At 40.3% G+C, this 57,671-nt stretch carries 49 protein-coding genes, 1 tRNA gene and 1 pseudogene; 17 read left to right on the plus strand and 34 right to left on the minus strand.

Annotation, left to right across the window (positions count from 1 at the left end; translation table 11 throughout):
- From H5232_RS05760 to H5232_RS05810, 11 genes and pseudogenes are all read right to left on the minus strand, one after another.
- The coding region (locus H5232_RS05760; RefSeq protein ID WP_182830634.1) for a monovalent cation/H+ antiporter subunit A at positions 1 to 2,424 on the minus strand (2,424 nt) is incomplete at its 3' end.
- A 213-nt stretch (positions 2,425 to 2,637) separates the two neighbouring features.
- The gene (locus H5232_RS05765) at positions 2,638 to 3,849 is read right to left on the minus strand and encodes a hypothetical protein (RefSeq protein ID WP_182830635.1); all 1,212 of its coding nucleotides are present in this window, start codon (positions 3,847 to 3,849) and stop codon (positions 2,638 to 2,640) included.
- Positions 3,833 to 4,711 (minus strand): lipoprotein NlpI, encoded by an 879-nt coding sequence (nlpI, locus tag H5232_RS05770; RefSeq protein ID WP_182718695.1) that lies wholly within the window; start codon positions 4,709 to 4,711, stop codon positions 3,833 to 3,835. The genes H5232_RS05765 and nlpI overlap by 17 nt, the downstream gene beginning before the upstream one ends.
- A gap of 138 nt (positions 4,712 to 4,849) precedes the next feature.
- Positions 4,850 to 6,976, minus strand: coding sequence for a polyribonucleotide nucleotidyltransferase (gene pnp, locus H5232_RS05775; protein ID WP_182762560.1), 2,127 nt, complete (start codon positions 6,974 to 6,976; stop codon positions 4,850 to 4,852).
- A 353-nt stretch (positions 6,977 to 7,329) separates the two neighbouring features.
- Entirely contained in the window at positions 7,330 to 7,599 is a 270-nt protein-coding gene (rpsO, locus tag H5232_RS05780; protein ID WP_016707659.1) for a 30S ribosomal protein S15, read from the minus strand.
- A 108-nt stretch (positions 7,600 to 7,707) separates the two neighbouring features.
- Positions 7,708 to 8,658: a tRNA pseudouridine(55) synthase TruB gene (gene truB / locus H5232_RS05785; protein WP_145240440.1), complete on the minus strand. Its 951-nt coding sequence runs from the start codon at positions 8,656 to 8,658 to the stop codon at positions 7,708 to 7,710.
- On the minus strand, positions 8,642 to 9,100 hold the full coding sequence (gene rbfA / locus H5232_RS05790; protein WP_182740728.1) for a 30S ribosome-binding factor RbfA: 459 nt from the start codon (positions 9,098 to 9,100) through the stop codon (positions 8,642 to 8,644). Before rbfA ends, truB begins: the two co-directional genes overlap by 17 nt.
- Positions 9,101 to 9,211: 111 nt before the next feature.
- Positions 9,212 to 11,869: pseudogene (gene infB, locus H5232_RS05795) on the minus strand (translation initiation factor IF-2).
- 25 nt (positions 11,870 to 11,894) lie between these two features.
- Positions 11,895 to 13,394 (minus strand): transcription termination factor NusA, encoded by a 1,500-nt coding sequence (gene nusA / locus H5232_RS05800; protein WP_145240434.1) that lies wholly within the window; start codon positions 13,392 to 13,394, stop codon positions 11,895 to 11,897.
- 38 nt (positions 13,395 to 13,432) lie between these two features.
- The gene (gene rimP, locus H5232_RS05805) at positions 13,433 to 13,888 is read right to left on the minus strand and encodes a ribosome maturation factor RimP (RefSeq protein ID WP_145240432.1); all 456 of its coding nucleotides are present in this window, start codon (positions 13,886 to 13,888) and stop codon (positions 13,433 to 13,435) included.
- Between the two features lie 320 nt (positions 13,889 to 14,208).
- A tRNA-Met gene (locus H5232_RS05810) sits at positions 14,209 to 14,285 on the minus strand.
- Between the two features lie 509 nt (positions 14,286 to 14,794).
- On the opposite strand from H5232_RS05810, the gene H5232_RS05815 reads away from it, so the two are divergent.
- Positions 14,795 to 15,085, plus strand: coding sequence for a hypothetical protein (locus tag H5232_RS05815; RefSeq protein ID WP_182784354.1), 291 nt, complete (start codon positions 14,795 to 14,797; stop codon positions 15,083 to 15,085).
- A gap of 17 nt (positions 15,086 to 15,102) precedes the next feature.
- Here the strand turns inward: H5232_RS05815 and H5232_RS05820 are convergent, their stop codons facing one another.
- A complete protein-coding gene (locus H5232_RS05820) occupies positions 15,103 to 15,915 on the minus strand; it encodes a hypothetical protein (RefSeq protein WP_182718633.1) in 813 nt (270 codons plus the stop codon).
- Between the two features lie 111 nt (positions 15,916 to 16,026).
- On the opposite strand from H5232_RS05820, the gene H5232_RS05825 reads away from it, so the two are divergent.
- The 4 genes from H5232_RS05825 to H5232_RS05840 all read left to right on the plus strand — a co-directional run bounded on the left by H5232_RS05825 (position 16,027) and on the right by H5232_RS05840 (position 20,438).
- Positions 16,027 to 17,580, plus strand: coding sequence for a cryptochrome/photolyase family protein (locus tag H5232_RS05825; RefSeq protein WP_145240426.1), 1,554 nt, complete (start codon positions 16,027 to 16,029; stop codon positions 17,578 to 17,580).
- Positions 17,581 to 17,695: 115 nt separating this feature from the next.
- Entirely contained in the window at positions 17,696 to 18,709 is a 1,014-nt protein-coding gene (locus H5232_RS05830; protein WP_145240424.1) for a phospholipase, read from the plus strand.
- A 56-nt stretch (positions 18,710 to 18,765) separates the two neighbouring features.
- The gene (locus H5232_RS05835) at positions 18,766 to 19,899 is read left to right on the plus strand and encodes a peptidyl-prolyl cis-trans isomerase (RefSeq protein ID WP_259400104.1); all 1,134 of its coding nucleotides are present in this window, start codon (positions 18,766 to 18,768) and stop codon (positions 19,897 to 19,899) included.
- The gene (locus tag H5232_RS05840) at positions 19,896 to 20,438 is read left to right on the plus strand and encodes a hypothetical protein (protein ID WP_145240420.1); all 543 of its coding nucleotides are present in this window, start codon (positions 19,896 to 19,898) and stop codon (positions 20,436 to 20,438) included. The genes H5232_RS05835 and H5232_RS05840 overlap by 4 nt, the downstream gene beginning before the upstream one ends.
- A gap of 140 nt (positions 20,439 to 20,578) precedes the next feature.
- Here H5232_RS05840 and H5232_RS05845 read toward each other — a convergent pair whose 3' ends face one another.
- Positions 20,579 to 21,025 carry an Hsp20 family protein gene (locus H5232_RS05845; protein ID WP_145240418.1) on the minus strand — a complete coding sequence of 149 codons (447 nt, stop codon included), beginning with the start codon at positions 21,023 to 21,025 and terminating at the stop codon, positions 20,579 to 20,581.
- Between the two features lie 286 nt (positions 21,026 to 21,311).
- Here H5232_RS05845 and H5232_RS05850 point away from each other — a divergent pair, with 286 nt between their 5' ends.
- The 4 genes from H5232_RS05850 to H5232_RS05865 all read left to right on the plus strand — a co-directional run bounded on the left by H5232_RS05850 (position 21,312) and on the right by H5232_RS05865 (position 26,422).
- On the plus strand, positions 21,312 to 21,809 hold the full coding sequence (locus H5232_RS05850; protein ID WP_145240416.1) for a TlpA disulfide reductase family protein: 498 nt from the start codon (positions 21,312 to 21,314) through the stop codon (positions 21,807 to 21,809).
- Between the two features lie 123 nt (positions 21,810 to 21,932).
- Entirely contained in the window at positions 21,933 to 24,011 is a 2,079-nt protein-coding gene (locus H5232_RS05855) for a TonB-dependent siderophore receptor (RefSeq protein ID WP_182794565.1), read from the plus strand.
- Positions 24,012 to 24,150: 139 nt separating this feature from the next.
- On the plus strand, positions 24,151 to 24,414 hold the full coding sequence (locus tag H5232_RS05860; protein WP_149983014.1) for a GrxA family glutaredoxin: 264 nt from the start codon (positions 24,151 to 24,153) through the stop codon (positions 24,412 to 24,414).
- Positions 24,415 to 24,574: 160 nt separating this feature from the next.
- Positions 24,575 to 26,422 (plus strand): DEAD/DEAH box helicase, encoded by a 1,848-nt coding sequence (locus tag H5232_RS05865; RefSeq protein WP_182830637.1) that lies wholly within the window; start codon positions 24,575 to 24,577, stop codon positions 26,420 to 26,422.
- Positions 26,423 to 26,577: 155 nt separating this feature from the next.
- On the opposite strand, the gene H5232_RS05870 is transcribed toward H5232_RS05865, so the two are convergent.
- The 5 genes from H5232_RS05870 to H5232_RS05890 form a co-directional block, all read right to left on the minus strand.
- Positions 26,578 to 27,891 (minus strand): AarF/ABC1/UbiB kinase family protein, encoded by a 1,314-nt coding sequence (locus H5232_RS05870; RefSeq protein WP_182830638.1) that lies wholly within the window; start codon positions 27,889 to 27,891, stop codon positions 26,578 to 26,580.
- A gap of 153 nt (positions 27,892 to 28,044) precedes the next feature.
- Positions 28,045 to 29,604 carry an AbgT family transporter gene (locus H5232_RS05875; protein ID WP_182830639.1) on the minus strand — a complete coding sequence of 520 codons (1,560 nt, stop codon included), beginning with the start codon at positions 29,602 to 29,604 and terminating at the stop codon, positions 28,045 to 28,047.
- 162 nt (positions 29,605 to 29,766) lie between these two features.
- Positions 29,767 to 30,042, minus strand: a complete 276-nt coding sequence (locus tag H5232_RS05880; protein ID WP_145240403.1) for a YfcL family protein — start codon at positions 30,040 to 30,042, stop codon at positions 29,767 to 29,769.
- Positions 30,043 to 30,078: 36 nt separating this feature from the next.
- Positions 30,079 to 31,194: an ATP-NAD kinase family protein gene (locus H5232_RS05885; RefSeq protein ID WP_182767917.1), complete on the minus strand. Its 1,116-nt coding sequence runs from the start codon at positions 31,192 to 31,194 to the stop codon at positions 30,079 to 30,081.
- On the minus strand, positions 31,184 to 31,738 hold the full coding sequence (locus H5232_RS05890) for an elongation factor P hydroxylase (protein WP_182830640.1): 555 nt from the start codon (positions 31,736 to 31,738) through the stop codon (positions 31,184 to 31,186). Before H5232_RS05890 ends, H5232_RS05885 begins: the two co-directional genes overlap by 11 nt.
- 260 nt (positions 31,739 to 31,998) lie before the next feature.
- On the opposite strand from H5232_RS05890, the gene H5232_RS05895 reads away from it, so the two are divergent.
- Complete coding sequence (locus H5232_RS05895; RefSeq protein ID WP_182740105.1) at positions 31,999 to 32,703, plus strand: 2'-5' RNA ligase family protein; 705 nt, start codon at positions 31,999 to 32,001, stop codon at positions 32,701 to 32,703.
- A 13-nt stretch (positions 32,704 to 32,716) separates the two neighbouring features.
- On the opposite strand, the gene H5232_RS05900 is transcribed toward H5232_RS05895, so the two are convergent.
- Positions 32,717 to 33,070, minus strand: coding sequence for a DUF4112 domain-containing protein (locus H5232_RS05900; protein ID WP_145240395.1), 354 nt, complete (start codon positions 33,068 to 33,070; stop codon positions 32,717 to 32,719).
- Positions 33,071 to 33,104: 34 nt separating this feature from the next.
- On the minus strand, positions 33,105 to 33,755 hold the full coding sequence (locus H5232_RS05905) for a glutathione S-transferase family protein (protein WP_182740104.1): 651 nt from the start codon (positions 33,753 to 33,755) through the stop codon (positions 33,105 to 33,107).
- A 109-nt stretch (positions 33,756 to 33,864) separates the two neighbouring features.
- Between H5232_RS05905 and H5232_RS05910 the strand changes: the two genes are divergently transcribed.
- Positions 33,865 to 34,710 carry a LysR family transcriptional regulator gene (locus tag H5232_RS05910; protein ID WP_145240391.1) on the plus strand — a complete coding sequence of 282 codons (846 nt, stop codon included), beginning with the start codon at positions 33,865 to 33,867 and terminating at the stop codon, positions 34,708 to 34,710.
- A 17-nt stretch (positions 34,711 to 34,727) separates the two neighbouring features.
- On the opposite strand, the gene H5232_RS05915 is transcribed toward H5232_RS05910, so the two are convergent.
- On the minus strand, positions 34,728 to 36,728 hold the full coding sequence (locus H5232_RS05915; RefSeq protein WP_182784346.1) for a winged helix-turn-helix domain-containing protein: 2,001 nt from the start codon (positions 36,726 to 36,728) through the stop codon (positions 34,728 to 34,730).
- 128 nt (positions 36,729 to 36,856) lie between these two features.
- Between H5232_RS05915 and H5232_RS05920 the strand changes: the two genes are divergently transcribed.
- Positions 36,857 to 38,866: a fused MFS/spermidine synthase gene (locus tag H5232_RS05920; protein WP_149983023.1), complete on the plus strand. Its 2,010-nt coding sequence runs from the start codon at positions 36,857 to 36,859 to the stop codon at positions 38,864 to 38,866.
- Between the two features lie 81 nt (positions 38,867 to 38,947).
- Here the strand turns inward: H5232_RS05920 and aroC are convergent, their stop codons facing one another.
- Both aroC and prmB read right to left on the minus strand, forming a co-directional pair.
- Positions 38,948 to 40,045, minus strand: coding sequence for a chorismate synthase (gene aroC / locus H5232_RS05925; RefSeq protein ID WP_145240385.1), 1,098 nt, complete (start codon positions 40,043 to 40,045; stop codon positions 38,948 to 38,950).
- Positions 40,046 to 40,112: 67 nt separating this feature from the next.
- The gene (prmB, locus tag H5232_RS05930) at positions 40,113 to 41,048 is read right to left on the minus strand and encodes a 50S ribosomal protein L3 N(5)-glutamine methyltransferase (RefSeq protein ID WP_182794568.1); all 936 of its coding nucleotides are present in this window, start codon (positions 41,046 to 41,048) and stop codon (positions 40,113 to 40,115) included.
- Positions 41,049 to 41,195: 147 nt separating this feature from the next.
- On the opposite strand from prmB, the gene smrB reads away from it, so the two are divergent.
- Positions 41,196 to 41,753 carry an endonuclease SmrB gene (gene smrB, locus H5232_RS05935; RefSeq protein ID WP_145240381.1) on the plus strand — a complete coding sequence of 186 codons (558 nt, stop codon included), beginning with the start codon at positions 41,196 to 41,198 and terminating at the stop codon, positions 41,751 to 41,753.
- Between the two features lie 36 nt (positions 41,754 to 41,789).
- A complete protein-coding gene (locus H5232_RS05940) occupies positions 41,790 to 42,713 on the plus strand; it encodes an AEC family transporter (RefSeq protein WP_182830641.1) in 924 nt (307 codons plus the stop codon).
- Between the two features lie 3 nt (positions 42,714 to 42,716).
- On the opposite strand, the gene H5232_RS05945 is transcribed toward H5232_RS05940, so the two are convergent.
- The 4 genes from H5232_RS05945 to sixA all read right to left on the minus strand — a co-directional run bounded on the left by H5232_RS05945 (position 42,717) and on the right by sixA (position 44,838).
- Complete coding sequence (locus H5232_RS05945) at positions 42,717 to 43,454, minus strand: SDR family oxidoreductase (protein WP_149983026.1); 738 nt, start codon at positions 43,452 to 43,454, stop codon at positions 42,717 to 42,719.
- Between the two features lie 28 nt (positions 43,455 to 43,482).
- The gene (locus tag H5232_RS05950) at positions 43,483 to 43,956 is read right to left on the minus strand and encodes an ASCH domain-containing protein (RefSeq protein WP_182794569.1); all 474 of its coding nucleotides are present in this window, start codon (positions 43,954 to 43,956) and stop codon (positions 43,483 to 43,485) included.
- Positions 43,937 to 44,287 (minus strand): RidA family protein, encoded by a 351-nt coding sequence (locus tag H5232_RS05955; RefSeq protein ID WP_149983028.1) that lies wholly within the window; start codon positions 44,285 to 44,287, stop codon positions 43,937 to 43,939. Before H5232_RS05955 ends, H5232_RS05950 begins: the two co-directional genes overlap by 20 nt.
- Positions 44,288 to 44,361: 74 nt before the next feature.
- Positions 44,362 to 44,838 (minus strand): phosphohistidine phosphatase SixA, encoded by a 477-nt coding sequence (sixA, locus tag H5232_RS05960; protein WP_179959228.1) that lies wholly within the window; start codon positions 44,836 to 44,838, stop codon positions 44,362 to 44,364.
- Between the two features lie 180 nt (positions 44,839 to 45,018).
- Between sixA and H5232_RS05965 the strand changes: the two genes are divergently transcribed.
- Positions 45,019 to 47,739, plus strand: a complete 2,721-nt coding sequence (locus H5232_RS05965) for an insulinase family protein (protein ID WP_182731359.1) — start codon at positions 45,019 to 45,021, stop codon at positions 47,737 to 47,739.
- Positions 47,740 to 47,896: 157 nt separating this feature from the next.
- Positions 47,897 to 50,029: a bifunctional diguanylate cyclase/phosphodiesterase gene (locus H5232_RS05970; RefSeq protein WP_182830648.1), complete on the plus strand. Its 2,133-nt coding sequence runs from the start codon at positions 47,897 to 47,899 to the stop codon at positions 50,027 to 50,029.
- Positions 50,030 to 50,037: 8 nt separating this feature from the next.
- On the opposite strand, the gene H5232_RS24705 is transcribed toward H5232_RS05970, so the two are convergent.
- On the minus strand, positions 50,038 to 50,346 hold the full coding sequence (locus H5232_RS24705) for a hypothetical protein (protein WP_182830649.1): 309 nt from the start codon (positions 50,344 to 50,346) through the stop codon (positions 50,038 to 50,040).
- Between the two features lie 86 nt (positions 50,347 to 50,432).
- On the opposite strand from H5232_RS24705, the gene H5232_RS05980 reads away from it, so the two are divergent.
- On the plus strand, positions 50,433 to 50,909 hold the full coding sequence (locus H5232_RS05980; protein WP_182740100.1) for a DUF4234 domain-containing protein: 477 nt from the start codon (positions 50,433 to 50,435) through the stop codon (positions 50,907 to 50,909).
- A gap of 47 nt (positions 50,910 to 50,956) precedes the next feature.
- On the opposite strand, the gene H5232_RS05985 is transcribed toward H5232_RS05980, so the two are convergent.
- From H5232_RS05985 to H5232_RS06010, 6 genes are all read right to left on the minus strand, one after another.
- Positions 50,957 to 52,276 carry a DUF58 domain-containing protein gene (locus H5232_RS05985; RefSeq protein ID WP_182830642.1) on the minus strand — a complete coding sequence of 440 codons (1,320 nt, stop codon included), beginning with the start codon at positions 52,274 to 52,276 and terminating at the stop codon, positions 50,957 to 50,959.
- Positions 52,273 to 53,256 carry a MoxR family ATPase gene (locus tag H5232_RS05990; protein WP_182761606.1) on the minus strand — a complete coding sequence of 328 codons (984 nt, stop codon included), beginning with the start codon at positions 53,254 to 53,256 and terminating at the stop codon, positions 52,273 to 52,275. The genes H5232_RS05985 and H5232_RS05990 overlap by 4 nt, the downstream gene beginning before the upstream one ends.
- Positions 53,253 to 54,398 (minus strand): hypothetical protein, encoded by a 1,146-nt coding sequence (locus H5232_RS05995; protein WP_182830643.1) that lies wholly within the window; start codon positions 54,396 to 54,398, stop codon positions 53,253 to 53,255. The genes H5232_RS05990 and H5232_RS05995 overlap by 4 nt, the downstream gene beginning before the upstream one ends.
- The gene (locus H5232_RS06000) at positions 54,388 to 55,854 is read right to left on the minus strand and encodes a hypothetical protein (protein ID WP_182830644.1); all 1,467 of its coding nucleotides are present in this window, start codon (positions 55,852 to 55,854) and stop codon (positions 54,388 to 54,390) included. Before H5232_RS06000 ends, H5232_RS05995 begins: the two co-directional genes overlap by 11 nt.
- On the minus strand, positions 55,844 to 56,482 hold the full coding sequence (locus tag H5232_RS06005) for a stage II sporulation protein M (RefSeq protein WP_182761608.1): 639 nt from the start codon (positions 56,480 to 56,482) through the stop codon (positions 55,844 to 55,846). The genes H5232_RS06000 and H5232_RS06005 overlap by 11 nt, the downstream gene beginning before the upstream one ends.
- A 302-nt stretch (positions 56,483 to 56,784) precedes the next feature.
- The gene (locus H5232_RS06010; RefSeq protein ID WP_149983038.1) at positions 56,785 to 57,513 is read right to left on the minus strand and encodes an RDD family protein; all 729 of its coding nucleotides are present in this window, start codon (positions 57,511 to 57,513) and stop codon (positions 56,785 to 56,787) included.
- Between the last annotated feature and the right edge of the window lie 158 nt (positions 57,514 to 57,671).

The following is a 57,671-nucleotide window of genomic DNA, read 5'->3' on the forward strand; positions in this document are numbered from 1 at the left end:
CAAAAATATATACGCAGAGACTAATAACGCCAATGGCAATAAACTTTGTGAAATACTGGCTAATAACAGTGGATGACGTTCTCGCGCCCAAGGGCGACCTTCACTGTCACTGGCTGGCATAAACAATGGTAAATTAGTTAATACTTTATAAATACCTAACGCTGCAATCCCCAGTACCGTGATTTCCCCTAGGGTATCAAAGCCCCTGAAATCAACCAAAATAACGTTTACGACATTGGTACCGCCTCCGCCAGTTTTTGCATTGGCGATAAAGAAATCTGAAATTGACTCAAGCGGACGCGTTAATAATGCATAACAAATACTGGCAATAACCACCCCCACTGCTGAGGCAATCCCTAAATCACGTAAAATACGTAATGAACTCGACTCTTTAGGGGTGCGTTGCGGTAAGAAGAATAATGCCAGCATTAATAAAATGACTATCACTACCTCTACGGTTAACTGTGTAAGCGCTAAATCGGGCGCTGAGAAGCGAGTAAATGCCACTGAAACCATTAACCCTACGATTGATATCATCAATAACGATACCATCCGTGAGCGATGCCAAATCACAGTGCTAATGGCGCCGATGATCATTAAACCTGCACCAATGGCATTATGAAAATCGATCGGCGTACGTGGCGCAGTACCCGCCAAAGCGTTCATTTCAAACAATGGCCAACCAGCACACAACAATACGACCCCCAACATCACAACAATGTAACGTTGCAGAGAACCATTTTCGGTGCTGCTGATTTTTTCTTGACTCCACTTAATGATCGCATAGACAAACCGCTCAAAGGTTTTTTTAGCATTTAATGGAGGTAGTGATGCTTGAAACTTAAATAAGTGCTTGCGCTGAATATATATAAATACACCGCCCACGACAGCCATCGCACTCATAAGCAATGGTAAATTAAAACCATGCCAAATTGACAGTTTAAACTGTGGTGTCGCTTCCCCAAGAACTGCTAGCGACGCCGCTGACAAAATACCATCAACCACAAAGTTTGGAAACATACCGACTAGTAAACACAACACAACGAGTATTTCGATTGGCACACGCATATAGCGAGGAGGCTCATGCGGTGTTTTTGGTAAATTGATTGGGTCGCCATTAAAGAATACATCGTGAATAAAGCGTGCCGAATATGCTACAGAAAAAGCAGCCGCTAGAGTTGCTAATACAGGAATAAGCCACGACATAGAACCAAGTATTGGTTGATGTAAGGTTTCTGCAAAAAACATTTCTTTTGACAAGAAACCATTTAATAGCGGCACCCCAGCCATTGCCGCTGCAGCAACCATTGCCAGTGTCGCTGTATAAGGCATAAATCGCCACATACCATTGAGCTTACGCATATCTCGCGTACCAGTTTCATGGTCAATAATACCGGTGGCCATAAATAATGATGCTTTAAACGTTGCATGGTTAATAATATGAAATATTGCCGCTACTGTGGCAAGTTCAGTATCTAACCCAAGTAATAAAGTGATCAAACCTAAATGGCTAATGGTTGAATACGCCAGCAGCCCTTTTAAATCATGCTTAAATAAAGCGATGTAGGCGCCGACCAATAACGTTGTTAAGCCGGTCATGGCAACCAAAATAAACCAGATATCTGTTCCAGCTAACGCTGGATAAAAACGTGCAAGCAGGAAGATACCGGCTTTTACCATAGTCGCTGAATGCAAATAGGCACTCACTGGCGTTGGGGCTGCCATTGCGTGCGGTAACCAAAAATGAAATGGGAATTGAGCTGATTTAGTAAATGCACCTAGCAATACCAACACTAATGCAACTTCGTATAAGTCATGTGACTGGATCAATGTTTTGCTAGCTAAAATAACGTCTAGATCATAGCTACCAACAATATCACCAAGCAGTAGTAAGCCGCCTAGTAGAGCTAATCCACCGGCTCCAGTGACTGCTAATGCCATACGTGCCCCTTTGCGGGCCTCTGATTTATGCCACCAAAAACTGATTAACAAAAATGAGCTAATACTGGTTAATTCCCAAAACAGCCATAGTTGAATCACGTTATTCGACATCACAATACCGAGCATTGCAGTCATAAACAGCATTAAGTAACAGTATAATTTTGGCATCGAGTCATTATTACTTAGGTAATAACGGGTATAAAAAATAACCAGCAACCCGATCCCTAAGATCATAAAGATAAACAATAAGCTTAAGCCATCTAGGCGAAAAGCCAGCTCCATACCCAGCGCTGGTATCCATTGAGTGGTAAAGCGAATTGTCTCACCCGCTAAAACCGCTGGCGTGTGATAAATCGCAATTGCTAAGGCGCATAAAGGCGCTAGCATAGTTAAGCTCGTAGATTGATTACGAGTCAATTTGCCGGTGCAGGAAGAAATAACACTGCCAATTAAGGATAACAGGGGTATCCAGAGCAAAGTCATAGAGAGAAACCTTTTGAAGTCATAAGAGTATCAATACACTGCTAGTTAGTTTTAGTTTAGTACTGGTCATTTCGGATGGTTTTAATTTTAGCTTCAATAAACGCTTTATAGGTATATAGTTATACTGATCAGCGACGATTTTGTCTATAGTAAGCCCTTCTACCTGCTGTTATTTTGTACTATTTTAGTGCTGACAGCATATTATTTACAACTTTATCCCTCAATATTTTTTTTTGTCATTTTGTTTATAAAGTTCATAGGTGCTTTAAATTGCTGAAAATAGTCGCTAAATCGTAGTGGTTGATAGCTCGGATCAGTAATTTGTTGCAACCATAATTGTTGATAATACACTGACAAAGGGATTTGTTGATATTGCATTATTGACCAGTTATGACTTGGTTTATATGCTTTAATTGGTGTTTGACAGCTATCACTTAGCTGCCAGCCAGCCGGTGGTGTAAGATCATTGGCAATAAAAAGGTTCGGCGCCACCAAGCCTTTTTGATTACATAACCACGCCTGCTTCGCTGCGGGTAATGGATACTCATCTTCAAAGCCGTTAAAGTGCATCAGCTCATGTAAAAATAAACCGTAATAACTCGCCGAGTTTAAGTGCATTATGCCACCTTGCACATTGCCTGAGCCAGTTGCGGTCATCATCACTATAAAATCAAAGCCCGTTGGCCAAGCTTTATTGTGAGCTAAAGGCTGCCAATCACATTTAGCGGCATGTTGCGGCTGTTGTTGGCAGTTTATGGAGTCCCCTAAATAAATCGGCTTACTAAAACAAAAACTGCCTGAGCTCGGTTGGGGGTGTTGTTGATAACGAATTTTAAATGCATTAAGTTTTGCTAAACCTTGGCGATGATCTGTCATCATCAACACATTAAACTGACACTGCGGTTGCGCTTGCAGCTGTGAAAAGGATAATAAAAATCCCTCATGACTGGCAAAGCTTTGGTCAATACTCGCCGGTGTGGCGCCATGGTGTAATTTTAATTGTTCTGCCGCATGACTTGCAGGCAACAGGTGTTGCTCTGCCAGTGATGTTAAATCATCCCAACGTTCTGATTGCAGTAACAATGCACTGAGTCTGCGGCGCTTATCAACACTTTGCTGAGCCACGCTAACACGCCAAAAAGGTAAAGCCGATTGTGCTTGATCATTTGTTAGTAACCGCAGTGCCCAAGCAAATTGTGCATCTGTAACAGCATTTATAGCTAATAAGTATAAGGTAGCATCAGTCAATGAATTAAGCTGAGCATTAAAATCGTCAATAAAACGATAATAACTAATAAGAATAGAATCTGGGGTATGTTTTACATGCCAAAAGGCAATATCGCGATGCTGATTAACTGAGCTTGGTAAATATCCCAAACTCAGCATAACAACAACACTAATAAATAATTTAACTGTCGTTTTCACCAGCCATTAACTCAAGCTCTAAACGGGCATATTTATATTCCACAAACTCATGCACATTGGTGGCAAGTGCTAAACGAAAGAAATCTGCGGCTTGATAATCAAGCCCTTTAGCTTGATATATTTTAGCTAAATAAAAGTAAGCTTCGCATAGCCGCTGCGCATATTCTTGTTCAGTTTTAACACCATCGGCAAGACTTGTTAAAAAGCTCTGCTCGCTCATATCGCCCAAATAAAGTGATATTAAACTATACGCCCATTGGCTATCATCCAGCCCTTGTGCATTGCTTTTTAAGTTTGCTAAAGCTTGCACAGGATCAGCGCTTGCTTGCGCTAGATAAAGCCATAACACCCGGTAAGGATCACTTGGCGAACGAGATAAAAACTCTTTAAGATCAGCTGCTGCAAGATTTGCTCTATCGCCATAGTAAAGAGCAATACCACGATTTAAGTAGGCATATTCGTGTTGCTCATTGAGTTCTAACGCTGAATCAAAAAATTCATAGGCTTTTTCAAATTGTTGCATCAAGGTATGGTGAATACCTAAAAAGTTATACACTTCGGCTAAATCGGGCTTCAATTGCACAGCACGATTAAAATCAATCCGCGCCAAGGTAGACATACCTAAACTATCAAATAATACGCCACGGTCATAAAATAATTTTGCTTGTTGATCTGGCGCTAGATCAGCACGATTTAATAATTCAGAATAACGAGCTATCGCTATTTCACTACGAAAATCAGACGCTAAAGGCGCAGTGAAAGGCACATTCACAATCGCAGTCGGTTGTGCTTGCGAAGTAGATTGACAGGCGCTTAAAGACAGAATAGCAAACGATGCCAAGGCTATGTGTTTAAGTATCATTAAAATCCTTTATACCAAGATAAGTAGCAAACTGATAGGACAAGTGTTATCCAAAGAGGTTTCATTAAAGCATAAAAAAAGAGGCTATACAGCCCCTTTTTATATTATCCAGAGAATATCTGGATTAAATATCAACAATTAAGCGTCAGTTGGTGCATCAGCTGCGGCAGCTGCTGATTCCATTGCTTCTTTGATACTTAAACGTACACGACCTTGACGGTCTACTTCTAGTACTTTAACTTTAACTTCTTGACCTTCAGATAGGTGATCTGTCACGTTATTTACGCGCTCAGTACTGATCTGAGAGATATGCACTAGGCCATCTTTACCAGGAAGAATGTTTACAAACGCACCGAAATCAACGATACGTACAACTTTACCTTCGTAGATAGTACCTACTTCTAGTTCAGCTGTTAATTGCTCAATGCGGCTGATTGCATTTGCTGCGCTTTCACCGTCTGTTGCTGCAATTTTGATTGTACCGTCATCACCGATTTCAATCGTAGTACCTGTTTCTTCAGTAAGTTGACGAATAGTTGCGCCGCCTTTACCGATAACTTCTGCGATTTTCTTCTGTGGTATCTTCATAGTGTAGATACGCGGAGCAAACATTGAAAGCTCTTCAGATGGTGCAGAAATCGCTTCGTCCATCACACTTAAGATGTGTAAACGTGCAGCTTTTGCTTGTTTAAGCGCAATTTGCATGATTTCTTGAGTGATACCTTCAATCTTGATATCCATCTGTAGTGCAGTGATACCTGCAGCAGTACCAGCTACTTTAAAGTCCATGTCACCTAAGTGATCTTCATCACCTAAGATATCAGAAAGAACTACGAATTTTTCGTCTTCTTTAACTAGACCCATCGCGATACCCGCAACAGACGCTTTAATTGGCACACCCGCATTCATAAGTGCAAGTGAAGTACCACATACTGATGCCATTGAAGATGAACCATTTGATTCAGTGATCTCAGATACAACACGGATTGAGTAAGGGAACTCAGTCAATGTAGGCATTACAGCTTGGATACCGCGCTTAGCTAGGTTACCGTGGCCGATTTCACGACGCTTAGGAGAACCTACAAAACCAGTTTCACCTACGCAGAACGGAGGGAAGTTATAGTTAAGCATAAAGTGGTTTTTATGTGTCCCAGTTAAATCATCGATTAACTGTGAATCACGTTCTGTACCAAGTGTAGCTGTTACCAGTGCTTGTGTTTCACCACGCGTAAAGATTGCAGAACCGTGAGTACGTGGCAATACGCCAGTCATTACGTCAAGTGCACGGATCATATCTGGTTCACGACCATCGATACGTTTTTCGCCAGCAGTGATGCGCCCACGTACGATTTTCTTCTCAAGAGAACCAAATACTTTGCCAACTTCTTGCTTGTCTAGTGACTCGCCTTCAGCAAGCTCAGCTGTTAATACAGCAACAACTTCGTCTTTAGCTACGCCAAGTGCTTCTTTACGAGCCACTTTATCAGTGATGCGGTAAGCTTCGCCTACTTTATCAGCTGCGATTGCTGCTACTTTATCTTCTAAAGCAACGTTCTTTTCAGGTGCTGCCCAATCCCATGTAGGTTTGCCAGCTTCTGCTTTGAATTCGTTGATTGCGTTGATGATAGCTTGAGATTGCTCATGACCATATACAACCGCACCTAGCATAACGTCTTCTGCAAGTACGTCAGCTTCTGATTCAACCATAAGTACTGCGTTATCAGTACCAGCAACAACTAAATCAAGTTGGCTTTCTTCAAGCTCTTTTAACGTTGGGTTAAGTACGTATTCGCCGTTGATGTAACCAACGCGCGCTGCACCAATTGGACCACTGAATGGGATACCAGAGATAGCAAGTGCTGCTGAAGTACCGATCATCGCAACCATATCAGGTTGAATTTCAGGGTTAACAGAAACAACAGTAGCAATAACTTGTACTTCGTTTACAAAACCATTTGGGAAAAGTGGACGAATTGGACGGTCAATAAGACGTGCAATAAGTGTTTCACCGTCGTTTGGACGACCTTCACGCTTTAAGAAACCACCAGGGATACGACCTGCAGCGTACATACGCTCTTGGTAGTTAACTGTTAGTGGGAAAAAATCTTGGCCCGGTTGTGCTTCACGCTTACCAACAACAGTAACTAATACTGATGTGTCGCCAATACTTGCTAGTACTGCGCCGTCTGCTTGACGAGCGATTGCACCGGTTTCTAGGGTAACTGTATGTTGACCTAGTTGAAATTCTTTAATAATTGCTTGCACTTAAAATGTTCCTTAAATGTGTTCTAATAAGTTGCCATCAAAGTACCAATTACAGTACATAATTGTATTCAGTTGGAAATCAATTAAGTACTACAATTGGCAATGATGTGAATAAGCGTAGATAAACCTTTTTATCTACGCGCATAGTATATAACAAAGTAATGCAAAATTGCGAGCTTAGTCCCTAGATAAAAGTGGTGATAATAGGCGCGCTAAAAAGTGTGCTTTGCTGTCACTAACTATGTGGCTTTTATTTGATATTTCAAGAGAATTAATTGTTGTGGACAGAGAGAGTGAGAAATTTCAGGCACAAAAAAAGGAGCTATAAAGCTCCTTTCTATGTAATCTAGTTCTTAGCGACGTAGGCCAAGTTCTTGGATTAACGCAGTATAACGTGCAATGTCTTTACCTTTAAGGTAATCAAGCAGTTTACGGCGAGTGCTTACTTTACGAAGCAGACCACGACGTGAGTGGAAGTCATGCTTGTGATCAGCAAAGTGACCTTGAAGCTTGTTGATATCAAAAGTAAGAAGTGCAACTTGTACTTCAGGTGAACCAGTGTCGCCTTCTGCACGTGCGAATTTTGCGATGATATCGATCTTTTCTTGATTGCTTAGTGACATAGTAACTCCAAAAATAAAATTTAAAAGGTGTCTTAGCCGATCACTAATTCAGCCAAAACGATTAGCGGGCGTATTCTACCAGCTACGGCAATAACTACAAGCTAAACTTTACGCTGTTGTTTCTTGCTGATTTGATAAGCCACGTTTTGACTTTAAATGGCCATCAGGATTACGTTCACCAGTGCCAATAAACACACCATCAGCGAGCACTTTAATTGCCCCTTCTGGCAGTTCAATATCAAGTACAACCGCCTGACCATGGCTAAAAGAACTACCTTGCTCTTTACTGAGCTCAACCACAGGTAGACCAACTAATGCGGTGTCCATTGGCAGTAATAGTTCATCAAGATAAGTAGAAGGCGTAAGCTCTTCTTGTTTCGCTTTTACTAATAACGCTTCTAACTGCTCAAGTGACACCATTTTGTCAGCAGGGTAATGCCCTACCGCACTGCGATGCAACATGATCACATGCGCGCCACAACCCAGGTTTTCGCCTAAGTCATCGACGATAGTACGAATATAAGTACCTTTTGAAACATGGGCGGTCATTTGCACTTCGTTATTAGCTTCATCGAACTCATCTAGTGTTAAACTAAATACGTTGATTTTTCTGCACTTGCGAGGTACTTCAATGCCTTCACGCGCATATTTATATAAAGGTCGGCCTTCATATTTTAACGCTGAATACATTGACGGGTATTGATCTGACTCACCTAAAAACTTAGCAATTTCTTCGCTAAGTTGCTCAGCCGTCACATTGACATCTTTAGTACTGACAATTTCACCATCAGAATCTGATGTTGTCGTACGTTCACCTAATTTAGCGCGAACTACATAGGTTTTGTCAGTATCGAGTAAAAACTGAGTAAATTTAGTCGCTTCACCAAAACAGATAGGCAGCATACCCGTTGCAAGCGGATCAAGGGCACCGGTGTGCCCCGCTTTTTGTGCAAAATACACACTTTTAGCTTGCTGTAGCGCTTTATTTGATGAAATGCCTATTGGTTTGTTTAACAACAAAATACCGTCAACTGGACGGCCTTTACTGCGCTTTGCCATCTGTATTAGTGCCTTTTTCGCTGTCTGTTTCGTCGATATGCTCTGCATCATCTACGCTATCAACTTCGTCATCTACATGCTTTGCTTTATCTTCACGAATAATAGAATCAACAAGGTTTGAAATACGCATGCCTTCCATCAGTGAATTATCAACCACAAACTTAAGCTCTGGCATAATACGGGCACGAATGCGTTTGCCAAGTAGTGAGCGAATATAACCGGTCGCTTCATTTAATACTTTAGCACTTTGCTTTGCAGCATCTTCATCTTGGGTGTTAAACACAGTAATAAAGATTTTTGCATAAGATAAATCACGTGATACTTCTACAGCAGATACTGTAACCATACCTAAACGTGGATCTTTAATTTCACGTTGCAAAATAACAGCAATTTCTTTTTGAATTTGCTGAGCAACACGATCAGTACGAGAAAACTCTCTCATTAGACTCTACTCTAAAAATTATAACTCATTGAGAAATATAAATAAGTTATTTAAATAATGGATACACAAATGGGGGCTGAGCCCCCATTTATTATCTTAGCTTACGAACAATTAAAGTGTACGTTGTACTTCAACTGTTTCGAATACTTCGATTTGGTCACCAACGCGAACATCATTGTAGTTCTTAACGCCGATACCACATTCCATGCCGTTACGAACATCAGCAACATCGTCTTTAAAGCGACGAAGTGATTCAAGCTCACCTTCGTAGATAACCACGTTATCACGAAGTACACGAATTGGTGCGCTACGTTTAATAACACCTTCAGTAACCATACAACCAGCGATAGCGCCAATTTTAGGTGACTTGAACACGTCACGAACTTCAGCTAGACCAATGATCTCTTGCTTGAACTCTGGTGCTAACATACCAGACATAGCTTGCTTCACTTCGTCAATCAAGCTATAGATAACGCTGTAGTAACGTAAGTCTAAGTTCTCAGACTCAATTACTTTACGTGCCGATGCATCAGCACGAACGTTAAAGCCAACCACGATTGCATTAGATGCTGCAGCAAGGGTTGCGTCAGTTTCAGTGATACCACCTACGCCTGAGCCTACAATCTTCACTTTAACTTCATCTGTTGACAGTTTTGTCAATGAATCAGAGATTGCTTCGATTGAACCTTGAACGTCTGCTTTAAGTACCACATTAACTTCAGACACATTGCCTTCAGTCATGTTAGTAAACATGTTTTCAAGCTTCGCTTTTTGCTGACGTGCTAGTTTAACATCACGGAATTTACCTTGACGGTAAAGTGCAACTTCACGGGCTTTACGCTCGTCTTTAACTACAGTTGCTTCGTCGCCCGCAGCTGGAATACCAGATAGACCTAAAATCTCAACTGGGATTGAAGGACCTGCAGACTTGATGTCTTTACCGTTTTCATCGCGCATTGCACGAACACGACCATACTCAAGACCACATAATACAATGTCACCTTGGTTAAGCGTACCAGATTGTACAAGGATAGAAGCAACTGGACCACGGCCTTTATCAAGACGAGATTCAATAACAACACCAGCAGCCATACCCACAGTTGGAGCAGTAAGTTCTAACAACTCAGATTGGTTTAATACCGCTTCAAGAAGGTCATCAATACCTAAACCAGTTTTAGCAGAAATATGCACATACTGTGTATCACCGCCCCACTCTTCAGGAATAACGTCTAGTTGAGCAAGCTCATTCTTAACGCGATCTGGGTCTACGCCTTCTTTATCCATTTTGTTAACAGCGATAATTAAAGGAACGCCAGCTGCACGCGCATGCTGAACCGCTTCTTTAGTTTGTGGCATTACACCATCATCTGCTGCAACCACTAGGATTACGATATCTGTTGCTTTAGCACCACGAGCACGCATTGACGTAAACGCCGCGTGACCTGGAGTATCCAAGAAAGTGATCATGTTACCATTTACGTCAACATGATAAGCACCGATATGCTGTGTGATACCACCGGCTTCGCCAGAGGCCACTTTTGCTGAACGAATATAATCAAGCGTTGACGTTTTACCGTGGTCAACGTGACCCATTACAGTTACTACTGGTGCACGTGGCTCAGATTTACCATCTTCATGACGGTCATTTAGTACTGTTTGCTCTAATTCGTTTTCTTTAACAATGATAACTTTGTGGCCCATTTCTTCTGCAACTAACTGTGCAGCTTCTTGGTCGATCACTTGGTTAATGGTAACCATGTCACCCATTTTCATCATTGTTTTTACAACTTCAGCGCCCTTAACGGCCATGCGTGATGCAAGCTCAGCAACTGTAATTGTTTCGCTAATACGCACTTCGTTTTTCACGTCAACCGTTGGCTTTTGGAAGCCATGTTGTAATGAAGCTGGTGCTTTTAGCTTGCTTTTCTTGCCTCTCGAAGGAACAAATTTCTCCTTCGCTGGGGCTTTTTTCTTTTTCTTAGCACGGCGTGTGCCTTGCTCATCACGCGCATCAGCAACATCTTCTGCTTCACGTGCGTAAGTAGAAGTAGTAAGGTGGTGATCAGCGATTTAATCGCGCTTCTTACGTTCTTCTCCTTCTTTGTTCCTGCGGGCTGAATTTTCTTCTCCTAGCTTTCTTGCCTCTTCTGCTTGACGTTTCGCTTCTTCTTCAGCTTTCTTCAATGCGGCCTCTTCTGCTTCTTTTTGCAGACGCTCAGCTTCAACGCGATCTTTTTCAGACTTCGCGGTTTGTTCTGGGGTCATCTGCTTCTGTTTTGCTACACGTTCAGCATCTGCTTTACGTTTAGCTTCTTCTTTCACTTTACGGTCAGCCTCTTCTTTGGCTTTACGCTCTGCGTCTTGTTTTGCTTTAAGCTCAGCTGCTTCTTTTGCAGCTTGTTGCTCAAGTTCACGACGAGCGGCTTCTTCTGCTGCTATACGTGCTTGCTCTTGCTCTTGCTCAACCGCGCTTTTCTTCACGTAAGTACGTGTTTTACGTACTTCAACTTGTACTGACTTTGCTTGACCTGTAGAACCCGTAACACTTAATGTGCTTTTGCTCTTACGTTGCAATGTCATACGCGCTGGGCCATCTGAGCCTGTGCCGCCGTGTTGCTTGCTTAAGTGATCAAGTAACGTTGCTTTTTCTGCTTCAGTTACATTATCACCCGCTTGCTTAGTGATACCGGCTTGCGATAATTGTTGAAGCAATTTATCAACAGTTGTACCAATATCCCCGGCTAGTTTTTCAACATTTACTTCTGCCATAGTCTCTAATACCTCCGTTAATAAATTACTCGTCTGCGAACCAACAAATGTTGCGCGCAGCCATAATTAGCTCACCCGCTTTCTCTGGAGAAAGCTCTGTAATATCGACTAATTCATCAATACCTTGCTCTGCTAAATCTTCTAGCGTAACAACCCCTTTGCTTGCCATAACAAACGCAAGGTGACGCTCTAACCCTTCAAGTGCTAATAAGTCTTCAGCAGGCTCTGCACCATCAAGGCTTTCTTCTGTTTTAAGTGCTTTAGTCGTTAATGCATCTTTTGCACGTGAGCGTAACAAATCAACAGTATCTTCATCTAAACCATCAATTTCTAAAAACTCAGACGCAGGCACATAGGCAACTTCTTCAAGGGTTGAGAAACCTTCGTTGATAAGTAATGTTGCAAAGTCTTCATCGATGTCTAAGTTTTCAGTGAATAAGTTAATTAACTTATCAGATTCCGCTTCGTTCTTAGCGCGCATCTCTTCAACTGTCATTACGTTTAGTTCCCAACCAGTTAACTGGCTAGCAAGACGTACGTTTTGACCGTTACGACCAATTGCTTGTGCTAGGTTATCAGCTTCAACAGCGATATCCATTGAATGGGTGTCTTCATCCATTACAATTGAAGCAACTTCAGCAGGTGACATTGCATTAATAACGAACTGGGCTGGGTTGTCATCGTAAAGTACGATATCAACACGTTCACCACCTAATTCGGTAGAAACAGCTTGTACACGTGCACCACGCATACCAACACACGCACCAATTGGGTCGATACGTTTGTCGTTAGATTTCACGGCGATTTTAGCACGTGAACCTGGATCACGTGCCGCTGCACGTAATTCAATCATCTCTTCGCCAATTTCTGGCACCTCAATGCGGAATAATTCCATCAGCATTTCTGGCTTAGAGCGTGTTACAAATAACTGTGCACCACGAGCATCAGGTTTTACTTCATAAAGTAAACCACGGATGCGATCGCCAGGACGGAAATTTTCACGTGGTAACATGTCATCACGGTAAATAACCGCTTCAGCATTGTTACCTAAATCTAATACGATTGCGTCACGCGTTGCTTTTTTCACAACACCTGTTACTAACTCGCCTTGTTGATCTTTATAAGCTTCTACAACAAGTGCGCGCTCAGCTTCACGTACTTTTTGTACGATTACTTGTTTCGCCATTTGTGTAGTAATACGGTCAAATTTAATTGACTCGATTTGCTCTTCGATGAAATCACCAATCTTAAGATCTGGGTCATCAACCTGAGCCGCTTCTAACGTGATTTCGCTGTAAGGGTTTTCCAGTGAGCCATCTTCAAGTACTGCAGCAATCTGCCAACGACGGTAAGTGTCGTAGTCACCTGTTTTACGGTCAATTGCAACGCGTACTTCAATTTCACCAGTGTGTTTTTTCTTAGTCGCAGTCGCTAATGCGAACTCTAACGCTTCGAAAATCTTTTCTTTTGGAACCGCTTTCTCATTGGAAACGGCTTCAGCAACCAATAATATCTCTTTTGCCATGGGTTATGCCTCGCTTGCCCTATTCCTTCGCACTCGGATTAAAACTTTGCGATGATGTTCGCACGTTCAATGTTACTGAGCATAATTAACTGCTCAGTACCGTCATATGAAAGTGTGATCATATCACTGCTAACTGCTATTAGATCGCCTTTAAAATTACGGCGACCATCTTGTGGAAGCTTAGTACGCACGCGTACTTCCTCTCCTTGTGCCTTCTCGTAGTGATCTTGTTTGAATAATAGACGATCAACACCAGGAGACGATACTTCCAAATCATATTCATTTGTAATCGGGTCTTCGACATCTAAAATTGCGCTTATTTGACGACTTGCATCAGCACAGTTATCAACCGAGATCCCCGCTTCGTGATCGATATAGACCCTAAGCGTAGAATGGCGACCCGCTTGCACAAACTCTAGACCATGTAATTCAAAGCCTAACATTTCAACTGACGGTGAAAGCATGGTTAATAAATCTTGCTCAAGTTTTGTCACGAAAATTCTCCATACAAACAAAAAAAGGGCTTATAGCCCTAAAATACTTAGCTTATACCTTGATTTAAAATCAAGAGGTGCAGATACAACAACGCCCCGAACCAAGCGGGGCGTCACACCTAAAGCATAAAACTGTGTGGCCATGGGCCAAGCTTGGTTGCGGATAGCTAACACCATCTAAATTAAACCCAAAGGCTTAAACGCAAAACGCGCATTACATAGAATGCGCGACTTCAAATCAGTAACTAAAATCGCTACTCAAAAGTATGGCTTCAAGAATTGAGAAACATTAATAAAATTAATGGCTTATCTAAAAAACTTGGTTGCGGGAGCCGGATTTGAACCGACGACCTTCGGGTTATGAGCCCGACGAGCTACCAGGCTGCTCCATCCCGCGCCAACTGGTATCAAAATATCTGATACCTGCCTAGCAGCCAATTAAGTGAGCTAGACAATGGCGGCTATTATAAAGAGGCTTGGCGGAATTAGCAACCAAAAACTGGTAAAGAATGACTAGATTATAAAGTACAAAATTATAGGTCAGAACAATTCGCTATAACCGTACCAAAAGTACCCTGTTAAAAAACCAACATAAAAGCCCTAGCCTTATTGGCATTAATAAAGCACGCTATTGCGCAATTTCCATCGATTTACTCACTCTTTCCTACACAGCGTCTATACTAAGTTTTTAATGGCAATCTGCATATTTAAGGCTATTTAGAGAGGGCTTATTATGAGTATTTCTGCTCATCATCAAAAAATGTTATTATGAAGTATCGCAATAATAAAACCCAACTTTCACTGTTTTACTGTTACCTTTCATATGCAATTAAAACGTCATGCATTGACAATGCAATGGCCTAGCAGTGATGAAATAAGTGAAAAAGTTATTTGTTGTATTGCTCATTGGAACGCACTATTACCCACTTAGATCGCTTATTGTCTGTATTACCTTTTATTCATTATCATGCCAACAACCTAAGTAAATCTGGCCTCACTTGTCAGGATGTTGATTTATTATGTGATGCTTTTATAGCTGCGCTAAAAATTCATTTGGGCCGAGAATTTACGCTAAACCTAGAACAAGCGTGGCGTTATGCACTCAGGATGTTTAACAGCATAGTGAAAAGCTATTTATTTAATACCAGTAATATTGTTGCAATTAACAAGTCCGTGCAGCAGCAAGTGAATTCATAACAAATAACCTACATGCATTATTCTATACTGGCTAACTCTTGTAGAAGACGATCTATTTGGTGCTGTTCAACATCGATTAAAGTTGCATATTTTGATGTTAACGCACTCATTTTTCTAGATAAGGAGTTATCAAAAGTCGCATCAGTTAAGTTATTCGGTTGCTCTTTAGCCTGAGCTTCGAGGGCTGCTATTTGGCGATCCATTTGAGCTTGGTAAGTATCTATTTTTGATTGTCGCTGTTCAACATCTCGTTTGATTTCTTGTGACCGAATGAACGAATCAATACCTTTGCTCTGGGTTGATTGTTGGTCAATTTCAGACGTGTTTTTCGACGCAGGCAAAGCGTGTTTTTCTTTTAAGAGTCGATCAATATCCCGCTGTTCACGTGCAATTAAAACGTTATAGCGCTCTGAAATACTGGTCATTTGATTAGCTATTGCAGTTTCTTTTTTTGCACCAGATAAATTATTTAACTGCGCATCTGATTGCTCACCTAAGGCGGCAATTTGCTGATTCATTTTCTCGCTTAAGCTATCAATTTTATCTTGATGCTGTTGAATATCAGCATCAATTTGCCGAGTCCGAATATAACTATCAACGCCCGAGGTATCAATATTTTCATTAGCAACAATCTGACTAGATAAGCTTGGGTTTTGCTCTTTTACAGAGATTAGTTTCGCATCATCACCACATGGAAATTGACTAAATTCCACGACGCCTTTTTTTTCACACTGATAGACTGTGGCATGCAAAGAACTAACATGGCAAAGTGCAATGAGACAAGGTAAAACAATTTTAAATTTGCAAATAGCATACTGATATTGATTCATAAGGCGACACTCCTTTGTTTACGTATTAATACCTATACCACGACTATCAGTATTAATAAATGCGATCTAATCGACAATTTAATTCGTATAAAACAATTTTGAGCAAAATTAATGATCTATAATACTCTGAGATTTATTTTTGGCGACCAACTTAATGCCAATCACAGTTGGTATAAAGAAGAGGATCAAACACAATACCTTTATGTCATTGCTGAATTAAAACAAGAAACAGATTATGTAAAACACCATATACAAAAGGTAGCGGCGTTTTTTGCGGCAATGGAGAACTTTGCGACTGCGCTCAAACAAGCACAATTAAATGTGCTTCATTTAACACTCGATGATACCCACGATGACGCATGCATTACCTCATTACTAACACGCTTGGCGAAGCAATATCAGTGTCAACAAATCCAATATCAGTATCCTGATGAGTATAGATTAAAAACTCAACTGCAAGAGTTTGCAAACAGCAGTGACTTTAATGTTAGTGCCACAGACAGCGAACATTTTTTATTACCTTTTGCTGATATCAGCGACCATTTTAAAAAAGATAAGCATGTGAAAATGGAATTTTTTTATCGCATGATGCGCAAGCGCTTTGACATATTGATGCAAGATAATGCTCCACTAGGCGGGCAATGGAACTTTGACCAAGACAATCGTAACAAATTAAAAAAAACTGATTTAGCTGCTATCCCTGAACCAAAAATATTTACCAATAATATTGAAGCTATTTTACAGCGCATAAAAAAACACCAGGTAAATACCCTTGGCCATTGTTCAGCAACTTTATTATGGCCAACCAGTCGTGCTCAAGCAAAACAATTACTCGATTACTTTTGCACTCATCTACTCCCCTGTTTCGGAAAATTTCAAGACGCGATGACCTGTCAGAGCTCATACAAATGGAGCTTGTATCATAGTCGTATCGCGTTTGCACTTAACACAAAAATGCTGCACCCAATGCAAGTTATTAAGCAAGTACTGGCTGAGTTTGCGGCACGCCAAGAACAGATCACGCTTGCCCAAGTTGAGGGGTTTATTAGGCAAATTTTAGGTTGGCGAGAATATGTAAGAGGTATTTATTGGCAAAATATGCCTGATTACGCGAGTAAAAATGAACTTGAGGCTGCTCGTCTGTTACCAGATTATTTTTGGAGTGGCAAAACAAAAATGAACTGTATGAAACAGGCAATCACGCAGAGCTTAGAGACCGCCTACGCGCATCATATTCAACGCTTAATGATCACCGGAAACTTTTGCTTATTAACCGGTATTGATCCAAATGAAGTTGATAGCTGGTATTTGGGCATTTACATCGATGCCATTGAATGGGTAGAAATGCCTAACACCCGTGGTATGAGTCAATTTGCAGATGGCGGCCTAATCGCCACAAAACCGTATGCCGCAAGCGGTAACTACATAAACAAAATGAGTGATTACTGCACCAGCTGCCACTATAACGTAAAACAAAAAAGTGACGACACGGCTTGCCCTTTTAATAGTTTATATTGGCAATTTATGCACACCCATGAAGCCCGCTTAGCTCGTAACCCACGTATTGGCATGGTCTATAAAAATTGGCAAAAACAAGATACATCACAACAGCACGCTATTTTAGAGCGAGCGCAATGGTGCCTAAATAATATAGAAAAACTCTAACAGAAGTATCATATCAGGTAATATTGTTAATTAAATGTTTAATTAATTTGTAATTATAGTGTAATCACCCTACTTTCTAATATTAGAAATTACTCCACAACACTATGAGAACACGATGAAAAAACAGTTTTTAACGGCATTATTACTGATCAGTACAAGCCAAGCACAGGCATTTAGCCAAGAAACACATAAACGTATCGTCATCGATGCAGTGAACTATATGCAGCAGCACCCAAGCAGCACACAGTTTTCGGCATTAAGCCAATACGCTCAACAAAATAATATGACGGTAACCCAGTTAGCCGAAGTACTAGGCCAAGCAGCCTATGATGTGGATGACTTTGAAGACACCTTCTTTTGTGGTGCTGTAACGGGGTCATGTGTTCAAGCACCAATATGGGGAGCAGCAGAGAGTATTGTTAAATATACCAGCTATTGGCATTTCCAAAACCATACCCAAGGGGCTGATCAACACGGTAACGACTTTGGTGGCTACAATTACCAAAAACTGACGGTATGGGGCACCGTTGATAACTTGGCTTCAAGCTGGTTAAAAGGTGACTACCTTGATGACGGTCAAGGCGGTGAAACAGGCTGGTTTAATGCCGATTCATCAAAGTACAACAGCTATGGTATTACTGAAGCTAATTACCGAATTGACAGCCAATCAAATTACAACATGTACGATGACTTTGAAGAAATGCCTTTTCAGCCAATTGATAATTTAGGTCAATACTGGTATCAAAGCTATTTGCAAAGTGGCAACCCACAAGTGTTAGGTTTTGTTTTCCATACAACTGACTTACTACAACCACACCATACTTGGACCACATCTGATCTCAATCATTCAAGCTGGGAAAGCTGGGTAAAAGACTACTATGATCAGGAACAACTCAATGACTCTGCCCTTATTACACAAGCCATGCAAACATTTTCAGCACTGGATATAAACAGTCAAGACGTACGTCCTTTACTGACACAAGGTGGCGCTTTTTCTTATGCTCAAGGCGGTATTGTGCTTAATTCACAAGACCATTACGACCGCTTAAATACGGCAAAACAAGTGATCCCACATGCGATTGCCATGGTTGTGCACCTACTTAATCATGCCATGGTCGTACGCCAATGAAAGCGCTGAGCAGTTGTATTTTGTTATTGTTAGGACTGCTTTATAGCAGCCTAACAATGGCATCATTTAACCAATATAGCGCTGCTGAAGTGCGTTTAATGCAGCAAGTTTATCAACAACACAATGCCAACATTAGTCGCAAAGACGTTCGTAAACATATGTTTGAAAATCAATTTTTATTATATCAAGCAGAACAACATATGCCTGAGCTGCTTGAACGTCAATCTGCGGTAGGCTTTAGCACGCAGTACCATGTTGAGCGCTATTTAATGAACATATTTGACAGGCAACTCAATTTATCAACATCCTATGTTAAAGGAAGTAATCTCACACAATATAATGCCCAGTGGCTGCTCAAAGTATTGCCTAGCTACCCTGCTGATGGCCAATACAACGCTGAACAAATCAATAAAATGCAGCGCACTGAGCTCAGAGGGCTCTTTACAACCGCCGTCAATCTTTATGAGTTTATAGCCCCTTTATCTATGCAAGTACGCTTTCGACTGCACCAAGGTGAAAGTGACTTATTCAAAACTGAAGTGATAAAAAAGCAACAATTTGAGGCGTTGCTTTTAAAAGCAACGCCATTACTTTTAAAGCAAGGGATCAGTATCGCGCACCTAGAAGAACTAGCAAAAGGCGATATTTTAAGGCCTTCGATTCAAAGTTGGCTAGGTATTAAAGACATGATGCACGTTCAAAGCCCAATACTCGACAGTCTTGAACAACAAATATCCGATAAAGAAATAAAAAATTATTATCAGGCAAATAAAGTGCGCTTTAAATACCTTAGTGAAGTGACAGCTTACGGCGCTGCGTTTACTGAGCGAGACCAAGCGGTTCGCTTTAGAAACACAGTACAAGCAAGCTCTTTTACAGATGCATTATATATATCACAGCAAACCGACATTTATGCTAAGTATCACAATAAACTAACTCGCAAAAATAAAAGTAATTGGGCTGTGCAACTGGCTTATACGCTAAAAGCAGAAGAATTATCTGCGGTGATGCGCTCACCTGAAGGTCTATGGGTCGTCATAATTAGTAATAACCATCAGTATAACTACTTTAGCGCTACTGACGAAACGGTTCGCTATCAAGCTAAAAAAGCCATCGCAATACAAAAAGCGCAGCAACGCTATCAGCAAAATTGGCTGGCTTGGCAACAACAAAATGCAGTAAAACTATGAATAAAAAAGCTATCTACATAATTACAGGCGTCGCTTGTTTAGGTTTTTTAGTAATAAATTTAACAACAGAGCGAAAACGTGAAATAGCTCCCATCCGCGCTGCTGATGATTTAACGCCAGTAACGCCCGCACCACAAATAAATAATGCGTCGGCACCGACAGCTATTAATCCAGATATGACTGCTGAAGCGGCGATTGATAGTCACACCTCATTAAAAAATACTGATGCCAGTCAACAACTGCCGCCCATTACTACACCGAGTTACTTGCCTGTCATCGCAAAAAATCCAATCAGTGCGAGTCAGTTTCAAGGCGACTTAACCGATCATCAAGCTTACCTCGATTTTCATAAACAGCAGCAAACTCAGCTCGAGCAACGCTTTGTAATAGCTGCTCAACAAAAAATAACTAACCTTGAAAGCTTGCTCGAAAAAGGCCGTCAAAAAGGCCTCCCTCAACGGCAGCTGCAAGTTGCTATTGATAAAATTGCCGCCTTAAAAGACATGCAAGCCAAATTAAAAAGTAAAGATACAAACTGAACACAGCATCATTAATCATCTGCGATTAATGGTGCGCTAAGCGGACCCGATGTTTAAGCAAAGCTAAAAAAGCCGCCTCAACTGAGGCGGCTACTAAAAATAACAAGTAAATTAGGGGAAAAACACTGTCAAAGGGATGGTTATTTACCTTCTAGCAAGTTACCACTGCCAATTTCAATTTTACGTGGTTTAAGTGCTTCAGGGATCTCGCGTTGCAAGTCGATACTAAGTAGCCCATTGGCTAAATCAGCGCCGAGTACTTTAACGTGGTCACCTAGCTGGAATTTGCGTTCAAAGTTGCGCTCAGCAATGCCTTGATGAATAAATTTGCGCTCTGCGCTGTCATCTTTATTGGCTTTAATGCCAGCAACTTTTAAGGTGTTATTTTCTGACTCTATCGTCAGCTCATTATCACTAAAACCGGCAACAGCCATAGTAATGCGATATTTGTCTTTATCGAGTGCTTCGATGTTATACGGAGGAAAACTTGGCTGCTTGTCAGTGCGAGCGGCCGCATCCATTAAAGATGCTAAATGATCGAAGCCAATGAATGAACGATAAAGTGGTGATAAATCTACTGTACGCATAATAATATCCTCATATTTAAGCGATATTTTGCATGTGCTTTTCGGTTGAACAAGCGCAAGCAAAGTTTAATTAATAATATAAATTTCAATTACTTATGTTTAGTTGGGACCCATCAGGCGTCCTCACTAAACTATATATGGACGGCAAAATTGTTTTCAAGATTATTTTTGAAAAAAGTTTTATTTTTTTCAAAATCTCTTTTTGCCTACTCAATAAAGTGAGGACTCAAAGTTTGCTTTTCAAGTCTTTAAATAGTAATAAGGGGAATTAGCTTTAGAGGTCGATATGAAAAAAGTAACGAGTTTGCTGCTCAATATAATTATGTTAGTTGTGGTGTTTTTTGTAGTGACTACATATCAGCAACGCAATTTACTCAGCTCAGATAGCAGCCCTGCTCCATATTTTAATTTACCTGTGCTCAATGACAGCGAACAACGTATTGATATTGCGATGCTCAAAGGTAACACCACCGTGGTTTATTTTTTTGCGCCATGGTGCACAATCTGTCGTTACAGTATGCCAAACCTAGAAGCGGCATTGGTTGATTCTAATATCAACGCCATTGGCATTGCACTTGATTATAAAAATGAACAAGCAGTTGCGCAGTTTGTTAGTGAACTTAAACTCACAATGCCCATTTTACTAGGCGATAAAAATACCCAGAGTAATTATAAAATCAGCGCCTTTCCTACTTACTATGTAATTGATCAACAACTGCGAATAACCGCACGCTCAATGGGCTATTCAAGCCAATTAGGTATTACTATCAGAGCTCAAAACTAAATGTAACAGCTTGTAACACCTCCCTACATTTGCCTACATTTTCGTACAGTTTACTACGTATTTTTATATATTTTCTCATTACTATAGGTCGCAGTCACACTTACTCATAACCATGGAAGAATCATGTTAGCCACCTGCTTGCCATCACTTTACCGTTTAACGCCACTGGCGTTGTGTTTGCCATTTTTAACGCACGCCAACGTTGATGCTAATGAAGAAATAATAGAGCGTCTTGAAACCGTTTATAAACGCAGTAGCATTACCAGTGAAATAACCGAAAATACTGAAAAACTGATCACTATGCCCGGTGCTATGGGCGATCCACTGCGGGCAGTATTTGCATTACCAGGCGTTGTCGCCGCTGGCGGCTCAATGAGTGAACCGGCGGTACGTGGCTCATCGCCCGATGATAATTTGTTTGAAGTGGATTTTATGCCTGCAGGCTATATTTTTCATGATTTCGGCAGTTCTATTTTCAACAAGTACATTATTCAAGATTTTCAACTTTACTCAGCCGGCTATGGCACCAGTTACAGCAACGCCACCGGTGCCGTATTTGACGTAACACTGCGTAATCCTAAATATCAACCGATTACTACCACGCTTGATCTTACAATGTTTAATGCCGGTGTCTTTGTTGAAGGGCAACTCACGCAGAACACCGCGTTTTATTTATCAGCACGTAAAAGTACATTACCACTGTTCTTCTCTAAAGGTGAAGAGCTTGAAAACGACGATGGTGAACTCAGTGGTATCACCATCAATGATCCCCCAGATGATCATGATTACCAAGGCAAATGGATCTGGGATATAAACAATCAAAACGCCCTAACAGTGTCATTTACAGGCGCAAAAGACTCGGTTGCAGCAGGCTTTAATCAACGCGCTGAACTTTCACTAAAAAATCCTGAGTATCAAGGCGATGCTGATTTTATTCGTGAATTTACCAGCCAAAGTATTTTATGGGATCACTTTAATAAAGACTTTCATTTACGCTTAGGCGTTGGTTCGCTCGAACATTCTGGCCGATTGGAATACGCTAAACGTGCCACGCTAAGTGATGGCTATTTTGATGAAGAACAACAAAAGCAAATCACTTATAAAGGACGATTAAATTGGCGTGTTACTAAAGCCCAGCAACTGGTTTTTGATGCCGCCTATTTTGATAACGACAGTACTTACAGTTACGATAGTTTTCAATATCTTTGTACCGAGCTCGATCCTGATTGCGATCTAAACAAAGGTGAGCGAATAACTGGCAAAGACAAGCTAGCCCTTGATAAGTACTTTGTTGGTGTTAGCCATGTTTGGGTTATTAACGAACAATGGCAAAGCGAAGTCGGCGTGCAATATCAAAGCAATGATTACACTGATGAAGATTTTGTGATGCCGCGCCTTACGCTTAGCTACTTTATTAATAATCACAATAGCATCAATGCTAAATACGGGCATTATAATCGCATGCAAGATATTGACACTCTATTGCCTGAACACGGCAACCCGAATTTACGTTCGCAAACCTCAAAACACAGCAGTTTAGGTTTTGCACAAGAACTTGCCGATGAATGGACATGGTCTATTGAAGGGTATTACAAAACCATGGACGATTTACCGTTGGCATTAAACAATTATTCCGATGCAGCAATTCGTTACAGTAATGATGTAACTGGGCGAGCTTACGGTGTTGATCTATTAATAAACAAAAATAAAACTGATAAATGGTATGGCTGGCTTGCAGTTAGTTATGCCAAAAGTGAACGTACTGACCAACGCCAAAATATCACTCGGGATTATTACGCTGATACCCCTTTAGTTGTCAACATGGTGTTTAATTACCAAATCAGTGAAAAATGGCAAGGGGGCTTTAACTTTACTGCCCGCAGCGGTCAAGCTTACACCCCGATTGTTGGCGTCACAGAAAATTCCGAATTCGAAGGACGTTTTTTACCACAATATGGTGATCCATTTTCTGAGCGTTTCGATGTTTATCATCGGCTTGATCTTCGTTTTGAACGTCAAACCGACTTTTGGGGCTTAGACGGTGTGTTAATTTTAGAATTAATGAACGCCTACGGCCAAGCAAACACCAGTAGCATTGATTTAGATTATCAGAAAGTAACCTCGACTAATGATTTAATTATCAAAGAAAACGAGGATGATTTTGAAATGCGCCCTTCAATTGGCTTTAGTGTTAAGTTTTAATTAGCCACCCCACATACACCTTTAATACTGATTAAAGGTGTATGCAATCATTAAAATAGAATTCATCAATCGTTTTTTTACGCTGTTTATTTTTTCTCAATTAGTTAAGATGAATGTAAATAAAATCGAGGAGAGCGATATGTTAACTGTAATTTTTGGCCGTGAAGGCTGCCCTTATTGTGTACGTGCTAAAGATGTTGCTGAAAAACTAGCAAATGAACGTGATGATTTTAAATACCGTTATGTTGATATTATTAAAGAAGGCGTTAGTAAAGCCGATTTAGAACAATCAGCAGGTAAGCCTTGCCCAACCGTGCCACAAATCTTTATTGACCAAGCACACATCGGTGGTTTCACTGAGTTTGAAGCTTACGCTAAAGAGAATCTTGGACTTTATCAATAAGTTCTGTATAAAATTTGTTAATCAATTTGATTTACCCACAATCAAATTGATTAAATTATGACCAACATCAACTACATACAAATTAGTTTCAATTTATACAAGCATTTGCCTCGTAAATCCTATACAATGCGCGCCTCTTTAAATTCGTTGAGGCGTATTAATGTCAGAACCAGTCACGTTTGAATCTCTAAATCTTTCTCCTGCAATTTTGAAGGCAGTTGAAGAGTTGGGTTACAAGACACCATCTGAAATCCAAGCTCAATGTATACCGTTATTGCTAGAAAGAAAGGACGTACTGGGACTAGCTCAAACGGGTACAGGTAAAACCGCAGCATTTGCACTGCCATTACTTAATAATATTGACCCGTCTGTGAAGCAGCCGCAGATCCTTGTACTCACACCAACCCGTGAGCTTGCGATCCAAGTAGCTGAGGCATTCGAACAATATGCTAAACATGTTCGTGGTATTGAAGTATTGGCACTTTATGGTGGCCAGAGCTACAGTATCCAATTAAGTGCACTTCGTCGTGGCGCGCAAGTTATCGTCGCTACTCCAGGTCGCTTAATCGATCATATTAACCGTGGCACTATCAAGTTTGACAGCTTACAAGCTCTTGTACTTGATGAAGCCGATGAAATGTTACGTATGGGCTTTATCGATGATGTTGAAAACATCATGGAAAAAACGCCGCGCGAAAAGCAAACATATCTTTTCTCTGCGACCATGCCGAAGCAAATTCAAAACATTAGCAGCAAATATATGAATAATCCTGAACAGGTTCATATCTCTGCGCGTAACTCAACGGTATCATCTGTTGAGCAAGTGTTTTGGAATGCCAGCGTACACAAGAATAAAGCGATTGTTCGCTTTTTAGAAGCTGAACAATATGAAGGCGCGATTGTTTTCGTACGTACACGTAACGATACAGTACAACTTGCTGAGTTATTAGAGCGCGAAGGTTTCTCTGCAGCTCCACTTAACGGTGACATGAACCAGCAAGCACGTGAACGCACAGTAGAACGCTTAAAAAGTGGCATGCTAAACGTTGTTATCGCAACAGACGTTGCAGCACGTGGTCTAGATGTTGACCGTTTAAGCCTTGTTATCAACTACGATATCCCACAAGATTCTGAAGCTTATGTTCACCGTATTGGCCGTACAGGTCGTGCTGGTCGTACTGGTAAAGCGATTCTTTTCGTAAAACATAACGAACGTTATTTACTTAAAAATATCATTCGTCATACGAATTCAGATATTGTACAAGTTGAACTACCAACTGCAAAAGTTGTTGAAGAAAAACGTATCGAAGCGTTACAAGCTAAATTAGCTATTGCGCTTGAAAATAAAGATATTACTTTCTTTAATGAAGTAGCAGCTAATATGGCGCAAAAGCTTGAACTTGCTCCTGAAGACCTAGCAGGTGCGTTACTGTGTTTAGCACAGCAACAATCACCAATTAAGGTTGAAGAAGTTAAGATCCAACAACGTGAGCGTAGCGAACGTAATGACCGTAACCCACGTGAGCGTAATGATCGTGGTGACCGTGGTCGTCGTAATGAACGCAGCGAACGCCCTGCACGTGACCGTGATGCTAAACCACGTGAACGTAATAGCCGTGATGCAGGCCCTATGGATACTTACCGTATCGAAGTAGGTCGTGAACATGGTGTTCAAGTTAAGAACATTGTTGGCGCTATCGCTAACGAAGCTGACATCTCAAGCAAGTTTATTGGTGATATTCGTTTACACGACAATCACAGTACGGTTCAATTACCGCAAAACATGCCTAAAGATGTACTTGATCATTTCCAAAAAGTGTTTATTTGTAAACGTCCAATGGGCTTAACATTAACACAAGATCAAGGTCCTGCTGAACCACGTGCTGAACGCTCTGAGCGTCCATCAGGTGACAAAAAACGCAGCTTTAACAAAGATGACAGTGCACGCGGTGATAAGCGTAGCGGTCCTCGTAAAGAACGTCGCCCAGTAAGCTTCACAGCTAAATAAGCAACGACTCTTTAATAAAAAAACCTTGCCACGAAAGTGACAAGGTTTTTTTGTGTCTGGAATAAAGTAAATATTCGTGAGGGGAAGATTTTGTGAAGTCATAAGAGTCGTTGATAGCAATTGCATTGAATGAATATTTGAATTCGCTAAAATAATCATGTTTTTAATAAAATTGGCATAAATAACGCTCTAACATCTATTTTTGCTTCTAAGCGAGCCGCAATCAAATATAAACCAGCAAGTTTACGGTGAATAAATAATGCATCCACTGGTGGTGTATGCCATTGCTGTGCTTGTGCACTAAGTTGCAACCCAGCATCTTTAATATTTGATGCCAGTTGGCTATTTTTAAAATCAAAATCACCATCGTGACGCAGTGGCTCACACGCCATTAAAAATAGCTCTATGACATTATCTTTATAACTGTCACGCAATGTATCTTTAAAATAACCAATCTGAGTGGCCGCATTTAATACACCATCACGATTATTCTCACTGCCTGCTTTAAATAAAGCTAGATAAGCTTGGCTCAACTGAGGCGAAATCTCGCGGGTTGCCCCAAAATCAAATAAAACGATTTTTTGTGTGGCTGGTTGATAATGAAAATTAGCAAAGTTTGGATCTGTTTGTATCAGTCTAAATTCAAACATTTCTTTAAAAAATAACGCAATAAGTTGCTGTGCCACAAAGCTTTGCTCTGCTTTGGGTAGTTCGGTAATTCCCTCTATAGGCTGAGCCTCAATATACTGCATCGTTAATATTTGTTTAGTACTGTGCTCTTTATAGACGTCAGGAACAATAAAGTGTCGGTTATTTGCCAATGCATTTTTATAACGTAATAAATACTGCGCTTCACGATGATAATCAGCTTCCGCTAATAATTGTATTTTAGCCTCTGCAACGAGTGGCTTGATATCAAGATCTTTAGGTAATAAACGAGACAGTGTAAGCAGCGATATAACATTATCAACATCACTGACCACACTTTTTGCGATCCCCGGGTATTGAATTTTTACAGCTAATTGCTCGCCGTTTTCATGGTAGGCCAAATGCACTTGACCAATAGAAGCGGCAGCAAATGGCCTAAGCTCAATATGTGAAAAGCGCGATAACCAGTCATCTCCCCACTGCTCTTTTAATACAGTAATGAGTTGTTTGTGTGGCATGGGATTAGCGTCTGATCGAAGTAATGCAAGTAATTGAGCAAGCTCTGGACTGAGTAGATCCCCAGCATCCATTGACAGTAGCTGCCCTAATTTCATTGCCGCACCGCGTAAGTGTGATAGTTCTGTCGCTAGGTTTTTTATGTTTTTAGGCTGCAGTAATAAGCTCTTATTATCCCAACCCTTTCCTGAAAGAGTACTTTTGGCTCCCTCAAATAACATATTACTCGCGACACTGGTTGCTAATGAGCCTAACTTTGCAAAGCGTGAAAATCGAGATGTAGGAACAGCGCGTTCATTGGCCATACTAAAACCTAGTTAACGAATATATTTACCGGTTTATACGTACCAAGCTGGGTATACGATCGAATTGACAACTGGCTGGATAAAACTAACCACAAAAAAACCTCGCCATTATAATGACGAGGTTTTTACACATAAATATTTAGCCGTGATTTATTAAGGCGCGCCTGCTGGGTACACGTAACTTGCGTCTAATCCAAGCGGGATACCCAGTGCCCAGTAACCGAGTAAAAATAAGCTCCAGCCAATCATAAAAGCGATTGAATATGGCAGCATCATCGCGATAAGCGTGCCAATGCCCGTGCCTTTGACGTATTTTTGGCAGTACACCACAACTAATGGGAAATACGGCATTAAAGGAGTGATGATGTTTGAACTAGAATCGCCCACGCGATAAGCCGCTTGAGTTAAATCTGGCGAGATACCTAACTGCATTAACATAGGCACAAACACCGGGCCCAGTAGCGCCCACTTTGCTGAACTTGAGCCAACAAACAAGTTTACAAAACCAGTTAAAAAGATGATACCGACAACAGTCACCGCACTTGGTAACTGCATGGCTTTTAACAGCTGTGCGCCTTCAATTGCCAGCAGAGCTCCCAAGTTTGATTTACTAAATGCAGCAATAAACAAGGCACAAAAGAACGCCATTACAATATAATACGCCATGCCGCCCATTGCTTTACTCATGGCATCTATCATATCTTTAGAGCTTTTAAAGGTGCCAACGGTAAAACCATACACTGCACCAGGTATCCAAAACAGTAGGAAAATTAGCGGTACGATAGATTGCATTAAAGGCGAGCGAAAATTAGTTAAAGAGCCATCTTCGCTTCGCATTGCAGAGTCCGCAGGGGCTGACACATAAGCTAATAACGCAAGACCTGCAATCATCACTGTACTTGCAATAAAAAACGCGCGTTTTTCGTCGCTACGGGCATCTTCAAATGCAGGTAAATCTTCTTTATTACCATCTAATTCGGTATTTTTTAACCGTGGTTCAATGATTTTATCGGTGATGTACCAGCCTAATAAAATAATGAATAAACTTGAAGCCGAGGTAAACGCCCAGTTATTTAATGGGTTAATCGACATCGCGGGGTTAATAATTTGCGCCGCACTTTGGGTAAAGCTTTGCAATAGTGGATCAATCCCCGACGGAATAAAGTTTGCACCAAAGCCACCACTGACTCCCGCAAATGCCGCCGCAATACCCGCCAATGGATGGCGCCCTGCTGTATAAAATATAACACCAGCTAACGGAATGACTAACACATAACCTGCATCGGTTGCTGTATGGCTGACGATGGCGACTAAAATAATTGACGGTGTTAAAAGTTTTTTAGGTGTCACCTTTAACATTAACTTAAGGCCAGTATTAATAAAGCCAGAATGTTCAGCAACCCCTACACCCAGCATGGCCACTAACACCACACCTAACGGTGCAAAACCGGTAAAAGTTTTTACCATTGATGATAAAAAGGTCGCCAACGAATCACTCGCCAACATATTATTAATAATAATGGCTTCACCGGTACGAGGGTCGATAGCGTCAAAAGTAACACCTGAGAACCACCACGACAGTAGCCAAATTAGTAACATGGCAAACAAAAAGATGATTGCCGGATCAGGCAGTTTATTTCCTACCCGCTCAACAAAATTTAAAAATCGCGCAACTATGCCCGAGGGCATTGCCGCATCTTTATTATTATTCATTTCACTTGTTCCCTAGAGTTTAGTCAGTGGTACTTTAGCGTATCTAGGGAATGAGGTAAATTTTAAGTGAACAGAAAATACATTTTATAGGAACTAAATAGGCTCAATGCACAAAAAAACGGCACTATTGCCGTTTTTTTAAATAACTTTTTATTTAGTCTTTTAAGCGAGTGCTTTTACTTCTTCCCATAATCTTACTACTAGGGCTTTATCTTCTTCGTTAAGCTCACCATTGCGATACGCTTTCACTAAACTTTTTTCAACGGTTTCATTGAGCTCATCTATTTCAAGATTAAGCTCTTCAACTTGCGCATAGCCTACTGCTAAATCAAAATGGCCTCGTAAATAACCACCGGCAAATAACTCATCATCAGTGGCTTTGATCACTAAGTCATCAAAATACTGTTGGGCTGCGTCAATATAATTTACTAAACTCACTTCTACTTCTCCTGATTTTGCAGGGTCTTCTACCAATCAATCTTGATGGCCTACTGCATACATAATATGGTCGTTAAATCCGCAGGTTACACGAATATAACCGCTTAATTCATCATCCAGCTCACTATCGCCTGTATCGCAAATGAGCGGGCGGCCGTTTAAAGCCTGTAATTTAGTTTTGGTAGCCACCACAATAATATTATCCAGCCCTATCGCGCGAATAAGTGCTGGGCTTAACTGTTGATTGCCACGGCCAAAAATATGGCCTTGGCCACCAATTAGCGTGATCACTAATTTAGTGTCGCGCTGATGGGTCATCGCTAATAATTGTTCAGCTGTAAGATCTTGCGCAATTAAGCTTTGATCTGCAACTAAATCAACACCTAATAAGGTATTTTCAAGTCCCATTTCTTGCATAATAGCTGCAACTGTTGAGCCACTGCCCATTACATATAACGTATCTTCATCCATTTCACTGACGACATAGCCGGCAATATCAGCAAGTACCAGCTCGTCGGTTTCTTTACCGCCATTTTTTACCGCTTGTACATAACGTACTTCACTGGGTACTTGCATTTCACCATAACGTTTTGCTTTAACTGTGCCTTGACGAAACGCATCTTCGTCAATATCCATCACATCGGCATCGCCTAAGGTAACTAGTTCACCTTTGACCAGCATTTCGACTACCCGCCCTGCGGCCTTTGGCGTGATTGCATAAACCCCTGAATGAATTTTACAGCCTGCAGGAATGCCAAGTGCCGGTACGCTATCTTCAACCGCATGACAAATATTGCGCGCAGTGCCATCGCCACCAGCAAATAAAATTAAATCAACACCTAGCTGTTGCAATACCTTGGCTGCACGCTCAGTATCATCTGCACTACTGGGGTGCTCGCTTTGATACACAACTTCGGTATTAAAACCAAGATCTGTAGCGGTGCTTTCACCCATTGAGTGATTAACAGTATAAATTGTTATTTTATCTTGATAAGGCAATAACACCTCAAGCGCTGCTTTAGTGCGTAAATTAGCTTTTGGCTCAGCGCCAAGCGCCAGAGCTTTAGCCGCAACACCATCACTACCTTTGAGCGCCACACTGCCACCTAAACCAGCAACTGGGTTTACAATTAGTCCTAACTTAAACTGCATTACTTAACTCCTGAGGATGTTGCCATACAAACTGCCCGGCATTCAATGGCCATGGCGTATTGTAAAATTCGCTTAATGCTTTTAAAAGTGCAGTAGTCCGAGGATTAAAGCCTATTTTTAGGAACTGTAAAAGTTGCTTGTGTACTCGCGCCTGAAAATCAAAACGACAGGTTTGCTCACCATTTAAATTATCAACCGAAACATTAAACTCAAAACCTGTAGCAACACTCAACGCCCACTCGATTGCTTGCGGTTTTACTTCAACGGCTTCAAATTCTGCTTGCTGAGCTTTATCACGGCCATCTGGGCAATACCAATAACCGTAATCTTCGAGTAAACGACGTTTATCACCCGCCACCAGCCAATGAGCTATTTCGTGCAGTGCACTGGCATAAAAACCATGGGCAAACACAATTTGATGATACGGCGTTTTAACATCAGCGGGAATATAAATAGGCTCATGCTCACCTTTGACCAAGCGTGTATTATGGCTGTGGTAAAAAGTGCGTTCAAAAATAGATGTTAAATCGGCTATTTGATGCATAAAAGTCTGATTAATTCGCCTCGGTAAAATGCAACAAATGCACATTAAAATCGAGGCGAATTGTACGGGCTTTTAGCAAGAATGTAAAAGTTGATAACGACTAAGCAGCCATGCGTTATTGTCTTGCCTTTACTTTGCAAATTTAGCTAAGCCAAAAATATGTATTCGCTGCAATCTAGCTCCTTTTATTTACTGTTCAAGTAATAACCCTTATCCTCTTTACACTTACTATCCGAATTTAAGAATAAAATTATAAACCCATGTTCAAATTACTTTTTATAAAACGACCGAAGCTTTTAGTTGTTACTTTAATTACGCTGATAAGTATCCCCCTGCCCTCATTTGCAAAAAGTGTCAGCATCAATGTGTTTGCAATCCCTTCCAAGTCAATCATTAACTTAGTTGAGCAAACTAGTGATGCATTAAAAAAAGAAGGGATCATGAGTTTTTATGAAAAAGGTAAGCCAGTGCACGTTACTTTGTATTTAACTGACTTTGTTGAAGGCTCAGAAGAAGACATTAAACGTGCTGTAAAAAGTATCACCGAGCAACATCAAGAGTTTGCTATAACAGCGCAAGGTTTTAGTGTTACGCAAAGTAATTGGGCATTTATTAACTTACAGTATTCGCCTAAGCTGCAAAGGCTAGCAGATGAAGTAACAATGGCGATTGAGCCATTACGCGATACAAATGCCACAATCCCTAGCTGGGTTAAAAACTACCCCAACAAATTAACGGCATTTGAGCGCTATGGTAGCCCCAATGTATTTCAGAACTTTCAGCCGCATTTAACATTATTAGCTAACGAGAAAAGCCCTAAGCTCGTTATTTTAAATAAACAAATGCAAGCCCACCCGCCTGAAGCGCAGGGTAAAATAATCGGCATTGGGATTGGCATTTCAGACCCGTTTGGCCAACAGAAACAAGTGATTGCAGAATACTTTTTTAATAACGATAAAAACTAACTTATTTTTATCGTTATTGTTTTACTAAGTAGCGTTTCAGTAGACGGGTATTGCGGGTATTTGCTTTAAAGTAAGCGTCAAAAATATCACCGACAAGCGGAATTAGGCCACCAAAAAAATCAATCAACATATTTATTACGATACGTAATTTTATACGCTTACTAACTCCTAAGCGCTGGGCTTCAAATAGAATATAGCTAGATAAAATTAGCCCAGCTAGATCTCCAATACCAGGCAGAATACCGATCAGTGCCTCTACGCCAAACTTAAACCGAGTAAAAGGAATGCCAATACTGCTGTCGGTAAAGCGACTAAACCTTTCTAGCCGCTTTAATGTATCTTGGTGTGATAGCTTAATCTGTTCCATACGTCCTCATAACCTTAGCGCTTGGCAAGTTACTTTAAGTAACATCAACCCCTGCTTCATCGCAAGCAACAATATCAGTTTCTTTTAGCGCTTCGGTGATCCACTGTTGTAATGTAGGGCAACTTAAAACATGCTGACAATAATGCTCCGCCAAAGCTGAAAGTGAAATTTGGTAGGTTTTTAACCTAAGTACTACAGGCGCATACATAGCATCTGCGATACTAAACTCACCAAACAACCACGCATTTGGGTAACTACGTTGTTGCTGGCTGAATATTTCATCAATGCGGCTAATGTCTTTTTTAGCCGCCGCAGATAACTCAATTAGGCGAGTTGCACGAATATTCATTGGCATTTCATTACGCAGCGCCATAAAGCCGGTATGCATTTCAGCGCTTAAACTGCGGGCTGTCGCTCGCTGCGCAGTATCAATAGGCCAAGCTGTATTTGATAAATAAGCATCATTGATGTATTCACAAATTGCCAATGAATCCCATACCTGCAAGTCGCCATCGACTAAGGCGGGTACTTTCTGTACTGCAAAACCGTTTTTAAGCGTTTCATAAAACTCAGGGGTGTCTAATACGAGTTGTTTCTCAGTAAAAATAACATTGAATTTACTCATTAAATACCATGCTCTAAGCGACCATGTCGAATAGTTTTTATTACCGATAAATAATTGCATTTGCGTTCCTTAGTAGTGTTTAATATCCCTAATATAAAGCAGTAGTAAATTAATTACTTACCAATAGTTTTTATACAATACATAAGTAAAATTGATAGATGAGTTAAATATGGATTTAGACGCCCTACGTACTTTTTGCGCTTTTGTTGAAACGGGCAGCTTTACTCGCGCTGCTCAACAAGTATGCCGCACCCAATCGGCAGTGAGCATGCAAATGAAAAAGCTCGAACAAGAGCTGGGTAATCCATTATTTATCAAACAAGGCAGGCAGCTTGTACTATCGTCAAGTGGCGTTCACTTAGCCAGCTACGCAAAACAATTATTAGCACTGCATGATGAAGCCTATAAACAACTTAAAACCGGTGGTGGGCAAACTCGCGTGCGCTTAGCATGTCCTGACGATTATGCAGGCACAGTATTACCTAAAGTTGTGGCTTTATTACATAAACATATACCGCAACTTGATTTACAAATCAGTTGCGCGCCGACCAACCAGCTCAAAACACAGCTAGATCAAGGCTTGCTAGACATGGTGATTGCGACGCGCTCGCCCAGCTCTGAAGAAGGTTATTTTTTAGAATCAAGCAAAGGTGTGTGGGTTAAAAGTGCCGAATTTAACTATCAATCCGCTATGACCCTGCCAGTTGCAATATTTCAACGAGATTGTAAATTTCATCAAGCGGCTATTGAAGGGTTACTAAAGGCTGAACGCCCATTTAACATTGTTGCTTGCTGCGGCTCGCTCAGTGCGCTCACAGCATTAGTAAAAGCCAATCTAGCCGTTGGTGTGATGGCTGAGGTAAGTAACACTCAGGAGCTGGTGACGGTTACTGACTCAACTCTGCCGCCCTTGCCCGTTATTGATATCGTACTATTACACGCAAACCACGCTCATAACCCGATAAAACGAGAGTTAGTAAAGCTAATAGCAGCAGATTATGCACTTACCTTGTGAATCTTGGGTTTTAAAGACTATCGCAGCCTTACTAAGGTGCGTTTTCGCTTTGGCTCAGTAAGATATAAAAGTTGCGTATTATCGTGTGAAGCATTAATTAACATATTACCTTTCTCGTTCGCGATATGGCGTATTTCTGAGTGAGCGCTTTGTAAATCAAACATATTAAGCTCATAACCATCTTCTTGCTCTAAGGTAATACTCAACGTTTGCTCATCGACCGCCAGACCAATAATATCACTATCATCTGCGTGCCATACTTGAGCAAAATTGCCATCTTGATCGAGTCGAAATACCTGTTTGTTATTTGAAAAATAAATCTGATCGTGTTTGTCTAAAGCCATTGCATAACAAGCCAGCCGCTCTCCTTGGCCAGTGAATGGCGATAAACTTAATGTTTGCATGTCTAATTTTGCTGGGTGAAATGTAACGCCATCGTCAGCGCGATATGAAACCAAGATCGCATCTTCATTATAAAACTTCTCTCTGAGATAAAACGAATGATGATGGTGGGCTATTTCTTGATAATCGCCACTTTTTAAATCAATTCGAAACAGTTTATCTTTGCTTGCGGTGATCACTTCTTCGCCATTTTTTGACCAAACAACCCCAAACAGTTCTTCATTATTAGGGTTTGCAAAAATCAGCGTTTGTTTACCTTGCTCATATAAAAATAGCTGTTTTAAACCAAAACGATGGGATTCAAAGACAAACTTAGTTGAATCAGGTGAGAATACCGGCAAAAAATCAACCGACGAGGTATCGACGAGCTTTTCATACTGCTGAGGTGTTGCACTAGTTGCACGCAAAATATCAACATCAATATTTACAAGCTCCATCAATATCTCCTCACCAGATGGCGTGAATGCAGCATCTCGAATAACTTGATAATTATTAAATTCGATATCAGTTGAGTTGCCCTGACGATCAATAAGTAATAGATTATTTGTGTTGCTTATCAGCAAGTATTCACCACTTGGGTGCCAACTAAGCCCCTGAATACCATCTTCAATAACGGCAATTGTTTTACTACTATTATCCGTTAAATTCAGTATTTCAATACGGTAGTTATTTTGTCCTGCTTCATAACCAAGCGCTAGTTGCGTTTGATCTGGCGACAACGCATGTAACTTTAACCAGTCTTGACCCATTGAGGCTTTGATTACCTGTTTTTGTTTAGTTTCTATATTGACGGTCGAAAGCTGCGTATCATTTTTATGTTTTCGTCGCTCAATAAAATAAACCTGATTGTTATTAGTCCATTGTAATTGCTGGCTGGTAACTAAATATTCTTTAAATTCCAGTACGTTGGCGTAATTTAAACTCGTTAGAGTTACCATGTCTAAATTAAAATACGCTAATTGGCTAACATCATTTTGTTTTTCTATAAAAGCCAATGCGCGATTATCCGGACTCCAGCCTAGACTATAGTAGGTCGATGGGTGCTGGGATAATTGTACCTCTTTACCTGTCGTTAATTCTTTTAGCCAGATATGCTGATTATCATTGTCACCGCGAACAAATGCTAAATAATTGCCGTTATTAGATTGCGATTGAGAGGATTCATTGGCTTCATTTGATGTTACAGGCACCAACGCAGAGAAATCAGTTTTAACAACCTGCGTTGCAAATGCGCACCAACCACCAACCAAACATACAATTGTCACGGCAATAAAAGCCAACAACGGCCACTTTACACAGTGAGAACGTGTTTGTTCGTTAAGCTCAAGGCAATAACCCCGTTTCGGGTGGGTAATGATGAATTGTGGATTTTTAGAATCTTCATTTAATGCTTTCCTAAGCAGTGCAATATTGCGTTGCACATTACTTGGGCTAAACACTGAATTAGGCCACACAGCTGCAAAAATTTCTTCCTGGCTTACCACATTGCCCCTATGAGAGTACAAAAATTGGAGCACATCCATAACCTTAGGTTCGACAATTTGTACGCCTTCAGCTGAGGAAATTTTACCACGGCTAACATCGACGTCAAAATTCCCGATTCGAAACCTACCCACTTACAACTCCAATAAATTCATACAAATCATAGATTAAGATTTTCTTAAGATAAACTCAAGGGTTATTACATTGCCGCATTAATTAGTTCAGTTAATGGTTAGGCACCATTTACTAAGTAATAAAAAAGATGCAACGGATATTATCGACATTCATTATTTTTGTGAGCGCGTTTCTACTCTTTCAAATTCAACCTATCTTATCTAAAGAGCTACTACCCGAGTTTGGCGGTGGCGCTTCGGTTTGGTCAACCAGCCTATTTTTTTATCAAAGCATGCTGTTACTCGGCTATTTATATGCTCATTTGTTAAGCCGTTATCAGCTCAAACGACAATTATTTATACACACATTGTTAGTGGCTGTATCGAGCATCATTACTTTTAACACAATTGAAGTCAGTCTATTTTTATCACTAACACCAGCGTGGTCAGTGATTGCTAAATTGTTTTTACAGGTTGGCTTAGTCTTTATGTTACTAAGTGCCACCAGCGTACTATTGCAGCGCTGGTATATTGAATCGACCGCTATGACTGTACCTTATCAATGGTATTCGCTTTCGAATCTGGGTTCACTACTTGCTTTGCTGAGTTACCCATTTATTTTTGAAGTTTTATTTTCAATCGATGAGCAAAAGAGCTATTGGACAGTGGGGTTATTTGCATACTGTATACTGTTATTGTGCCTAATTTATGTATTATTTAGTAATGGCAGTATCGCTGATAAAGCTATTACTAAGTCAAAAACGACTTTGCTCGTCAAACCTAATTGGCTGTGGATTGCGTTCTCAGCAACCAGTTCAATGATGTTGATCGCGACAACTCAGATGATCAGCATCAACATCCCGCCTATGCCTCTGATATGGGCTTTACCATTGGTAATATATTTGCTGACCTTCAGTTATGCGTTTGCATCCGCAAAAAGCTATAATCGCGCCCATTGGACGTACTTATTAATATTTAGCGCATTCGCAGGGCTGATGATGTTTTTCCTTGGCAGCCAATTTAATGCTTTAGCTCAACTGGTGATCTACAGCTTTATTTTATTCATTGTTTGTATGATCTGTCATGGTGAACTTCGAAAACTCGCGCCAGATGGCTCACTGCTTACTGTATTTTATTTATATATCGCTTTAGGAGGAGTGATCGGCAGTTTACTCAGTGCCTTAGTCGCACCGCTACTGTTTGAACAAATAACAGAATTCATTGTGGCGTTAGCTGTAGCGCTTTCATTATTTATATACACGCTACTCACCCAGACGACGAAAACGTCCTCTTGCTATAAAATAGCTTTACTGGCTACGCTGGTTATTTGGGGCACAGGATATAGCTATCTTTTTGTTAATTTTAATCAATACAACTTAGCGTCTGAGAGAAATTTTTACGGTTATGTCACTGTCAAAGACATTACAACGTCTGATCTTGCTGAACGACGCCTAATCGATGGCACAACGATTCATGGCTCACAGCCACTTAATAAACAAACTGAACTCACAAACAGCTATTACCATCACCATACTGGTATCGCTAAATCATTGTCAGCATTAAAAAAGCAACAAGATTTAAATATAGGTATTATTGGTTTAGGTGCTGGAGTTTTAGCAAAGTTTGGCGATAAGTTCGATAAAATCCGCTTTTATGAACTTAACCCTGCGGTTTATAACATGGCCATGAATTATTTTTCATATTTAACAGATAGTCCTGCACGCATTGATGTGGCTATTGGCGATGGCAGAATCACCTTAACTGAAGAGCAAAAAAATAATGCACCGTTAATGAATGCGTTAATTATTGATGCTTTTTCAAGTGATGTTATTCCTACCCATTTACTGACTGAGGAAGCTTTTCAGTTATATTGGCAGCGACTAACAAAAGGCGGCTTATTAATTATCCATATATCCAATAATCATATTGATTTGATGCCAGTGCTCCAAGCTCACAGTAAGCGCTTCGATAAATCTCTGATCAAATTTAACTATAGCGGTACGCAGTTAGGCTCACAATGGGTCGTAATGACGAATAACCAAGCATTTTTAAATTCGATAGCCATGACAGACTTATCACCGATAACACCTTATTCAACAGTACATTTGGCGCAATGGACAGATCAAAAACACAGCCTGATCCCGCTCCTGAAACTTTGATGTCTATCTTAAAATAACCACAACAAAAAAGCGCGATTAACATCGCGCTTTTAAATAATTCTAAATGCTTTTAACTAAACCCTAAACAGAGCCATTTATTGGCCCATGCTCATGATGAACATGCGGGTTTTGACCACGTTGACGTAGTAAATGATCCATTAAAGTAATGGCCATCATCGCCTCGGCAATCGGGATTGCACGAATGCCAACACATGGGTCGTGACGGCCTTTGGTGATCATCTCAACCGATTCATTACTCGTGTTAATACTATTACCGGGGATCGTAATACTTGATGTCGGTTTGAGTGCAATTGACGCGATTATATCTTGCCCTGTAGAGATACCTGCAAGCACCCCACCGGCATGATTTGAGGTAAAGCCATCAGGGGTTAACTCATCACGATGCTCAGAGCCTTTTTGCTCAACCACATCAAAGCCGTCGCCAATTTCAACGCCTTTTACTGCGTTAATACTCATCAGTGAGTGGGCAAGTTCTGCATCAAGGCGGTCAAATACCGGCTCACCTAAACCAACAGGTACATTCTTAGCCACTACTTTTACTTTCGCGCCGACTGAGTCACCTTGTTTTTTAAGGTCGCGCATATAGTCGTCAAGCGCGTCTAACTTGCTTGCATCTGGGAAAAAGAAAAGATTATTTTCAACTTCATCCCAATCGTAATTTTCAGCTTTAATTGGCCCAAGTTGGCTCAAGCACGCGCGTACTTCAATACCATGAAATTGCTTTAGATACTTTTTAGCAATAGCGCCTGCGGCAACACGAATAGCGGTTTCGCGAGCAGATGAACGGCCACCACCGCGATAATCGCGTAGGCCGTATTTATGCCAGTACGTGTAGTCACCATGACCTGGGCGAAATACGTCTTTAATTTTGCCATAATCTTGTGAACGTTGGTCGGTATTTTCAATTAATAAACCAATACTGGTGCCGGTGGTTTTACCTTCAAAAACACCCGCTAAAATTTTAATTTGATCACTCTCACGGCGCTGCGTAGTGTAACGGCTTTGCCCTGGTTTACGACGATCTAAATCGATTTGTAAATCTGCCTCAGTGATTTCAAGACCTGCGGGCGTGCCATCCACAACACCGCCTAAGGCGACGCCGTGGCTTTCGCCAAAGGTGGACACTTTAAATAACTGCCCTATGCTATTACCTGCCATTAACTTTCCTCATTCCTAATGACTACTAAGTACCGAGCCTGAGGCTCGGCTTTGATTTTTGTGGTGATCAGTCTGCGAAATATGCAACGAGTTGTTTTTTGCTGATCATAAATACGCCAAATCCACCTTGCTCAAACTCAACCCATTCAAAAGGCGCATTTGGATAAAGGGCATCCATGTGTACCATAGAATTACCAACTTCGACAAATAACAAACCGTTATCAGTTAGATGATCGGCCGCTTCACTCAAAATAGTACGGGTTACATCAAGACCATCATGGCCTGATGCCAAGCCAAGCTCTGGCTCATGGTGGAACTCACGCGGTAAATCAGCCATATCTTCGGCGTCTACATACGGAGGGTTTGCCACGATCAGGTCATATTTCTGCCCTGGTACACCGCTGAATACGTCGGATTGAATAGGTAATACACGGTCACTTAACTGATAATCTGTGATATTGATATCAGCAACTTCGAGTGCTTCATAAGAAATATCAACGGCATCAACCTGCGCTTCTGCAAAAGTTTGTGCTAATGCAATCGCGATACAACCAGAACCGGTACATAAATCTAAAATACGATTTACCGATTCAGGCTCAGCTAGCCAAGGTGAAAAGCGATTATGTATTAACTCTGCAAAAGGTGAACGTGGGATCAATACGCGCTCATCGACATAAAATGGCATATTAGCAAACCATGCAATATTAGTCAGATAAGGTACTGGCGTGAAATCATTTATACGTTCTGCAATTAATCCCGCAAGGCGGTTTTTTTCGGTGCTAGTTAACCGGGCATGCATTAATTCTTTTGGTGCATCAATGGGTAAGCTTAACGCGGGCAGTAACAAGTTGACTGCTTCATCCCATGCGTTATCAGTTCCATGACCAAAGAAAATACCACTGCTGGCAAATTGACTCGTGGTCCACCGTAGCCAATCGTGTAACGTTGACAGTTCTGCTACAGCTTCATCTAAGGTTGCTTCTTCTATTAATAATTCGCTCATATTCGTTATCTACCTGCTGCTTTAGAAAATATCAATTCAATCGAGGCGCAATTAAGGCCCCATGATTGCCCTATTGTAACGCTTTTTTACACAGTTTTTACTCTGTTTTCACTCGATTTCTAGCGTTTTTTTGTTTAGACTGCCGCTATGAAAAAAGATCCTCTCTCAAACGCAGATATTAGCCCTGACGACATCGATATGTTTCGTCAAAGTATTAATGGTGCCCGTGTATTTAAACAAGACACGCATCGCTTTGCTAACAAACCTAAAATCTCACAAGCTAAGCTGTTTGCCCAGCAAAAAAAGCAACATCAGGCAGAATTTTTCTTTTCTGATGAATATGTGCCAGATATTGATACCAACGGAACGGTTAATTATGTGCAAGACGGTCAAGATCGTTTTTTAGCAAAGCAGTTACGCCGAGGTGACTTTGTACCTGATTTAACCCTTGATTTACATGGTTTAAATAAGGAGTTGGCAAAAGATGAACTCGCAGGACTGATCCATGAGTGCAAAAAGAAGCATTACTACTGTGCGTGTGTAGTACATGGTATTGGTGGGCATATACTCAGACACAAAGTGCCGCAATATTTAGTACAGCATCCAGATGTCATAGCAATACACCAAGCGCCACTTGAATACGGTGGTAAAGGTGCAGTACTTATTTTAATAAACTTACCACAAAGTGATGAATTTAGACGCTAAGCGTTAACGTTATCCCTATTTCAAGGCAACAGTGCAGTGCATATTTTCTCTATCATCTTTCCGCTGATTTTCATTGTTGCGCTTGGTTTTAGTTGTTGTAAATTAAAGTTTTTTGAACAGCAACACATTGCAGGGCTAAGTAAGTTTACTTTTTACATTAGCCTGCCGGCATTTTTATTTTTAAATATGTCGCAAATCGATTTACAGCAAAGCATTAGTTTATCGGCCTTTCTGAGTTTTTATATTCCTGTACTGAGCGTATTTGCCTTAGGTATTTTGGTTGACCGCTGTTATTTAGCTAAGCAAAAAAATTATCAACAACACAGTGTATTTGGCTTAGCGTCGAGTTACTCAAACATGGTGTTGGTGGGCATTCCTATCATCATCGCATCCCTTGGCAAAGAAATGATCGCCATCGCTTTTATGATCATTACCTTTCATAGCACATTGCTATTTGCACTCACCTATTTAATCGGCGCAAAGGGCAGCGAACATGCATTTTCATGGTCAAGTTTTGCTAAGAGCATGGTACTGAATCCGATTGTATTGAGCATCGGCTGCGGGCTAATATTAAATGTCAGCGGCATTGTTTTGTTTGATAACCTAGCAAAGAGTTTAGAGCTTTTAGCGACCCCCGCCATTACCTGCGCGTTATTTGTATTAGGCGCCAACTTAGCGTTTTACAAAATTGCAGCTAACTGGCAACCCGCATTAATCGCCTCGTTAATGAAGATTTTTTTACTTCCTGCTGGGGTATTTTTAATCGGTGCATACGCATTTGAATTAGATAGAGAGATTTTGAACGTGTTAGTGCTATTAAGCGCCTCTCCTGTTGGTGTAAATGCTTACCTTATTGCCAGTCAAATAGGTCAACATCAGGTGACATTAGCCGGTGCAGTTGTACTGTCAACGGTTTTAAGTGTGATTAGCTTTAGTTTTTGGTTATCGGTATTGCTTTAACCTTTACAAACCGCCAGCTACATCAACAAAGCTACCTGTGGTAAACGATGCCTGCTCAGAGGCTAAAAAGTAAATTGCAGCGGCAACTTCCTCAGGTTGTCCACCTCGGCCCAATGGCAGCTTGTCTTTAAGACGCTCCACCCGATTTACTTCACCACCGTCGCGGTGCATATCGGTGTAGATTAACCCTGGGCGCACTGAGTTAACACGAATACCTAACTTGGCTACTTCTTTGGCTAAACCAATGGTTAACGTGTCCATTGCTCCTTTAGATGCGGCATAATCAATATATTCATTTGGTGAACCGGTTTTAGCCGCTGCCGATGATACATTAACGATACTGCCGCCACTGGGCATTCGCTTAATCGCTTCTCGGGCACATAAAAAAGCGCTTGTTACATTGGTGGTTAGCACTTCATTTATACGCGAGGCTCCCATCTCAAGTAATGGCATTTGCGGTTTTAAAATACCCGCATTATTTATAAGCACATCTAATTTGCCAAATAACTCATCTACTTTTGTAAACAGGGTCAGCACTTGCGTTTCATCAGACACATCGGCTTGCACTATTTCGGCTTTTACAGCAAAGCCGCGTGCTTGCTCTGCTATTTTTTCTGCGCTGTGTTGATCCGTTTTATAATTAATACAAACATCATAACCGTGACTAGCAAAATAAATTGCGGTTGCAGCACCAATTCCTCGGCTTGCTCCGGTTATAAGTACTACTGGGTTAGATTTCATTGTCTGTCCTTATCTATACAAAATAATATTACGCCACATAAACCAATTTAAATTGTTCACAAACTAAGGGCATCATATTACTACGTTCAAATTTAGTTTCGGCAAGTTCCCGCTGATAATACGTCCAGTGCACTTTTCGCCAATAGTGAAGACTTTTATCTCCTTCACCTTCTAACGCCGCATATTCAGCGGTTATTTCGTTGTAAGGCACGATTGCGACATTCGTTGTTTCAATAATCCCTAAAGGCTCACCATGCCAGTTAGTGAAAATGGCTAAATCACCTACTTTGGGAAGCGCTTCTTTACTATGCTCAAACCAATAAAGTGATGTTGTAGTTGCTTGCTTTATGCCCTTTAAAACCAGTGCTGCACATTCATCGGCATCAATTTGATTATCACAAAAGTGCCAAACCGGGAGCTTTGTGATTGAACGACTGTAGGCGTAATTAAATTCATTTATAAGTCGTTCAATTGCTTGGGGGTTACTTGATTGCAGCAACAACTGAAATCTCAACTAACAAAGCATCGCGGGCCATTTTAGCTTCCACGCAGGCACGTGCGGGCGCATGACCTGCTGGTACCCACGCATCCCAAACCGCATTCATATCGGCAAAGTAATCCATGCTTTTTACATAAATAGTGGCGCTGAGCATATGCTCTTTTGAACTTCCCGCCTCATTTAAAAGTAACTCAACTTTATCAAGCATAGTTTGCGTTTGTTCGGTGATGCCCTGCTCTGCGTCAGCACATACTTGGCCACATAAGTACACCGTACCATTGTGCTTAACGATACGACTCATGCGAGTTGCGGTTTGAATACGTTCAATTGTCATAAAATTGTCTTTGCTAAATTAGTGTGTCGCTAATTTAGCAAATTTAAAAAGGAACGCAAGGTTTGGGTATGAGGCTAAACTGCTACGTTATTAGGTGCATGAATACTGAGGTATTGGCTTTTATGGCGACTTTCATCGTAACTCAATACGGCAACCGCTCCAGTGTTAAATATCGGCATATTCCCAGCACTCAATTGGTCAACTAAATAACTAACTATTGGCATGTGAGCTACGACCAACCAGGTATCGCATTGTGGATGCATCGCGATGAGAGTTTCTAGATAATCGGCGGCAATTTGTGGATTGCCTTCAGGGATTATATCGCTGCAAGTTTCTTCGAATAAAAAAGCGTTATGCTTTTTTACTCCTTCCGCTGTTTGCTGAGCACGAATGTAAGGGCTTACTAACAATGCCGTTGGGGTATGCGTTGCTTGCAACCATAAACCCATTTTTTCGGCCTGTTGTTGGCCAACCGAGGTCAAATTTCTACTTGCATCGTCAGCTTGCATCGGTGTTGCTTCGCCGTGGCGCATTATTAAGATTGTTTTCATAAAAAATCAACCGATTAAAGAATATAAAACAGTAGCCAGTTTGCCTGTTTGTCCGCTATATTAAAACAACGTCACACATTTCGCTTATGATATTCAGGTAAAAATCGCCAAGCAATTTAATCGCAGCCCTGAAGTTATCATTGTTGTTAACGAGTAAACTTAACGTTTCAGGAGCATCATTTGAATATCAGCCGCAATGATAACAGAACATACCGTGCCCTCACACTGGACAATGGTCTAAAAGTCCTGTTAGTGCAAGATAAAGATTCAACTAAAGCCGCTGCATCGATGGCCGTGAATGCTGGTCACTTTGACGATCCTGTTGATAGACAAGGGCTCGCACACTTTTTAGAGCATATGCTTTTTTTAGGCACAGACCAATTTCCGGAATCCGGCGGGTTTGGTAATTTTGTTTCCCAATCCGGTGGCAACACCAACGCATGGACCGGCACCGAGCACACGTGTTATTTCTTCGATATTAACAATCAAGAGTTTGCACAAGCACTGAGCCAATTTAGCCGGTTTTTTATTGCACCTTCTCTCAACCCTGGCGAAACTGAAAAAGAACGTAATGCCATTGATGCAGAGTTTAAATTAAAAATAAAAGACGATGGCCGACGCATCTATCAAGCACACAAAGAAACCGTTAATCCTGCTCATCCATTTGCTAAATTTTCAGTGGGTAATCAGCAAACCTTAGCGGATCGTAATGGCTGTGTAAGCAAAGAATTGCGAGATTTTTTTAACACCCATTATCAAGCCCAGTGGATGAGCCTAGTGATCTGCGCTGATGCAGAAATTGACACTATGGTGCAATGGGTAACTACATTATTTAATGATATTAAAGGTCAGCAGCAACCAAAACCCGTCATTGAGGCATCACTTTATCGCGCGCAAGATCTTTGCAAAGTACTGCATATAGAACCGCATAAGCATATGCAAAAACTCATAGTAAGTTTTGCGATGCCTAATATTGATGATTTTTATCGCCATAAAACCGTTAGTTTTATTGCGCATTTATTAGGGTATGAAGGGCAAGGGTCGCTTTACTCTATTTTAAAAGCGCAAGGTTGGATCAATGCCCTCTCTGCTGGAGGTGGCATTAACGGTAGCAACTTTAAAGATTTTAATATCAGCATGGCACTGACCGATGAAGGAATTGAATACTATGAAGACATCGTTGAAATGGTGTTTGAATATATTTGTTTAATTAATCAAAACATCGATAAATTACCGCGCTTATATCAAGATAAAAAAAATCTATTACAAATCGCCTTTGATAACCAAGAAAAAGCCCGCTTAATCGATTGGGTCAGTAATTTAAGCATCAACATGCAACACTACGATGAAGCCAATTATGTGCAAGGTGACTATCTCATGGATGGTTTTAATCAAACGGCTCATGAAACTGCAATGCAATGGTTAACGCCGCATAATATGCGCTTGGTGTTGATCCATCCTGATGTTGAACCTGAGCATACCACTCAGTGGTATCACACGCCCTATCGGATCGAAAGTATTTCTAGCTGTTGGCTGGAAGCGCTGTGCGAAATTAATACTCCACTACCAGAAATGCTATTACCTACAGCAAACCCTTATTTAACCAAAGAAGTGTCATTGTATGACGTTGAGCAGCCACAAAATCACCCACAACTATTAGTAAAAGAACCTGGCTTTGATTTTTGGTTTAAACAAGACAACACTTTTCGAGTTGCCAAGGGGCACTTTTATTTGGCGATGGATTCTGACTTTGCTGTTAAAGATATCAAACACATGGCACTTACTCGTCTATTTGCAGACTTATTTATGGATAGTGTTGCAGAACAATTTTACCCGGCAGAGTTAGCTGGTTTAAGTTATCACTTAACCTCACATCAAGGTGGTTTAACCCTGCACACTGCGGGACTCTCATCGAGCCAATTAGAATTAGTTGATGAATTACTCCAAGCGTTATTTAACGTCGATATTTGCGCTAAACGTTTTGCCGAGTATAAAAAACAGTTAGTCCGCCATTGGCGTAACAGCAATCAAAATAAACCCGTTGGTGAATTATTTAGCGTGCTGGGCGCAAAAATAATGCCGTGGAATCCAGAACCAGAGCAGCTTGCTGTGGCACTTAAAGATACCAGCTTTCATCAGTTTAATTGTTTTCGCCGCGAGTTTTTTAATGCCTTGCATGTAGAGTCATTTTTGCACGGTAATTGGCGAGAAAGTGATGCAATTGAGTTTCAAAAAAAGATTGCTCACCACTTAGCTAAATCAGCTACGATTGAAGATCTAACCCGTCCGTTATTTGAAATAGACAAAATAACCCGCTCGCAACTGACCCTAAATTGTAGCGATCATGCGATGGTTATTTATTACCAAGCACAAACCGATGACGTTGTTGAAAAAGTAAAAATGATGGCGCTAAACCATCTTATTAATCAAGATTACTTTAATGAACTTCGTACCAAACAACAGTTAGGCTACCTAGTGGGCGCAGGTTATGCGCCCTTTAATACTCGTGCGGGCATCGCCTTCTACGTGCAGTCACCTAACTACAGTGCAACCGCGATTTTTGAGCGTCATAATGCGTTTCTTGAGCAATTCCTTGCTTCATTAGAGCAATTAAATGAAGAGCAATGGCAGCAACAAAAACATGGCTTAACCACCCACATCGCCGAAAAAGATAAAAACCTCCGGCTGCGTTCACAACGCTTGTGGCTTGCCATTGGTAATCAAGATCATCACTTTCATATGCAACAAAAATTGTTAGAAGCATTGGAAAACCTTAGTCTTGCGCAGATAGTTACTTATATTCGCGAGACATTTGCAGAACATAGACCAAGATATGAGCTACTAAGCGTACCTAAAACAAACAAAACGACAAAAAAGCTGATTTCTTCTCATTCTCTTTGACACAACACCGTGCTTCAATTAGATTATCAAGTGCAAAATACAGAAGTGCCCTATGATAATAATAAAAATAATATTCAACACATTCATATTCGTCTCATTATTACTCTGCTTTAGCCCATTGGGCTATAGCGAGCAATTAGTCGATCAGCAAACTTTAATGCTTTATTTACCGAGTGCATTTGTTACGTTAGTGCTGCCTTACTTATTATTCACAATCTACAAATTACGCCGCTCACGACGCCAATTATGTATTTCTGAACGGCGTTTAAAAAGCACGGTTGAAGGCAGTGGTGACACACTTTGGGATTGGAATATCAAAACTGGTGAAGTACTGCGCATTAACGATAAATACATGATGGATAGAAATACCATCATTGATGTTCCACCTAATAAAGCCCTTATTCACCCTAATGATATAGCGCAAGTTGAATTACTGTTAAAGCAACACTTTGCGGAGCAAACCGCTTTCTTTGAAGCCAGCTATCGCATTAAAGACAGCTTTGATCGCTGGCATTGGGTACTCGACAGAGGCAAGATCATTGAAAAAGACACCAATTTAAACCCGCTAAGAATGACTGGCACGGTACGCGATATCACGCAATTAAAATCAACCGAGGCACGCCTTAACTTATTCGCTAAATGTGTTGAATCACTCACTGATGCATTAGCCATTTACGATAAAAACTTTAACCTGGTTGATCTTAATCCCAGCTTTTTATCGCAGTTTGGTGGGAACCGAGATAACTATTTAAACAAGCCATTTACCTTACCAGGTTACGAGCAAAGTTATATTGATGATATTAAAAATACTGTTCGTCTTACCGACCATTGGCAACAAGAAGTTAAACTGCGCAACAGTGAGCGAAAACTACTACCGATTGAAATCTCAATCGATGAAATTAAGAATGAACATAATCAAATTTGTAACTATGTCATTGTATATTCAGATTTAACCGAGCGTAAAAAAGCCGAATCACAACTACATAACTTATCAAATCGCGATCGTACAACTGGCTTACCTAACCGAAATCTATTTTTTACCGATCTTAAAAAGCTGGCAAAACAAGACAGCCACCATGCATTACTAGTATTTGATTTAGATAACTTTAAAAAAATTAATGACTCATTAGGGCATCAACTAGGCGACAGTTTACTGGCAAAACTAGCAATGCGGTTGAGTAAACTCACCCGTGAAAAAGATGTGTTTTACCGCTTAGGTGGCGATGAATTTGCCTTAGTTATGTCTGGCACTAACGATATTCATACCATTACCAGAATGGCAAAACAGTTTTTAGCCGCCATTGCCACGCCATTTAAAATGGCAGGTCACGAATTAGTGATCACTTCAAGTGTCGGTATTGTGTTATTCCCAGAAGATGGTAATACCCCAGAACTACTGCTTAAAAATGCCGATACTGCGATGTACCATGCGAAAAAGAAAGGTAATAGCTACTTATTCTTTAACGACACCATGAACCGCCAAGCAGTAAAACGCCTGCAAATTGAAAACTTAATGCGATTTGGTTTAAAAGAAGATCATTTTGAAGTTTATTACCAGCCAAAAATGAACATTCGTACGGGTAAATTTACCGGAATGGAAGCTTTGGTACGGTTTATAACCCCGAAAAAAGGCATTATCAGCCCTGGCGTGTTCATTCCCATCGCAGAAGAAACCGGGCAAATAATTGAAATTGGTGAAGTAGTCTTACATAAAGCCTGCCGCGATGTTAAAGCTTGGCTAGACGAAGGGTTATTTAATGGCCGAGTTGCGGTAAACTTGTCTGCTAAACAATTTAGCCTACCGGATCTAACTACTCGTATTGATGTGATTTTACAAAATCACGCCTTGCCATCGTACTTTTTAGAACTTGAAATTACTGAAGGTACGGTAATGGACGACCCACAAGATGCTATTTCGATCATGCGCTCTCTCAGTGCTCGTGGTATTCATTTAGCCATGGATGACTTTGGCACTGGCTACTCATCACTTGCATATTTAAAGCAGTTTCCACTTAATACCCTAAAAGTTGATAAAGCGTTTATTGATGATATGCAAACAGAGCGAGGCCGTAATATGGTTGACTCAATAGTTACTATTGCACATAACTTAGACTTACATGTGGTGGCTGAAGGGGTTGAGCAAGCAGAGCAAATTGCAATCTTAAAAGAGCTTAATTGCGAAACGATGCAAGGCTACTACTATTCAAAACCTTTATCGCGAGCTGAATTTACAGAATTTTTGAAGAAACAACAAAACCAAGCGGCACTTAGTTTAGTACAACAGGCATAAATGACAGCCTATGGTCGCCATGTGCACGCTTGTATACCCACACAGCGCACTAGTGCACGACGATAATGTAAGTTAAACAAGCACCATGCAACGGGGCCTAACAACCCTGCTAGCAGCAACCAGCGTTTAACTGGCATACCTTTTTTAATTGCCTGTGCATACATAACGACAATAGATACAACACTGATCAATAAATATTGCAAATTCACCACACCCATACCGCTTAAAACTAACCTGTAATGTACAATAATTAGTTCTTTATTTTCACTAATAAAATCAGAATATTTAATTCTTTCAGTAACAAGAATGATATACAAAAACTATTACTGTTGCTATTATCTACCCGTGTATTTGCGTGTGCAATACACATTTAAAGGATAATTAAATATTTCTAGGAGATATCATGTCAGAAAATACTTCAAATGTATACGAAGCACCAGCAGCAAACCTAACCAAAAATAATGAAAGCGGAGATAAACCTGTTTTAAATTTTGATCGTTTTTCGGCTTGGGGAGTGTTCTTTTTAGCCGTCATTACTTTTGGAATTTATGGTGTATATTGGCTAATAAGCAGAACCAATAAAGCCAATGCATTAGCAACTAAACAAATTAGCCAAGGATTGATATATGGTTATTTAGCTTTATACGTTGCGAATTTAATTCTCTCTATAACCGAAGTACTACCAGTGTTGTCAATTATTATTTCGCTAGCTTCTATCGTGGTCGGATTAATCTTTATTTTTTCGTTACGTTCTTCTATTTCAGAACTAATCAATAAAGGTAGTAGTGAACCCGTTAAGCTCAATGGCGTTTTAACCTTCTTCTTTAATATAATTTACTTCCAATACAAAATTAACGAAGCAATTGATCAACAGAAATAAAAAGTAAAAAGGCATTATTTTAATGCCTTTTTCATCTCAACCTGTTTCTAAAGCACTCCTGAGTGCTTTACATTCAAATATGTATTTAGCACATTAGGAAGCAACTTTTGTGGTTGTGTATCAATTGCGATAACGCCTTCTTTTTTAAGCCTTGCCATATTAGCTTTGTGCGTATTTAATAAATCTAATGCAGCACAATAGGTCATAGCTTCATCATAATTCTCTATTGGCTCTGCAAGTACTTCTGTCAATGCATGATTAGAGAGGTTAATAACTGCAACAAGGTGATGCTTTTGCAATAACTTTATAGCTGGAAGCACCTCATCTAAGCTTTGATCATCAAATGTCGTAACAAGTAATACTAAAGAACGCTTACTTCTTTTTGCGATTAATTGATTAGCTGCAACAAGGTAATCGCTGCTACTTTGGTCAGGGTACAGATCATAAAAATGATTCATCACACGCGATACATTCTGTGCACCTTTAACATTAGGTAACCAGCGAATATCATGATTAAAACTTTGCATGCTAAACCAATCCCCTTGTTTGAGTACTGTATGAGCAAGTAAGAGCAAAGCATTTAATGCGTGATCAAAGTGAGTACCCGATATGGTATCTATATTCATCTTCTTCGATGCATCAAGCATTACAACAACATGCTGATTTTGTTCTTCTTGGTACTCTTTAGAAATTAGTTTGCGACGTTTACTTGTAGCCTGCCAGTCTATCTGTTTAATACTGTCACCTTGTCGGTATTCCCTAAGTTGATGGAATTCAATACCATCACCTCGTTTTTTTGTCAGTTTTAAACCACTTATTGGTGTGTTTGTCACCCCATTAAGCACTTGATTTTGAGCTACTCGACTAAAATCTGGGTAAACTTTTAACGCTAAATCTTGCGGTATTATCCAATTTGCCTGCCACAGCTTTAACCGTGAACTAATTCTAAGCTCAACGGCAGCCAATTGCGCATCTCCGCGTTGATGTGCGCACATACTCCATTGTAAACGGGCTTGCTCATTTTCTGCCAGAGTTACGCTGGTATATAATTCAGATAGCTCAATCGCATTGCTTAGGTGTAAACTTATATCAGTAATTAATAATTGCTCTGAGGTATTTTTAATACTTAGTTTAACTGGTTGCCAACGTCCCAATGACATGTTTTGATTGGTGTTTACCTCAATACTTAATTTATGTTTGAAGCGAGTAGGCAAATAATCTAATAACGCTAGTACAAGCAGTCCAGCAATGAGTACTGTAGTTAATAAACTCGCTGTCTCAGTAAAGATTAATATGGGTAACAGCAAAACTAATGCGCAAACCAGCTGCAACAAACGCTTTGCTGGTCGTAACTTAGTGCGGATCATGATCTAGGCGCTTCAACACTGGCTAGTATTGCTGAAATCACTTCATTAAAAGACACCCCTTCTAACTCTAGATCGGCTGAAAGTATCAAGCGGTGGCGTAAAATATTAGGTACCACTAGCTTAACGTCATCAGGGGTAACAAAATCTCGGCCATTCATCAATGCCATTACTTTTGCTGCTTTAATAATGTTGATTGATGCTCGTAGTCCTGCACCATGTAATACTCCTTGCCATGTTCGCGAACTACGAACTAACTCCACCGCATAATTATAAATCTTTTCATCTACTAAAATGTCAGCACATAATTGCTTAATCTGAGCAATATTACTGACGCTTAATACTGCCGGCAATTGGCTAACTTCTGACTCATTCGAAACAACTTTGGTGTTGAGCTTTAATAATTCAACCTCGGCCTCTAATGATGGAAAACCCAATTCAATTTTCATCATAAAACGGTCTAACTCAGCTTCAGGTAATGGATAAGTCCCCTCTTGATCAAGCGGATTTTGCGTTGCAAGTACCATAAACGGTGAGCCAATAGATAAGGTTTCGCCATCAATGGTAATTTGTTGTTCTTGCATTACTTCCAATAAAGCTGACTGAGTTTTAGCAGGTGCTCGGTTGATTTCATCAGCAAGCAAAATATTGGTAAATGCTGGGCCTTTTTTTATATTGAAATCGCCAGACTTCATATCATACATACTGTGTCCTACAACATCAGATGGCATTAAATCGGGTGTAAATTGCACTCGTGAAAACGACACACTTAAGCTTTTCGCTAATGCTCTTACAAGTAAAGTTTTGCCAAGGCCCGGTACTCCCTCAAGTAATACATGACCTCCTGCAAATAACACAGTTAACACATCTTCAATAATGGCATCTTGTCCAACTAACACACGGGAGATATTATCCTTAACTTGCTTAACTGCTTGCGCCGCATCCGTTAAGCTTATTTGTCCTGTTGCAAATTCGGTGCTCATAGGGCATTCCTTAATTGTTTAAATAGTTTGATATACTCTGTTCGTTGTTGCTGAGATTCTGGCAATTCAACACTTAGAAGCTCAGCTACCTGTTGCTTATCAAAATGCACTAAGTTAGCGATTATCTCTGCTTGGCGAACTTCGGTTAGTGATTTGAAGTGAGGGATCCTAGTTTCTACTTTGGCGTTAAAATCTTTTTTTAATGCAGTAAACAAGCGTTGCTCAAAACCGTGCTTTATATAAAAATTAGCAATCGCTCGAATATGGTGTTTAAAGCCTACGGTTAAAATTAAATCAGGCGCATAAGCGCGACCTATACGACTACTAATATGCCAAATAAATAACAACACCAATAGCATCACACAGATCACCCACTGCCAGCTCCATTGCCATAACTTAGCAAACCAATTAGGGTAACTTAAATAAGGAACATAAGTTATTACATCAACCCCCTGACTTAACCAAACCAGTAAACTGCCATGATCTAAATGGCGCAACTGATAGTTTGTAAAGGGAGCTAGAGACGGCATCACAATAATACGGCCATCACCAAATTTAAAATCACACATGATAACTTGATCATCACTATTTTTGGTGGCTATACCTGGGCAGTTTTCAATTTCAAATGCCTGACTCAATTCTAAATCCAGTTGGGTATTTTCATTGAGCGTTAACACGCTATTTTTCTGCCCCTCTTTTACCATCACAAAATGATTTTCAAAAATCCCTTCACTCGTGTTTACACTAATCCCAAGATCTTGAAAGGTAAAAGTATTGTCTAAACCAAGTTCATCCCTTTGCTTATTTAATATATAAACAAGACGCCCACCTTCACTCACCCATTGGGACAATTGCTGATCAAGTGTGTGCGAATTACTAAGCGCCGCTTCATCGACAATTAACATGCTGCGGTGATCAATAATAAGTGGTTGTTGATTATTGTTATCTAATTGCTTTTCTTTTTTCCATAGCACCCCATGTTCAGCTAATAATCTCTGCGCCATTGTGAAATTATCTTTGCTAACTTCGGAGTGAAAACCTATTTCAATCTCTTCTTTTTGCCAGTCAGCTGACAACAACGCTGAGCCAATAAAAAAAACTAACACACAGCACAAAAAAACCACCACAAACTTAAGCTTCATTTATTTGCTCCTTGTTTGCTGATGCCATAGCCTCTATTTGTGCTATTAATACGTTAAAATCAAAATTAAGTGATTGATGGCCCCAAGCCACTTTTACCCAAGCAGAAAAAAGTTGAGTAAAAACATCTTTGCTTTGCTCAGTGACTTTTGCATCAATTGCTGATTTACACTCTGTTTCGGTCATCGAACGGTGTAATTTTACTTGATGAGTGCTCTGCGCCCAGCGAAGCGAAAAATGCAGTAAATAAGCAAGCGCTAGACGCTGATTATTCTCCTGATATGCTGACCTTGCAGCTGCAATTAAATCCTCAGGTAAGTCTTGCGGTTTAATATCAGCAAACATGGTTGGGATTATATGTTCTCGATGCTGATTTTTTTGTCTTTTCGGTAATTCTAGTGCTAAGAAGAAGCCACGCTTTTTAACTAATAAATACACCAACCACAACACAAATAAAACAATTAGCAACCAAATAAAATAACTAAGAAAATTGCCTAAGCTCTTGAAAAAATTAGCAAGCCAACGATAATCACCATCCGCTGAAGAGTCCTTTTCTAAATCAAAATTTGGTACCCAAGTGGTTTTCTTTTCGATAACATCATCCTGCGCATAAAGTGTAGAAACTTGCTCTTTTATAATTAACTTATCTATTGGCTCTGCCATTGACTTACTCGGCACAGCAAACAAACAGCAAGCAAAAAACAAGCAAGCACTTGATAATAAAGTATTTAATCTGGCACGCATATTTTTGAAGGTTAGCTCAATGTCCCAGCCTTCTAAATCTATACGGCGGTGCAAGTAGGCCATAAAACCTCCGGTGACAAATAATGGTGCGACTAAAGCGACACTGATCACATACACACTATTAAATGCAATTTCCATCCACAAAGGGCTTTCTAATATTTGATACAATGGCTCTTCAAGTGACAACGACGTTGGAATAAGGGTAAAAATAATCGCAGAAATACCGATCATTAAGATAAACTCAAAATGTACGCAAAACATCATCCAAAGCGTTTGTTTGGGCTTTGATGTTGCAAACAGCACCTGTTTTCGCATTTCTTTACGACGGCCATCTAGCCTTTCTAACTGTGTTACAGGTGCTAAAAAAGCTCTGTTAGGGCTCAGTCGATAAAGCGTCATATTGATGAATATGTCACCCGCTTGCAGCTTCAGGATTGATTTTAAACTACTCGAAATGGTTGCCTGTTGATTAAACACTACTTTTGACATGTAGTCTAAAATTGGCCGTTCAAATAACGGTTTTAAAAACCATACAATAAAGGCGCTCCATGACCAACCAAACAATACACCGGCAAGGATGAACACTGGCACAGCTAAACAAATATACAAACTAAATAACGGTAAAAAATGTTGTTTAGTAAGTAATACCGTCAAATCAAACGTTTCATAGGCGCCGCGTTTTCGAGGATTAAAGCTAAGACGATTAAGTTCCATAGCGCATACCTCTATACAATCGATAAATTACATATGTCCAACAAACAGTACCTACGACGAATTTAATTTCATGAGCAATGGCACGGGGCGACCAAAATGCTTCAATAAAGGCAGCTAAAACTAACATAACAAAAGCACCAACAATTAATGGTAGTGCTGTTTGAGCCGCTTTTTTCATAGCATAACTGCGTGTAAATTGGCTTGGGTTTAATAACGCGTAGCCAATCTGACATCCCGCGGCAGAGGCAATAATAATCGCTGTTAATTCAAACGAACCGTGAGTAATAACAAACGAGAAAAATGTTTTTTCAAAACCAACATTGACAATATGCGCACCAATGGCGCCGAAATAAAAACTATTAAATAGCAAAAAGAATACAGCACCGAAACAAAGTAAAACTCCCCCTGCAAACATTTGAAAGGCAATACCAATGTTGTTATATATATAGACACCAAACATTAATATATCTTTGTCAGGAGCACGAGTCTCCGTTTGAACAGCTCCAGTTGGGTTATACATTTTTTCAATTTCAAGCACCGTACTTTGACCTAAAAAAGTATAAACGGCATCTGGATAAAGGGTGACCCAAATAAAAGCAATAACCGCCAACCCCCAAAATGCCAACAAATTAGCGCCTAACATGAAACGGTTTTCGTACAAAGCACGAGGAAAAGCAGTGCGGGCTATTTGCCAAATTTCTGAAAATTGGTTTTTGCGGGATAAATACAGTGTTTTTTGACCCTGTTGTACCAGCTGATTTAGCTGCTGAATTAGTAAAGGACTGTACTGCCTACTTCTTGCGATGGCTAAATCGTTGCAAATTTTTCGATATAATTTAGGAAAGTCTTCAGGAAAAGTACTATTTAGTTCGCAATATGCTTGAAATTGTTGCCATATTTGGCTGTTTAAATTTACAAATTGAGTTTGCTTCATTGCTTACTCTCACTATTGGAGCGACCACTGTTGATATTATTCTGCCCAGCAAAATGCCTTGCGTAATTAAATAATGTTTCAACACTATCATTTTCTTCGATATTTAATGGCTTGGATAAAATATTTGCTATTTCTTGACGTCTTGCAGGAGAAAGTTCATGGGCACGCTCAGTAAAGTCTAAAACAGCTAATTGCTCTTCGGTACTAAACGCAATGCTAGGTACTTCAGCTGGCCCGTCTGGTAATAACTCCCGACTCATAGCGTCTTCTTCGTAAACTACGATAGTTCCTGCAGCCCAATCACCGATGCGTTTGAAACGGGGATTAAAACACATAACAATTAAACCAAGAAAATAACCAACAGGCAGCATATCTGCGGGGCGAATTAAGTTTCTTACAACAATTTGTGAAAAGGTTGGAGGTAAGCCATTATCTTGAACAACACGAATTTTTAGACGTTTTTTACCTGGGGTCTGGCCATTTTTAACTTCATAAAAGATGTTATACCCCCATGAAATTAAAAAATACATGACAAGTAAAATACCTTCCCCAAAATCGCCGAATAACATAAGCACAGTAGCGATAATGGCTATCAAAATTGTGCGAAGAATAAAATCGATGATGTAGGCGTAACTACGCGAAACCAATCCAGCGGATGTGATAGCTATATCCACACCTTCAGGTAATTTAACAAACGCCCTATTTTCCAATCCATGGTTTAGCATTACATTTACTACAAATTTGATGATTAGATAAAGTTGAACGTATCGAAAGAAGTAACATTCAACCAAGGAAATGACGCGTTATAATGCGCGTTTTTGTGTTATTTTTCAATATTCCTTTAGTATAAAATGTTTAATCATGAAAAACATTAAGTAGCTGG

Source organism: Pseudoalteromonas sp. SG41-5 (assembly GCF_014164495.1).
Lineage (GTDB): Bacteria > Pseudomonadota > Gammaproteobacteria > Enterobacterales > Alteromonadaceae > Pseudoalteromonas > Pseudoalteromonas rhizosphaerae.

Excerpts from the sequence above, each read along its gene's own strand:
- nlpI (WP_182718695.1), bottom strand. The coding sequence starts at position 4,711 with ATGATACTTAAACACATAGCCTTGGCATCGTTTGCTATTCTGTCTTTA.
- rpsO (WP_016707659.1), bottom strand. The coding sequence starts at position 7,599 with ATGTCACTAAGCAATCAAGAAAAGATCGATATCATCGCAAAATTCGCA.
- truB (WP_145240440.1), bottom strand. The coding sequence starts at position 8,658 with ATGGCAAAGCGCAGTAAAGGCCGTCCAGTTGACGGTATTTTGTTGTTA.
- rbfA (WP_182740728.1), bottom strand. The coding sequence starts at position 9,100 with ATGAGAGAGTTTTCTCGTACTGATCGTGTTGCTCAGCAAATTCAAAAA.
- nusA (WP_145240434.1), bottom strand. The coding sequence starts at position 13,394 with ATGGCAAAAGAGATATTATTGGTTGCTGAAGCCGTTTCCAATGAGAAA.
- H5232_RS05820 (WP_182718633.1), bottom strand. The coding sequence starts at position 15,915 with ATGAATCAATATCAGTATGCTATTTGCAAATTTAAAATTGTTTTACCT.
- H5232_RS05825 (WP_145240426.1), top strand. The coding sequence starts at position 16,027 with ATGATCTATAATACTCTGAGATTTATTTTTGGCGACCAACTTAATGCC.
- H5232_RS05830 (WP_145240424.1), top strand. The coding sequence starts at position 17,696 with ATGAAAAAACAGTTTTTAACGGCATTATTACTGATCAGTACAAGCCAA.
- H5232_RS05835 (WP_259400104.1), top strand. The coding sequence starts at position 18,766 with ATGGCATCATTTAACCAATATAGCGCTGCTGAAGTGCGTTTAATGCAG.
- H5232_RS05840 (WP_145240420.1), top strand. The coding sequence starts at position 19,896 with ATGAATAAAAAAGCTATCTACATAATTACAGGCGTCGCTTGTTTAGGT.
- H5232_RS05845 (WP_145240418.1), bottom strand. The coding sequence starts at position 21,025 with ATGCGTACAGTAGATTTATCACCACTTTATCGTTCATTCATTGGCTTC.
- H5232_RS05850 (WP_145240416.1), top strand. The coding sequence starts at position 21,312 with ATGAAAAAAGTAACGAGTTTGCTGCTCAATATAATTATGTTAGTTGTG.
- H5232_RS05855 (WP_182794565.1), top strand. The coding sequence starts at position 21,933 with ATGTTAGCCACCTGCTTGCCATCACTTTACCGTTTAACGCCACTGGCG.
- H5232_RS05860 (WP_149983014.1), top strand. The coding sequence starts at position 24,151 with ATGTTAACTGTAATTTTTGGCCGTGAAGGCTGCCCTTATTGTGTACGT.
- H5232_RS05865 (WP_182830637.1), top strand. The coding sequence starts at position 24,575 with ATGTCAGAACCAGTCACGTTTGAATCTCTAAATCTTTCTCCTGCAATT.
- H5232_RS05870 (WP_182830638.1), bottom strand. The coding sequence starts at position 27,891 with ATGGCCAATGAACGCGCTGTTCCTACATCTCGATTTTCACGCTTTGCA.
- H5232_RS05875 (WP_182830639.1), bottom strand. The coding sequence starts at position 29,604 with ATGAATAATAATAAAGATGCGGCAATGCCCTCGGGCATAGTTGCGCGA.
- H5232_RS05885 (WP_182767917.1), bottom strand. The coding sequence starts at position 31,194 with ATGCAGTTTAAGTTAGGACTAATTGTAAACCCAGTTGCTGGTTTAGGT.
- H5232_RS05890 (WP_182830640.1), bottom strand. The coding sequence starts at position 31,738 with ATGCATCAAATAGCCGATTTAACATCTATTTTTGAACGCACTTTTTAC.
- H5232_RS05895 (WP_182740105.1), top strand. The coding sequence starts at position 31,999 with ATGTTCAAATTACTTTTTATAAAACGACCGAAGCTTTTAGTTGTTACT.
- H5232_RS05900 (WP_145240395.1), bottom strand. The coding sequence starts at position 33,070 with ATGGAACAGATTAAGCTATCACACCAAGATACATTAAAGCGGCTAGAA.
- H5232_RS05905 (WP_182740104.1), bottom strand. The coding sequence starts at position 33,755 with ATGCAATTATTTATCGGTAATAAAAACTATTCGACATGGTCGCTTAGA.
- H5232_RS05910 (WP_145240391.1), top strand. The coding sequence starts at position 33,865 with ATGGATTTAGACGCCCTACGTACTTTTTGCGCTTTTGTTGAAACGGGC.
- H5232_RS05920 (WP_149983023.1), top strand. The coding sequence starts at position 36,857 with ATGCAACGGATATTATCGACATTCATTATTTTTGTGAGCGCGTTTCTA.
- aroC (WP_145240385.1), bottom strand. The coding sequence starts at position 40,045 with ATGGCAGGTAATAGCATAGGGCAGTTATTTAAAGTGTCCACCTTTGGC.
- prmB (WP_182794568.1), bottom strand. The coding sequence starts at position 41,048 with ATGAGCGAATTATTAATAGAAGAAGCAACCTTAGATGAAGCTGTAGCA.
- smrB (WP_145240381.1), top strand. The coding sequence starts at position 41,196 with ATGAAAAAAGATCCTCTCTCAAACGCAGATATTAGCCCTGACGACATC.
- H5232_RS05945 (WP_149983026.1), bottom strand. The coding sequence starts at position 43,454 with ATGAAATCTAACCCAGTAGTACTTATAACCGGAGCAAGCCGAGGAATT.
- H5232_RS05955 (WP_149983028.1), bottom strand. The coding sequence starts at position 44,287 with ATGACAATTGAACGTATTCAAACCGCAACTCGCATGAGTCGTATCGTT.
- sixA (WP_179959228.1), bottom strand. The coding sequence starts at position 44,838 with ATGAAAACAATCTTAATAATGCGCCACGGCGAAGCAACACCGATGCAA.
- H5232_RS05970 (WP_182830648.1), top strand. The coding sequence starts at position 47,897 with ATGCTTTATTTACCGAGTGCATTTGTTACGTTAGTGCTGCCTTACTTA.
- H5232_RS05980 (WP_182740100.1), top strand. The coding sequence starts at position 50,433 with ATGTCAGAAAATACTTCAAATGTATACGAAGCACCAGCAGCAAACCTA.
- H5232_RS05985 (WP_182830642.1), bottom strand. The coding sequence starts at position 52,276 with ATGATCCGCACTAAGTTACGACCAGCAAAGCGTTTGTTGCAGCTGGTT.
- H5232_RS05990 (WP_182761606.1), bottom strand. The coding sequence starts at position 53,256 with ATGAGCACCGAATTTGCAACAGGACAAATAAGCTTAACGGATGCGGCG.
- H5232_RS05995 (WP_182830643.1), bottom strand. The coding sequence starts at position 54,398 with ATGAAGCTTAAGTTTGTGGTGGTTTTTTTGTGCTGTGTGTTAGTTTTT.
- H5232_RS06000 (WP_182830644.1), bottom strand. The coding sequence starts at position 55,854 with ATGGAACTTAATCGTCTTAGCTTTAATCCTCGAAAACGCGGCGCCTAT.
- H5232_RS06010 (WP_149983038.1), bottom strand. The coding sequence starts at position 57,513 with ATGCTAAACCATGGATTGGAAAATAGGGCGTTTGTTAAATTACCTGAA.